A 55,961-nucleotide genomic window follows, 5' to 3' on the forward strand; every position below is an offset into this window, starting at 1 on the left:
GCAGCAGCTCGTCCGACTGCTGTCCGCCGCCTTGCGCCGCCGTGAAGTCGATCGAGTCGCTGATGATCAGCTGTTCGTCGACGCGGGCGGTGGACATGCCGTTTTCGCGGCTGATCAACAGCACCGCGCCGCCGGGATCGACGTTCAGGCGGTCGTAGTCCTCGACGAAGGCGGCCGGATCAATCATCACCATGATGATGCCGGCGAACTCGCCCTGGCGGTCGTTCAGCCGGCGCGAAATCAGGATCTGCCATTTCTTGGTGCGCGGTTCGACCACCGGGGTCGACACCAGCGGCGTATCGGCCGGATTGTTGGCGTGATGGAGCAACAGCGGCTGCTCGCGCAGGTCCGGCGCGAAGTAGCCGTTGCGGCTGTCTATCAGCTTGCCGTCGGCGCTGATCAACGCCAGCGGCAGGTCCAGCTTGGACGGCAGCAGCGAATCGAGCAGGCCGTTCCTGCGGGTGAATTCGGCCAGCCGCAGCGTGCCGCCGGTTTCCTCGTATTTGAGCTTGAACAGCTGCGTCGCGTGGTCGATCTGGCGCAGCAGGTGGTTGGTGTGTTCGGCCAGCGTGCGCGCCAGCGACTGGCTATGCAGCACCGCCTCGTAATGGGCGTTCTGCTTCTCCTGGCCGATCTGGTACGCCGCGGCCGCCCACATGGCCGCCAGCAGCGCCAGTGCAAACACCGGCAGCAGTATCGCGCGATACAGGCGGCTTAAGTAATTCACAAACGGGCGAGTGGCAAAAGGGTTCATCGAAAATCTACGTTCACCGCGAAAAGGAAGCTGCTTGCCATGTGTGGATATTCTGCACGGAAATGTCACGTTTGTGGTTGGCGAGTCAAAAAAAACCGCTTTCCGATCACAGGCAATGTTGATTTCTTTATTAGAATAGCGTTCATGAACGAATTGATTATCAGCCTGGCCGCGGCAAGGGCGCTGCACCTGGCGGCGCAGGGATTGCTGCAGCCGCGCCGCCGCAAGGCGCGCCAGGCCGATGTGGTGGACGCGATCCGGCAAATGGGCGTGCTGCAGATCGACACCATCCACGTGGTGGCGCGCAGCCCCTACCTGGTGCTGTGGAGCCGCCTGGGCGACTATCCGCAACCGTGGCTGGAGCAGGCGCTGGCGGCCGGCCAGCTGTTCGAGTACTGGGCGCACGAGGCCTGCTTCGTGCCGATCGAGGATTACGGCCTGTATCGCCACCGCATGCTGGACCCGGCCGCGATGGGCTGGAAGTATTCCGAGACCTGGATGGTCGAACGCCGCGCCGATGTCGACGCCGTGCTGGCCCACATCCGCGCCAACGGCCCGACCCGCTCCTCGGACTTCGAGCGCACCGACGGCCAGAGCGGCGGCTGGTGGAGCTGGAAGCCGGAAAAGCGTTCGCTGGAAGTGCTGTTCACGTCCGGCGCGCTGATGATCGCCGCGCGCGAGAACTTCCAGCGCATCTACGACCTGGCCGAGCGCGTGCTGCCCGGCTGGGACGACAGCCGCATGCCGCACATGGACGACACCCGCCGCGCGCTGGTGCTGAAGGCGGTCAAGGCGATGGGCTGCGCCCGCGCCGGCTGGATCAGCGACTACTTCCGCACCAAGCCGCCGCGCCTCGATCCGGCGGAGCTGGTCGAGCAGGGCCTGCTGCTGCGCGCCTGGGTCGATGACTGGGACGATCCGATCTATGTCCACCCTGACCACGCCGAACTGTTGGCCGCTGCCGCCGCAGGCACGCTGGCGCCGACGCTGACCACCATCCTGTCGCCGTTCGACCCGGTGGTGTGGGACCGCCGCCGCGCGCTGGAACTGTTCGGCTTCGACTACCGGCTGGAGTGCTACACTCCGGCGGAGAAGCGCCGCTACGGCTACTTCACGCTGCCCATCCTGCGGCGCGGCGCGTTGGTCGGCCGGGTGGACGCCAAGGCGCACCGGCGCGGCGGCGTCTTCGAATTGAAATCGCTGGCGCTAGAGCCGGGCGTGCGCGTCAGCGACCGTTTCGTGCGCGACGTCGCTAGCGCCTTGCAGCGCCTGGCCAACTGGCACGAGTGCCCCGATGTACAGATCACCCAGGCCACGCCGGAGAGTTTTGCGCCGCTGCTGCGCGCCGCGCTGGCCACCAACACCAAGGAAATGGAAGCTGCATGATGGGAGTTCAATGAGTTTGCCCGCCGCCCCCGCCAGCCTGCTGAGCCCCGACGGCCAGCCGCTATTCGGCCGCTACGCCGGCCAGGTTGGCCATATCGACTGGAGCCAGCTGGCCGCGCCGTTTGCGCGCAGCCGTTTCTGGCGCCGCTTTCACCACAAGCGCTGGCATTACGTGGCGCTGTGCACCGAGCAGATATTCTGCGCGGTGGCCATCGTCGACCTGGGCTGGACCAGCACCGCCTTCGCCTACGCCTTCGACCGCAGCGACGGCGACATGCTGGCCAACTTCGGCCAGGACGGCCTGCCCGGCCTGTCGGCGCGGCTGGCCGACCATGCCGGCGCGTCGAGCAGCTTCAAGACGCGCAAGAGCAGCATCGCCATCGACAGTCGCGACGACGGCAGCTACGCGCTGACGCTGCGCTGCGACTACCTGGAGATCGACGCCGAATTCGGTCCCGGCGCCTCGCCGCTGCTGCTGGCCACCGGGCCGGTGGCGCAAGGCTCGGTGCACGCGACGCAGAAGTCGTCCGGCCTGCCGCTGAGCGGTGAGGTGCGCACCTTCCGCGAGGACTACAACCTGGCCGGCGGCGTCGCCAGCTTCGATTACTCCAACGGCCTGCTGGCGCGGAACACCGCCTGGCGCTGGGCCTCGGCGCACAATCTGGAGATGGGCTTCAATCTGCAGTCGGGCTACTTCGGCGGCAACGAGAACGCGCTGTGGCTGGACGGCCAGGTGCACGCGCTGGCGCCCGTGCACTTCATCTACGACAGCAGCGATCCGCTGTCGCAGTGGCACATCTTCACCGAGGACGATTTGCTGGAGCTGTACTTCACGCCGGAAGGCGCGCGCCGCGACAACAAGAACCTGGTGGTGGCGGCCAGCCGCTATCTGCAGCCGATCGGCACCTTCACCGGTTGGGTGCGCAGCGCGCCCGACCAACCGAAACGCATGGTCACGCAGATGATGGGCGTGACCGAGGATCATGCATCACGTTGGTAAAAAGGTAGGGCCGCCATGAGCATCAGGAATCTCGACCAATTGTTCCAACCGCGCTCGGTGGCCGTGATCGGCGCATCGGACAACCCGCAGCGCATCGGCACGCGCGTGCTGGCCAACCTGGCGGAAGCCGGTTTTGGCCGCGACGGCGGCGCCATCTGGCCGCTCAATCCCAAGCACCAGCTGCTGCACGACATGCCGTGCTACGCCAGGGTGTCGGCCTTGCCGGCGGCGCCGGACCTGGCCATCCTGTGCTCGCCGCCGTCGACGATACCTGGGCTGATCGCGGAACTGGGCGCGCGCGGCACCCGCGCCGCCATCGTCATGACGGCGGGGCTGGCCGACATCAAGGCCGGCAGCCGCAGCTTGCAGCAGGCGATGCTGGAGGCGGCCAAGCCGCACCTGCTGCGCATCCTGGGACCGGGCAGCGTCGGCCTGCAATCGCCGGCGCTGGGGCTCAACGCCAGCTTCACCCATCTCGCCGCCGATCCCGGCAAGCTGGCCTTCGTGTCGCAATCGGGCGCGCTGGGCGCGGCGGTGCTGGACTGGGCCAGCCTGCGCGGCATCGGCTTCTCGCGCTTTGTCGCGATGGGCGAGGGCGCCGACGTCGATTTCGGCGACCTGCTGGACTACCTGGCCGGCGATCCCGGGACCGAGGCCATCCTGCTGTGCATCGAGGATGTCCGTTGCGCGCGCAAGTTCATGTCGGCCGGACGGCTGGCGGCGCGCGGCAAGCCTGTGATCGTGCTGAAAGTGGGGCGTGACGCCGCCCCCGGCGCCGACCTGGTGTTCGACGCCGCGATCCGCCGCGCCGGCATGCTGCGCGTGCATTCCACCGAAGACCTGTTCGACGCCGTCGAGACGCTGGCGCGCCAGCGGCCGCAGCGCGGCGAACGGCTGGCGGTGCTGACCAACGGCGTCGGCCTGGGCCTGATCGCGGCCGACGCGCTGGAATGCGGCGGCGCCCAACTGGCGCCGCTGTCGGCCGAGACCTTGCGCCTGCTGAAGCGCGCCGACGCGCCGCTGACCAATCCCGTCGACCTGCTGGCCGACGTGCCGGTCGAGCGCTACACCAGCGCGGTGGAAGCGCTGCTACGCGAAACCCAGGCCGACGCGCTGCTGTTCCTGCACGCGCCCACCGCCATGGTGCCCAGCAGCCTGATTGCGGCGGCGGTGGCGCCGATGATGCGCAACGCCTCCAAGAACGTGCTGTCCTGCTGGCTGGGCGGCCGTTCGGTGGCGGCCGCGCGCCAGGTGTTCGCCGACGCCGGCCTGCCCACCTACGACACGCCGGAAAAGGCGATCCATGGCTTCCTGCAAATCGCCCAGTACCGGCGCAACCAGGACCTGCTGATGGAAGTGCCGGCGCGCCTGCCGGCCACCGCGGCGCCGGAACGCGCGGCGGCGCAGGCGCTGGTGATCGCCGCTTTGGCCGCCGGCCGCGGCGATTTGTCCGACAAGGATGCGCGCGAGCTGCTGTCGGCCTACGGCATCGCCCTGGCGACGCCGCAGCAGGCCGCGCTGACCGGCCCGACGCTGGCGGCGGCTTGCATCCAGATCGCCACCGATCCGGTGTTCGGCCCGGTGGTGTTCTTCGGCCAGGGCGGCATCGCGGCGGAGGTGGCGGCCGACCGCGCCGCCGGCCTGCCGCCGCTGAACATGGTGCTGGCGCGCGACATGGTCGGCCGCACCCGCGTGGCGCGCCTGCTGGCGCAAGGCCAGACCGCCGCCGACGCCGACGCGCTGTGCCGCACGCTGGTGCAGGTAGCCGACATGGTGGCCGACCTGCCGCAGCTGGCGGAACTCGATCTCAATCCGCTGCTGGCGATCGGCGGCGGCGTGGTGGCGCTGGCCGCGCGCGTGCGGCTGGCGCCGGCGCGCAGCGACAACACGCTGGCGATCCGCCCCTATCCGCTGGAACTGGAGCAGGAGCTGGACTGGGGCGGCGGCCGCATCCTGCTGCGGCCGATCCGGCCGGAGGACGCGCCGCAGCACCAGGTGTTCTTCGCCGCGCTGGATCCGGACGACGTGCGGCTGCGCTTTTTCACCGCCATGCGCGAACTGCCGCCGTCGCAGCTGGCGCGGCTGACCCAGATCGACTACGACCGCGCGATGGCCTTCATCGCCACCCGCAACGGCCAGGGTGGCGAACCGGAAACGCTGGGTGTGGTGCGCGCCGTGGCCGATGCGGACAATCAGTCCGCTGAATTTGCCATCATCGTGCGTTCCGACTTGAAGGGGCAGGGGCTGGGCTACATTCTGTTCCAGAAACTGGTCGATTATTTCCGCAGCCGCGGCACGGCGGAAATCGTCGGCGACGCCTTGTCGGAAAATCTCGGCGTGCAAAAGCTGGTGCGCCATTTCGGCGGCGTGGTTTTGCCGCACCCGGAGGCGGGAATGGTGCGGCTTCAATTGTCTTTACGATAGCATTCGTGGCCGGGTTGTTATATATTGATATGCATAACGCTACGGCCTGTATTTGTTCTAGCTCAAAGCGTGTTTGTCGGCTTTATTTACACTTTTACTTCCGGTCTTGCCGCTCATCCGGGCGCGCGCAACTTCAGTTTTGGGAGTCAGAATGTTAACTGCCACATATACTCTGGTAGCACTGTCGGTGGAACACGCAAGTGTCCGCCTCAGTTTGTTATCGTTCCAAAAGTATGTGCGCTCCACGCTGATGCATCAGAACAGCATCACCCTGTCGCAGCTGGAATATGCCTGCGAGAACTTGAACAGCCTGTACCAGGCCTGCCACTGGCGTAAAACCGAGATGTACCTGATCCCCGCGCTGCGCGAGGCGACCGAGCGCGCCGACCAGCTGCTGGACGAGCTCAACCGTCTGAACCAGTCGGCGCTGTTGTCGATCCGCATGCTGCAAGACAAGCTCGGCTCGGTGGCCGAGGTGCGCGACGAGCAGGTCAACCTGATTTGCGACAGCATCGAAACCTTTTGCGCCTCGCTGCTGAAGCGGCTGGAAAAGGAAGAGCAGGAGCTGTTCGCCATCGCCCGCAACGCCATCGCCGGCGAAACGTGGTTTTCCATCGCGAATCAATTGATGATGCACGACAAGCATCTGGAAGAAATGAAACGCGCGGGCCTGACCGCGGTCGAGGCGGTCGAAGCCGCCAAGCCCAAGGCAGTGGCCGCGCGCAACCTGGCCGGCGCGGTCCGCGTGGTGGACGATGGCCAGATCAGCATCCCCGGTTTGCAGGTGTTGCCGATAGTAAGTATCGAGGAAAGCGCGGCGCAAACGGCGCCCGCCACCCTTGCCCGATCGACCCGGCAACTGCCGGCGATGAAATAACCGCCCAAATAGCATACGCATCGAGCAAATTCCCCTCGCTTTGCTATGATGGTGGTTTTAGCCATCTCATAGCGCATCCATGTTCGATTTCATCTTCAAGCGAACTACCGACCAGGCGGCCGATCAGCAGGCCGCCATGGCCACTCCCGAGCAGGGCGCCGCCGCTGCCGCATCGGCCAGCCGCCGCGAGGAGCAGGCGCAGCGCGCCGCCGCGCTGGCGGGCGACGAGGCCGCCGCCGTCGAGCTGATCCTGCACAGCGAGTTTGCCGGCGTGCGCCTGGCGGCCGCCGAGCATGTGCAGTCCCAGGCCCATCTCGAACAGGTGTTGCAGGCGATGCGCAATACCGACCGCCGCGTCGCCAAGCTGATGCAGGGACGGCTGGATGCGATCCGCTACCAGCTGGCCGAGCAGAACAAAGCCCAAGCCTGCCTGGACCAGGCCCAGCGCTTGTTGCAGGACGAGAAGCTGACGCCCAACCAGGTGGCCGACCTGGATCGCCAATGGCAGGTCACCGCCGCCGTGCCGGCGCTGGCCGAGCCGTTCGCCACCGCGCGCGCCGCGCTGGCTGCGCGGTTGGAAGCCCAAGTCAATTTGCAGCGGACCATCATCGATGCGATGGCTGCGTTGCGCCAGCTGCCGTCCGCCGGCTTGCCGCCGGAAGAGGCGCAGCAGGCGCTGGAGCGTCACGCCGCCGCCCAAGCCGAATACCAGCAAGCCCCGGAACATAACGCCTTGCCCAAGCATTTGCTGAGCGATTTCGCGCAAGCGCTGGAGCAGAGCCGTGCCGCGCTGACGGCCGCCAGCCAGCGTCCCGCCGCCGTGCCGGAAGCCGCGCCTGCGGCCGAATCACCGGCCGCCGCGCCATCCGCCGCCGTTGCGCCTGCATCTGCGCCCGCCGCGCGCGAGCCGAAGAAGCCGGCCGCGCCCAAGGAAACCGATAAAAAATTCCTCGAAACGCTGGATGCGATGGAAGCCGCGCTGGAGCAGGGCTTGCTGCACGCCGCCGCCGATCACGACAAGTGGCTCAAGGAACACAAGACCCGCCTGACGTCGGCCCAGACCGACCGCCTGAACCACGTCCGCGCCGAGCTGAAGCGCTTGGGCGACTGGGCCCGCTGGGGCGGCAACGTCTCGCGCGAGGAATTGGTCAAGGCAGTGGAAGAGCTGCCCGCGCTGGGCCTGGCGATGAGCGAGCTGGCCAAGAAAGTCGGCAGCATGCGCGAGCGCTGGAAGTCGCTGGACGCGGTCTCCGGCCACGCGCCCAAGAGTTTGTGGGAGCGCTTCGACAGCGCCTGCACCGCCGCCTATGCGCCGGCCGCCGCCCACTTCAAGCAACTGGCCGACGAGCGCCACGCCAACGCCGCCAAGGCCCAGGCCTTGATCGACGAAACCCGCAATATGGCCGCCACGGCGGCCAGCGAGGGCGCGGACCTGAAGAACGTGGCCGCCGCCGGCCAGCGTCTGCGCCAGATGTGGGGCCGCCTGGGCACCATCGACCGCAAGGAAAAACGCAAGCTCGACCAGGCCTTCGACAAGGCGCTGGGGCAGATGCTGGCGCCGCTGTCCGAGCAGCGCAAGATCGAAAGCGCCAAGCGCGAACAGCTGATCGCCGAAGCCGAGCAGATGCAGGCCAGCGACCGTCACACCCTGGACAATCTGCGCCGCCTGCAGGAGCGCTGGCAGGAGCAGGCCAAGGCGCTGCCGCTGGAACGCAAGATCGAACAGGCCTTGTGGCAACGCTTCCGCGCCGCCTGCGACGCGATTTTTGCCAAGCGCAAGGAGTCCGCGCACGCCGCCGACCACGAACGCAAGGCCCACCTGCACGCGCGCGAAGCGCTGTGCAATGAACTGGAAACGGCCACCTTCAGCGGCGACGACAAGGCGCAACTGGCGGCCATCGCCAAGCTGCTGCGCGACACGGCCGCGGCCTGGCATGCGGCCGGCGGCGTGCCGCGCGCGTCCGAAGCGCGCATCACGCAGCGTTATCAGGCGGCGATGGCGACGGTGCAGGGCCAGGCCGACGCGATCAAGCGCCGCGCCGGCGCCGCCCAGGCCAACGCGCTGCGCGACAAGCTGCGCCTGTGCCAGGCGCTGGAGAGCGCGATCGGCACGCCGGCCGACGGCGCGGCGATCGACGGTGCGGACTGGCAGTCGCGCTGGTCGGCGCTGCCGCCGCTGGCCGCCGAGTACGAGCGTGCCTTGCACGGCCGTTTCAACGCGGCGTTGGGCGCATTGGATGGCAAGCGCAGCGCCTACGCCGAGCAACTGGAGCGCAACCGCGCCAAGCTACTCGATGAAGTGCTGCGGCTGGAGATCGTGGCCGGCGTCGACAGCGGCGCCGAGTTCGCGCGCGAGCGCCTGAAGATGCAGGTCGAGGTGCTGCAATCGTCGCTGAAGTCCGGCCAGAAGCCGCAGAGCGCCGGCACCGCCTACCTGCAACTGTGCGCGATGCCGGCCCTGGCCGACGACCGCACCGCCAGCCGCATCGAGCAATTGTTCCGCCGCATCGGCGCTGCGGAGCGTGCATGAGCGCGGGCGATAGCTTCCAGGTCCGCATCCAGACCGAAGACTTCGACCTGAGCACCGAGCTGGCGCAGCTGCGCGCGGCCAACCCCAAGGTCGGCGCCATCGTGAACTTTGTCGGCACGGTGCGCGACCTGAACGAGGGCGCCAGCGTGGCCGAGATGGAACTGGAGCATTACGCCGGCATGACCGAGCAATCCATTCTCGCCATCATCGAGCAGGCCCGCCAGCGCTGGCCGGTGTTCGGCGCGCTGGTGATCCACCGGGTCGGTCCGCTCAAGCCGCTGGAGCAGATCGTGCTGGTGGCTGTGACCTCGGCGCACCGTGGCGAGGCCTTCGCCGCCTGCGAATACATCATCGATTTCCTGAAGACCGAGGCCCCGTTCTGGAAAAAAGAGCAAACTCCGGCCGGTTCGCGCTGGGTGGACGCCCGCGTCAGCGACGATGTCGCGCTGAAAAAGTGGAGCACTGAGCCCTAATTGATGTAGCGCATGGATTTGTGATTTAAATAGGTGTCTCCTTGAAAACGGATCGCATACCCCTATGTATGCGATAAGTTAAATTTATCGGAGCAATTCCATGCGGCATGACAAACTCACCACCAAACTCCAGGAAGCCTTGTCGGACTCGCAGAGCCTGGCCGTGGGCAATGACAATCAATACATCGAGCCGGTCCACCTGCTGACCGCGCTGCTGAACCAGGACGACGGCAGCGCGCGCTCACTGTTGCAGCGCGCCGGCGTCAATGTCGGCGGCTTGACCAAGGCATTGGGCTCGGCGCTGGAGCGGCTGCCCAAGGTGTCCGGCACCGGCGGCGACGTGCAGGCCGGCCGCGAGCTGGTCTCCGTGCTGAACCTGGCGGACCGGGAGGCGCAGAAGCGCGTCGACCAGTTCATCTCCAGCGAGATGGTGCTGCTGGCGCTGACCGAGGATAAATCCGACGCCGGCAAGTTGGCGCGCGAAAACGGCCTGACCCGCAAATCGCTGGAAGCGGCCATCGACACCGTGCGCGGCGGCGCCAAGGTCGACAACGCCGAAGCCGAAGGCCAGCGCGAAGCCCTGAAAAAATACACGCTGGACCTGACCGAGCGCGCCCGCGCCGGCAAGCTCGATCCCGTGATCGGCCGCGACGACGAGATCCGCCGCGCGATCCAGGTGCTGCAACGCCGCACCAAGAACAATCCCGTGCTGATCGGCGAACCCGGCGTCGGCAAGACCGCCATCGTCGAAGGCCTGGCGCAGCGCATCGTCAACAACGAGGTGCCCGATTCGCTCAAGGGCAAGCGCGTGCTGTCGCTGGACATGGCGGCGCTGGTGGCTGGCGCCAAGTATCGCGGCGAGTTCGAGGAACGCCTGAAGTCGGTGCTGAAGGAGCTGGCCATGGACGAGGGCCAGACCATCGTCTTCATCGACGAGATGCACACGATGGTTGGCGCCGGCAAGGCCGATGGCGCCATGGACGCGGGCAATATGCTCAAGCCGGCATTGGCGCGCGGCGAACTGCACTGCGTCGGCGCCACCACGCTGGACGAATACCGCAAGTACATCGAGAAGGACGCCGCGCTGGAGCGCCGCTTCCAGAAGATCCTGGTCGACGAGCCGTCGGTCGAGGCCACCATCGCCATCCTGCGCGGCCTGCAGGACAAGTATGAGCTGCACCACAAGGTCGCCATCTCGGACGCCGCCATCATCGCCGCGGCCGAGCTGTCGCACCGCTACATCACGGACCGCTTCCTGCCCGACAAGGCGATCGACCTGATCGACGAAGCCGCGTCCAAGATCAAGATCGAGATCGATTCCAAGCCGGAGGTGATGGACAAGCTGGAACGCCGCCTGATCCAGCTGAAGATCGAGAAGGAAGCCGTCAAGAAGGAAAAGGACGATGCCTCGCGCCGCCGCCAGGACCTGATCGACGAAGAGATCGTCAAGCTGGGACGGGAACTGAACGACTACGAGGAAATCCTCAAGGCCGAGAAGGCGGTGGTGCAGGGCAGTACCCACATCAAGGAAGAGATCGAACGCATCAAGCTGCAGATGGAGCAGGCCACGCGCGAGAGCAACTGGCAGCGCGTGTCGGAACTGCAGTACGGGCGCCTGCCCGAGCTGGAAGCCCTGCTCAAGCAGGCCGAGAGCGCCAACCTCAAGGCTGGCGAGGCCGCCAAACCCAAGCTGCTGCGCACCGAAGTCGGCGCCGAGGAAATCGCCGAGGTGGTGTCGCGCGCAACCGGCATCCCGGTCTCGCGCATGATGCAGGGCGAGCGCGACAAGCTGCTGCACATCGAAGAGAAGCTACATGAGCGCGTGGTCGGCCAGGACGAGGCGATCGCCGCCGTGTCCGACGCCATCCGCCGTTCGCGCGCCGGCCTGTCCGATCCGAACCGTCCGTATGGCTCCTTCATGTTCCTGGGGCCGACCGGCGTCGGCAAGACCGAGCTGTCCAAGGCGCTGGCCGGCTTCCTGTTCGACACCGAGGAATCGATGATACGCATCGACATGAGCGAATTCATGGAGAAGCATTCGGTGGCCCGCCTGATCGGCGCGCCGCCCGGCTACGTGGGCTACGACGAGGGCGGCTACCTCACCGAGGCCGTGCGCCGCAAGCCGTACAGCGTGATCCTGCTGGACGAGGTGGAGAAGGCGCATCCGGACGTGTTCAACGTGCTGCTGCAGGCGCTGGACGACGGCCGCATGACGGACGGCCAGGGCCGTACGGTGGACTTCAAGAACACGGTCATCATCATGACTTCCAACCTGGGCTCGCACAAGATCCAGGCGATGGAGGACTCCGATCCAGGCGTGGTCAAGCTGGCGGTGATGGCCGAGGTGCGCTCGCACTTCCGTCCCGAGTTCATCAACCGTATCGATGAAATCGTCGTGTTCCACGGCCTCGACGAGAAGAACATCGGCGCCATCGCCAAGATCCAGCTGGCGATCCTGGAACAGCGCCTGGCCAAGATGGAGATGACGCTGACCATCACCGAAGCGGCGCTGCAAAAGATTGCCGAGGCGGGCTACGATCCGGTGTATGGCGCGCGGCCGTTGAAGCGGGCGATCCAGCAGCAGATCGAAAATCCGCTGTCCAAGCTGATCCTGCAAGGCCGCTTCGGCCCCAAGGACACCATCCACATCGACGCCGCGAACGGCGAGCTGGACTTCAGCTAATCAGCTAAGCGCCGTGGTGGACGATGCGATTGCGGCCGTCGCGTTTGGCGCGGTACAGCGCATCGTCCGCCCGTTTCAACACTTCTTCGCTTGAGGTGTCGCCGGGCAGCATTTCGCTCAAGCCGCCGCTGATGGTGGCGCCGCTGCCCAGCGTGCCCAGCTCCCGCAACTGTTCGGCGATGCGCAGCCGCAGCCGCTCGGCGATCGGCACCGCCTGCGTCCAGCTGGTGTGCGGCATCAAAATCACGAACTCATCGCCGCCCAGCCTGGCCGGAAAATCGGTGCTGCGCAGCTCGCGCCGACAGACTTCGGCCGTAGTCTGGATCGCCTTGTCGCCGCTCAGGTGGCCGTACTTGTCGTTGATGTCCTTGAAGCGGTCGATATCGAAGATCAGCACCGAGGCGGGCGTCTTGTAGCGGGCGTGCAGTTCGTGGGTGTCGCCGAGGGCCTGCATCAGCTTGCGGCGGTTGGCCAGGCCGGTCAGCGAGTCGGTCTCGCTCTGCATGCGCAGCAGCGCTTCCAGCTTTTTGCTGGCGGTGATATTGCTGGCCACCCACAGCACGGCGTCCTCGCCCAGCACCTGGTATTCCAGCGCCTGCACCCGGCCTTCAAACCAGATGGTGTCTTCCGGGCCGTCGCTGTCCAGGCCTTTCACATCCTTGCGATCCAGCCGGTATTCGACCACGTGCAAGCCGCGTTTGGCCAGCGCGACGGCGATCTGCGCCAGGAACCAGGCGGCTTTCTCGGCGTTCAGCACATCGGGTATGCGCTTGCCGACCAGGGTGCTGCCGTCGTGATAGTAGCGGGCGTCGGTGCCGCCGAACAGGGCGGCGTAGATGCCGTTGCGCGTCAGGATAAATGCCGGGTCCGGCAGCGCGGCAAGCAGCGCTGCGATCTGTTCGCTCGAGAAGAGTGACACGTCGGTCATGCGATACCGCTTTTCCAGTTGTTGAGTTTCCACTAATGTACCGTACTTTCGTCCAAGACAACATTAACGGTGCATTTTTCGAAAACTTGACCGTTTATCTATTTTTCAGCGAAAAAAGCTGTCGGCGTGCTGCCGAAGGTCTTCTTGAACATGGCGGAAAAGGCCGATTGGCTGGCATAACCCAGCTGCGCCGCCACCTGCGACAGCGGCACGCCGCGCGCGATCAGCGGCGCCGCGTGCGCCAGCCGCGCCTGCTGGCGCCACTGGCTGAAGCTCATGCCCAGCTCGCGTTCGAACAGGCGGGTCAGCGTGCGTTCGGAGGCGCCGACCTGGCCGGCCCAGCCTTCCAGCGTGTGCTCGGCGCCGGGATCGGCGATCAGCGCGTCGCACAGGGCTTTCAGGCGCTTGTCGTCGGGCAGCGGCACGCGCAGCGCGCGGCCGGCGCAGCGCGGCAGTTCATCGAGGATCATCTCGCCCAGCAGCTGCTCGCGGCCGGATTGCTCATTCTGGTCGTGCTGCTCCAGCGCGGCCATCAGCTCGCGCAGCAGGCTGGACACTTCCACCACCTTGCAGGCGTCGGGGAAGGGCGAGCGGCTGGCGTGCACGCACAACGGCCGCAGCCGGGTCGGCTCCAGCACGGTGACGGCGTGCACGACGTCCGGCGCGATCCAGATGGCGCGCTGCGGCGGCACGATCCAGCTGCTGTTATTGGCCGTCACCCGCATCACGCCCTGCATCGCGTAGGTGAACTGGCCCCACGGATGGTGGTGCGGTAGCAGCGCGGCGTCGGCCGGCAGATCGCGACCGGACATGGTCAGCGGTCGGGCCTCGGTAGGGAAGTCGCAATGCCAGTTGAATTGCGTGTGCGTGACGACCGGTATCGGCATGGCGGATTCTCGACAAATGTTGACCTGCTATCTTAAATCGGTCTGGCGACAAATGCTTACACTATCCTTTCTTTTTTTGAAACGGGGAGGCGGCATGAAGGACACATCGTTGCTGCGGCAGGACGCCAGGGTCATCGGCCTGGTCGGGCTGGCGCATGGCACTTCGCATTTTTACCATGTGATCCTGGCGGCGCTGATTCCGTGGCTGAAGCCGGAATTCCATCTCTCCTATGCCGAGCTGGGCTTGCTGATGACGGTGTTTTTCACCGTCTCCGGCGTGGGGCAGGCGATGGCCGGCTTCGTGGTCGACCGCTACAGCGCGCGCACGGTGCTGTTCAGCGGCATCGCGCTGCTGGGCTTGTCGGCGCTGATGCTGTCCAGCGCGCACAGCTACGCGCAGCTGATGCTGGGGGCCTTCCTGGCCGGCTGCGGCAACAGCGTATTCCATCCGGCCGACTACACGCTGCTGAACCAGCGGGTGTCCAAGGCGCGGCTGGCGCACGGCTTTTCGGTGCACGGCATCAGCGGCAATATCGGCTGGGCGGTTTCGCCGTTGTTCCTGACGTTCGTGGCCGCCCGCACGGACTGGCGCACCGCGCTGCTGAGTGCGGCCTTGCTGCCGTTGGCGGTGCTGGCGCTGCTGGTCTGGAACCGTCACGCGCTGCGGCCGGAACCGGTCGCGGCGCCGGTGGCTGCGGCTGGCGTTCAGGCCAGTGCGTTCAGCTTCCTGCGGCTGAAGGTAGTGTGGATGTGCTTTGCCTTCTTCCTGATCTCGGCTGTGGCGCTGGCCGGCATCCAGAGCTTCGCGGCCACCAGCCTGGTGAGCTTGTACGGCATGTCGCTGGCGTGGGCCACCACGGCCTACACCGCCTACATGCTGGCCTCGGCGGTGGGCATGCTGTACGGCGGCTTCCTCGGCGCCGGCAGCCGCCATCACGACCGCATCATCATGCTGGCTTTCGGCACGGCGGCGCTGCTGGCGCTGGTATTGGCCGCCGCCGTGGTGCCGGCCTGGCTGGCGGTGGTCTTGATGGGGCTGATCGGCCTGGTGACCGGCATCTCGGGACCGTCGCGCGACCTGCTGATACGCGGCGCGGCGCCGGCCAACGCCACCGGCCGCGTGTTCGGCGTCGTGTATTCCGGCCTGGACAGCGGGCTGGCGCTGGGGCCGCTGCTGTTCGGCGCGCTGATGGACGCCAACCATCCGTCCGGCGTATTCATTGGCATCGGCGTGTTCCAGGCGCTGGTGATATTGACCGCGATCGGGGTCGGCAGCAAGACCCGCGTGGTGGGCTTGCCTAAAACAGCATAGAATCCTTGCTATCTTAACCAACACGCACGGGACCATCATGAGCTTTGCCACCACCGATTTATGCGACGACAACGCCAACCTGCTGGAGGACGGCCGCCTGGCCGTGCTGCCGCCGGTGTTCCTGCACTTTGGCAAGCAGCAGCGTTTTTCCGGCCGCGTGACCACGCTCAAGGTGCATGAGGACAACGCGCTGGTGCGGTCGGTGCTGGAAACCCCGGGCGGCGGCAATGTGCTGGTGATCGACGGCGGCGGCAGCCTGCGCCGCGCGCTGGTGGGCGGCCAGCTGGGCCTGCTGGCCCAGGACAACGGTTGGGCCGGCATCATCGTCGATGGCTGCATTCGCGACACCGACGAGATCAATTCCTGCGAAATCGGCGTGCGCGCATTGGCCACCCATCCGCAAAAGAGCAGCAAGAAGGGCGTCGGCGAGCGCAACGTGCGGGTGTACATCCAGGGCGTGCCGGTGCAGCCCGGCGACTGGATCTATGCCGACGCTGACGGCATCCTGGTGGCGCAGCAAATGCTTGCCTGAAACCGGAAATATTTTCATCAAGGAAATATTTGTGGTATTTTCGCAATAGAATATTGACAACAGTAAGTTTTCATGTGAAAGTTACAATGCGTCAATTCCAGGCGCAGAATTGTCAGGAGTCCTCCATGAATAAACTTATATTAGCTGTGTTGTGTGCTCTTGCCGGGCTAACCGCCCAAGCCGCCCCGGTGACGTCATTGCCCGGCGGTACGGTTTTGGTGATGCCTGCGCTTAATTACTTTGGTCCCGGTCCGCAGACGCTGGCGCCGGGTGTGGATTGGAGTAGCGCCAATTCCAATGCGGTCTTCGGCTACAACGGCGGCTATGGCTTTAACGATAACGGCTTCTGGAGCGGCCTGACAATGGCCGGCACCAATGACGGCGGCAGCTCCATGACGCTGGCGTTCAGCCAGGCGGTCAGGGGAGTCGGCGCCTTCTTCAACTACGTGCCGGTGCCCTTCGGTCCGGCAGTTATCTCGGCCTATGACGCGCACTCCAACCTGATCGAGTCGACCAGCTTGACCTTTACGACAAATGGTGGCCTGAACCAGGGGGAATTCCACGGTTTTCTGGAAAGCACGCCGTCGATCAGCTACGTCACCATGACCGGCGCTTACATCGGCGCCACCGATTTCACCGTGGTGGCTGTTCCTGAACCGGAAACCTACGGCATGTTGCTGGCCGGCCTGGGCCTGCTGGGTGTTGCCGCGCGCCGCCGTAAAGCCTGATCCCTGCACAGCATTTCATTGACACCCCGTAAGCCACGCGGCTTGCGGGGTGTTTTTCATCTGGCGAGGCATTCATTTCACATCGCGGAAATGCATGACTGACGGATATCTTTTTCTCTTCCATTTCAAGAAATGTCATTCCGTATCATGGAAAATTATATCTAACAGTATGATTTTTAATGAAAAATATTTAGTTATATGTCTTATATAAGACTATTGGTGCGTTGCGCAAAGAGGTCTACTATTTGATTAACGGATTTCGTTTTTAAATAGGAGAGCACCATGGCAACCCGTGAACAGCAAATCGCAGCCCTGCAGCAGGACTGGGACAGCAACCCTCGCTGGAAGGGCGTCACCCGCACTTACACCGCCGAAGATGTGGTGCGCTTGCGCGGTTCCTTGCAGATCGAGCACACCCTGGCCAAGCGCGGTGCGGAAAAACTGTGGAACTTGGTCAACAACGAGCCTTACGTCAACGCCCTCGGCGCGCTGACCGGCAACCAGGCCATGCAGCAAGTCAAGGCCGGCCTGAAGGCGATTTACCTGTCAGGCTGGCAAGTTGCCGGCGACGCCAACCTGGCCGGCGAAATGTACCCCGACCAGTCGCTGTATCCGGCCAACTCGGTGCCGATGGTGGTCAAGCGCATCAACAATACCTTCCAGCGCGCCGACCAGATCCAATGGTCGGAAGGCAAGGACGACATCGATTTCTTCGCGCCCATCGTGGCCGACGCCGAAGCCGGCTTCGGCGGCGTCTTGAACGCCTATGAGCTGATGAAATCCATGATCGAAGCCGGCGCCGCCGGCGTGCACTTCGAAGACCAGCTGGCGTCGGTCAAGAAATGCGGCCACATGGGCGGCAAGGTGTTGGTGCCGTCGCGCGAAGCCATCGAGAAACTGACCGCGGCCCGGCTGGCGGCCGACGTCATGGGCGCCTCGACCCTGGTGATCGCCCGCACCGACGCCGAGGCGGCCGACCTGCTGACCTCGGACGTGGACGACAACGACAAACCCTTCTGCACCGGTGAACGCACGGTGGAAGGCTTCTACAAGGTCAAGCCGGGCATGGAGCAGGCGATCTCGCGCGCGCTGGCCTATGCGCCGTACGCCGACCTGGTCTGGTGCGAGACCGGCAAGCCCGACCTGGCCTTCGCCAAGCAGTTCGCCCAGGCCGTGCATGCCCGCTACCCCGGCAAGATGCTGGCCTACAATTGCTCGCCCTCGTTCAACTGGAAGAAAAACCTGGACGACGCCACCATCGCCAGGTTCCAGCGGGAACTGGGCGCCATGGGCTACAAGTTCCAGTTCATCACGCTGGCCGGTTTCCATGCGCTGAACTACGGCATGTTCAACCTGGCGCACGGCTACGCGCGGCGCCAGATGTCGGCCTTCGTGGAGTTGCAGGAAGCGGAGTTCGCCGCGGCCGAGAAGGGCTTCACGGCCGTCAAGCACCAGCGCGAAGTCGGCACCGGCTACTTCGATGCGGTGACCCAGTGCATCCAGAACGGCCAGTCGTCGACCACCGCGCTGCACGGTTCGACCGAGGACGAGCAATTTTTCGACAAGAAGGTTGCCTGAGTCGGGCGGCGCGGCGCAGGCTGGCAGCAGCTTGCTTGCGCCGCGGTTTTTTCAGGGCTTGCCGGCCAGGTGCTGATCCAGATGCTGTTTCAGGCGGCCCTGGAAGTCGTCGATGTCGTTGATGGTGCCCAGGTCGTCGTCAACCTCCAGCATGTGGGTGGTGTGGCCGGGCGCGAACGACACGCTGGCTTCCACGCCGTTCTGTTTGTCTGTCAGCGAGTGACCTTGGACCGCGCCCAGGATGTTGTTCTGGTCGTCCGTAATGATCGTCATTTTCATATCATGCCTCCGCCTTGCAGGTTGTGGAAGGCGCCGCCTATGCCCTTGTTGTGGATCTGGACGAAGTAGGTGGCGTTGCCATTGTTTTCCTTGCGCTTGCTTTGCTGGTCCGCCATGTGGACCGCGCCCAGGTTGGGCGCCTTGACGTCGGCCGAGGCGAACTGCGTGCCATGGTCGCTGGGATAGCTGTAGCTCCAGAACGCCGTTTGTCCCGGCGCCAGGAAGGTCAGCGGACCTACGTTATTGAATGCCATAATCTCCTCCATGAAAGTACGCCGCGCCTGCGGATGCAGCACGGCTGTTCCATCTTAGTCACCATGCTGGTGCACGCTTTGATGCAAACGATATGGGCGCTTTTTTGGCGGGCGGCGCTTTCTAGTGGATAATGCCGGATTGTTCCGCACCATCTAATTTAGGAAGTACCAAGCTTATGTTGAGTTACCGCCACGGTTTTCACGCGGGTAATCACGCCGATGTGTTGAAGCATTTCGTGACCATCCAGTTGATGCAGTATCTGAATCAGAAAGATACCGCCTACAGCTATATCGACACCCACTCCGGCGCCGGCGTCTATGCGCTTGACGGCACCTTCGCCTCCAAGAATGCCGAGTACGACACCGGCATCGGCCCGCTGTGGGAGCGCACCGACATGCCGGCCGCGCTCAAGGAATACGTCGACCTGGTGCGCGCCATGAACCCGAGCGGCAAGATGCGCTACTACCCTGGTTCGCCCTACATCGCCGACCAGGTCGCGCGCGAGCAAGACCGCCTGCGCCTGTTCGAACTGCACCCGGCCGATTCCAAGCTGCTGGCCGATAACTTCCGCAAGCTCGACGAGCACGCCGCGCAGCAGGGCATCCGTCCGACCACGCGCGGCAAGCGCGTGCTGGTCACCCGCGGCGACGGCTTCCAGGCGCTGAAGGCGCTGCTGCCGCCGCCGTCGCGCCGCGCGCTGGTGCTGATCGATCCGCCGTATGAAGACAAGCAGGACTACAAAAAGGTCAAGGACACGCTGGCCGAAGCGCTGGTGCGCTTCCCGACCGGCACCTATGCGGTCTGGTATCCACTGCTGCATCGCATGGAGTCGCGCCAGTTCGCCGACAAGCTCAAGCAGCTGCAGTGCAGCGACTGGCTCAACGTCGTGCTGACCACCAACACGCCGATGCCGGACGGCTTCGGTTTGCACAGCAGCGGCATGTTCATCCTGAACCCGCCGTACACGCTGGAGCCGATGCTGAAGGAAGTCATGCCCTACCTGGTCAAGGTGCTGGGCAAGGATTCCGGCGCCCGATTCACGCTGGAGAGCGGCAAACCGACGGGTGTACGCAACAATGCTGTGCGGCGGCCGGTTACGCGCTAGAAAAATGTTGTCAGGACGGTATAGGCAGGTATAGTCTGGTACTTAGCGGATTGCCGCTTGAGACGGCAAACCGAATAAAAGCAGATTGCAGATTGGGAGTTTCCCATGATGATCGCGCCGTCCACCATGCCGTCCAAGCTCGCCGATAATTTCTTTCTTGCGCGCCAGCCCATCCTCAACCGGGGACAGCGGCTGGTGGCATACGAGCTACTCTTTCGCGACGCCCGTGTCCGCAACGAAGCCCACATCACCGACGACGCCGAGGCCACCGCCACCGTGATCGCCCATGCTTCCGAGCTGGGCATGGAGCATGTGGTGGGCGACCAGATGGCCTTCGTCAACGTCGACGCCATCGGCCTGATGAGCGACTTCATCCGTTTTCTGCCGAACGACAAGGTCATCCTGGAAATCCTGGAGACCGTCAAAGCCACGCCGGAAATCCTCGACCGCATCCGCGAGCTGAAGCAGGCCGGCTTCAAGTTTGCGCTGGATGACGTGATCGGCCAGTCCGAGGACGTGCAAAAATTCCAGCCGCTGTGCGACGTCATCAAGGTCGACATCAAGGAGATGCAGCCCGGCACCTTGACGGCGCTGACGCGCGTGCTGAAAAATCCCAATCAGAAACTGCTGGCCGAGAAGGTCGAGACGATGGAGGAGTTCCAGCAGTGCATGGAGCTGGGCTTTGAATATTTTCAGGGCTATTATTTCGCGCGTCCCGTCATCCTCAGCGGCAAGAAGATTTCGCCGTCGCAGCGCAGCGTGCTGCACTTGCTGGACTTGCTCAATACTGACGCCAGCAGTCATGAGATCGAACGCAGCGTCAAGCACGACGCGCTGATCACCCTGAATCTGCTGAGGCTGGTGAACACGCCGGCGGTCGGCGCGCGTTACCGCATCAACTCGGTCGGCCATGCGCTGATGGTGTTGGGACGGCGCCAGCTCAAGCGCTGGCTGCAGATCCTGCTGTATGTGAAGAACGGCGGTGCGCAGGAATTCACTTCGCCCTTGCTGCAACTGGCCACCACGCGCGGCAAGACGCTGGAGCTGATGGTCGAGCATTTGCGGCCGGGGCAGCGCGTCAGCGCCGATATCGGCTTCACGGTGGGGGTGATGTCGCTGATGGACACGCTGTTCTCGATCCACATGCGCGACGTGCTGGAAAGCGTCAACGTGCTGGACGAGGTGCGCGCCGCGCTGTTGCACCGCAGCGGCGACTACGGCAGCATGCTCAGCCTGATCGAGCACATCGAGCGCAACCGCGACGGCCAGCTGCTGGCGCAGCTGCTGCATCAGCTGGAGCTGACCCCGGCCGAGCTGTACGCGATCCAGCTGGCCGCGATCGAGTGGGTCACCGACTACACCCGCGGCGTCTGAGTTACTGCCCCAGCAGCAGGAACACGGTCGGCTTCTTGTGGAAGTCCGGCGCCTTCGCGCTTTTCCATTGCGACGCGGTCATGGTGCGGATGGTTTCCGATGGCAGGCTCAGGTCGGTCGCCACGCACACCAGCGTGCCTGGCGCGCAGGCCGCGATCAGTGCCTCCAGCATGGCGGCGTTGCGGTAAGGTGTCTCAATGAACAGCTGCGTTTGCTTTTCCTTGCGCGAGCGCAGCTCCAACTCCTTGATGCGGGTGGCGCGCTGCGCCGCATCGGTCGGCAGGTAGCCATTGAAGGCGAAGCTCTGGCCGTTCAGCCCGCTCGCCATGACGGCCAGCAGCAGCGACGACGGCCCCACCAGCGGCCGCACCGGAATGTTGTGCTGATGCGCCAGCCGCACCAGGTCGGCGCCGGGATCGGCCACCGCCGGCACCCCGGCTTCCGACACCAGTCCGCCATCTCGTCCGGCCAGCAGTGGCGCCAGCAGGCCCGCCAGCGCGGCCGCCGGGGTGTTGACGTTCAGTTCGGAGATCGTGATTTCCTGCAGCGGCTTGGCCAGTGGATGCTGGGCGTTGACCAGCTTGAGGAAGGCGCGCGCCGTCTTGGCGTTCTCGGCGACGAAATAGTCGAGCTGCGAGGTGATCTGCTGCACCTGTTCGGGCAGTACGGAGGCGAGCGCTTCAGTCTCGCCCAGGGTGTTCGGTATTAAAAAGAGGGTGCCGGGCATAAAAACAGTCAAAGATTAAAAAAGGAAACGCCGATCTTGCGCAGCATGCCTGTCAGCGCGATCAAAGGCAAGCCGGTGAGGGCGGTCGGGTCGCTGCTGTCGATGCGCTCCAGGATGGCGATGCCGAGCGCCTCGTTCTTGGCGCTGCCGGCGCAGTCGTAGGGCTGCTCGATGCGCAGGTAGGCGTCCAGCTCGGCATCGGGCAGGTCGCGGAATTTTACGACGGTCTGGATGTCTTCTAATTGGAAGCTCTGGTCGCGGCCATCCCATACGCACAGCGCGGTGTGGAAGATCACTTCGCGGCCGCGCATGGTCTGCAGCTGTGCCAGCGCGTTGGCGTGGTTGCCCGGCTTGCCGATCTGCTGGTCGTCCAGCGTGGCGACCTGGTCGGAGCCGATGACGACGCGGCCCGGCATTTTGGCGGCCACGGCGGCGGCTTTTTCGCGCGCCAGGCGCAGCGCGGTGGCGCTGGGCGTCTCGCCGGGCAGGGGGCTTTCGTCGATGTCCGGCACCGCCACGTCGAACGGCAGTTGCAACCGTGATAAGAGTTCCTTGCGGTAGGCGGAGCTGGAGGCGAGTACGAGTAAACTTGATGTCATGTGGGGAATGTTATATGCTCTGTCGCCGGACGTGCCAGCGGCACAAAAAGAACGAAAAATACGCTAAGGCTTTGACTTGACGATGAAAACCCTGTTATTATCGCAGGTTTTCCGGGGAAATTTCTGTAATGAATGCTATTGTGATCGACGCCTTTGATTTTTGTCGGAGCAACGGCAGCCAGCACGGCACGACGCCTGTTGCCGAAATGACCCGTTTGACCAAGGATTGCGCCGATACGTCGGGCACGATCACCTGGAAAGCAGTAGGGGGCACCAGCAAGATGGGCTTCCCGCAGATGACGCTGTCGGTTACCGGCACCGTGCAACTGGTCTGCCAGCGCTGCCTGACGCCTTACGCGCACACCATCGATGCCCAAACGGTGCTGATGCTGGGCAAGGACGATGAGCAGGCTGACGAGATCGAAGAAATGATCAATGACGAGACGATCGATGTGATCGTCGGCAGCCGCAGCATGGAGCTGATGGACTTGGTGGAAGACGAAGCGTTGCTGGCCCTGCCGCACACGCCGAAACATGATGCCTGCCCCGAGACCGCTCTGCTGGACAAGGCAAAAAGCGAAAAGTTGTCGCCGTTCGACGCCCTCAAGGGCCTCAAATCCGAATAAGTAGTGTTGTAAAGAACGTGTCAAACGCGTGTAGTAAATCGAGTATGGCAAGTCAGCAGTGAAATGTAGTAAATCTCAGTTTAACTATGCCGGTTAAGTTTTGCCGGCAGGATACTCGATTCGCATGTATTTGCTGGTCGAATGTGTTAAAATTTTAGAACTTATGTATTAGGAGTCATTAACATGGCAGTTCAACAGAACAAGAAGTCCCCTTCGAAGCGCGGTATGCACCGTTCGCACGATTTCCTGGTTGCTCCACAACTGGGTATCGAGCCAACCACCGGTGAAACCCACCTGCGTCACCACATCAGCCCTAACGGCTTCTACCGTGGTCGTAAAGTCCTGAAAACCAAAAACGACGAGTAATCGACGCTTTTGCTGGACCTGGAAATAGGCGGTGCTACGTGGATAACTCGCGAAGCATCGCTTTTTCTTTATCATCGGCTGCAATCCTCTTTTGCACACCGTCATTTTGAAACGCGTAGACCTGGAACCGGTTGGTCCGCAGCTTGCCGCAGCTTGCCTCGTAAAGGCTGGAGCGTGGTACTGAATCAAAACAAATGACAATCAAAATTTCTATCGACTGCATGGGCGGAGATCACGGCCCCTCGGTCACTATCCCCGCAGCTATTTCCTTCGTCAAACGCGAGCCTGAGGCTGAACTGATTTTGGTCGGTTTGGAAGACGTTATCCGCGCGGAACTCAAGAAGCATCATGCCGACGCGCATCCGCGCCTGAGCGTAGTGCATGCCTCCGAGCAAGTCACCATGGACGATCCGCTCGAAGTGGCCCTGCGCCGCAAGAAGGATTCGTCGATGCGCGTCGCCATCGAGCAGGTCAAGGACGGCAAGGCCCAGGCCTGCGTCTCGGCCGGCAATACCGGCGCGCTGATGGCGGTGTCGCGCTACGTGCTCAAGACCATGACCGGCGTCGACCGTCCTGCCATCTGCGGCATCATGCCGAACCAGAAGAATGGCCCGACCTATATGCTGGACCTGGGCGCCAACGTCGATTGCGAACCGCATCACCTGCACCAGTTCGCCATCATGGGCTCGGTGTTGGTCTCGGCCATGGAAAAAATCGAGCGCCCGACCATCGGCCTGCTGAACGTCGGCACCGAGGACATCAAGGGTAACGAAGTGGTCAAGGCCACCAGCAAGCTGCTGCAGGCCGACCACGAGCGCGGCGCGCTCAACTTCTACGGCAACGTCGAGGGCAACGACATCTTCAAGGGTACTGCCGACATCGTGGTGTGCGACGGCTTCGTCGGCAATGTCACGCTGAAGGCGGTGGAGGGTGTGGCGCGCTTCTTCGGCGATACGCTGCGCACCGAATTCAAGCGCAACCTGTTGACCATGCTGGGCGCCTTGCTCGGTGGTGGCGCGCTGAAGGCGGTCAAAGACCGCTTCCAGCCATCGCGTCATAATGGAGCCAGTTTGCTGGGGCTGCGCGGCCTGGTGTTCAAGAGCCACGGCGGCGCCGACGCCTATTCATTTGAGTGGGCGATCCGACGAGCGTATGATGCTGCAGAAAATGATGTGTTGGGACATATCTCGGAAATGATCGCCGAGCTCATGCCGCGCAACACCGAAACTCCGGAAGTACCTGGCTCAACTATTTAGTGGACGGTAGACGGCATGACTTTGTACAGCAAAATTATAGGCACCGGCAGCTATCTGCCGGAAAAGCGGGTGAGCAACCAGGATCTGGCTGATCAACTCGCCGCCAAAGGCATCGAGACTTCGGACGAATGGATCGTCAGCCGCAGCGGTATTTCGGCGCGCCACTTCGCCGAGCCTGAGCAGAAATCGTCGGACCTGGCGGTCAACGCCGCCAAGAAGGCGCTGGAGATGGCCGGCCTGGAGCCGAACGACATCGACCTCATCGTGCTGGCCAGCTCGACGCCGGACTTCTTCGGCAGCTTCCCCAGCACCGCCTGCATCGTGCAGAAAAAACTGGGCATCACCAACAACGGCGCGGCGGTTGACGTGCAAGCCGTGTGCAGCGGCTTCGTCTATGCCGTCTCCACGGCCGACGCTTTCATCCGCGCCGGCGTGCACAAGAACGTGCTGGTGATCGGCGCCGAAGTGTTTTCGCGCATCCTCAATTTCGACGACCGCACCACCTGCGTGCTGTTCGGCGACGGCGCCGGCGCCATCGTGCTGAGCGCATCGGAAGAGCCGGGCATCCTGGCCACCAAGCTGCACGCGGACGGCCGTCATTCGGACATTCTCAGTGTACCGGGTTCGGTCGATGGCGGCGCGGTTGCCGGCAGCGCCTTCCTGTACATGGACGGTCCCGCGGTATTCAAGCTGGCCGTGTCGGTACTGGAAAAAGTCGCGCACGAAGCGCTGGACAAGGCCAATATGACCGCCGACCAGGTCGACTGGCTGATTCCACACCAGGCCAATATCCGCATCATGAACAGCACCGCCAAGAAGCTGGGCCTGCCTGCCGAGAAGATGGTGGTTACCGTCGACCAGCACGGCAATACCTCGGCCGCTTCGATCCCGCTGGCGCTGGACGTCGCCGTGCGCGACGGCCGCATCAAGAAAGGCCAGCACATCATGATGGAAGGTGTGGGCGGAGGCTTTACGTGGGGCGCGGTTTTGGCCAAGTTTTAACGGCCTGAATTAGAATTAGAGTTCTAACGGACTCGTCGGTAGCAAGCCTGTCACGATGGCATGCTAGCGTAGCGTTCAATAAAAATGAGATGGATGAAGTATGACTAAATTTGCTTTTGTATTTCCAGGCCAGGGTTCGCAAGCGATCGCGATGATGGACGGCTTCGCCGGCAACCCGGTGGTGGCTCAGACCATCGCCGAAGCGTCCGACGCTCTGCAATTCGACCTGGGCAAGCTGATGGCCGAAGGTCCGAAGGAAGAGATGGACCTGACCACCAACACCCAGCCTATCATGCTGACTGCGGCGGTCGCCGTCTACCGCGCGTGGATCGCCGCCGGCGGTCCGCTGCCGTCCATCGTTGCCGGTCACAGCCTGGGTGAATACTCGGCGCTGGTGGCTGCCGGCGTGATCTCGTTCAAGGATGCCGTGCCGCTGGTGCGCTTCCGCGCGCAGGCGATGCAGGAAGCCGTGCCGGTCGGCATGGGTACCATGGCCGTCGTGCTGGGCCTGTCGGATGACGACGTCCGCGCCGCCTGTGCCGAAGCCGCCGCCGCCGTGCCTGGCGCCGTGGTCGAAGCCGTCAACTTCAACGCGCCGCTGCAAGTGGTGATCGCCGGCGATACCATCGCCGTCGAGCGCGCCTGCGAGATCGCCAAGGCCAAGGGCGCCAAGCGCGCCATGAAGCTGCCGGTGTCGGCGCCGTTCCACTCGTCGCTGCTGAAGCCGGCGTCGGACCGCCTGCGCGACTACATGGCCGAGCTGACTTTCTCGGCGCCGCAGATCGCGCTGATCAACAACGTCGACGTCGCCGTGCTGAGCGATCCAGCCAGCATCAAGGATGCGCTGGTGCGCCAGGCCGCTGCGCCGGTGCGTTGGGTCGAGACCATGCAGAAGGTCGCCGCCGAAGGCATCACGCAAGTGGTTGAGTGCGGTCCGGGCAAGGTGCTGATGGGCTTGACCAAGCGCATCGACGCCACCCTGGTTGGCGACGCCATCACCGATCAAGCTTCGCTGGAACGCGTGTTGACCCTGCTCAAATAAGCTAACGGGTCTTCAGGCACACTCCCTAAACGTTTAAGGATACAAATGAATTTAGCAAATCAAGTTGCCCTGGTAACGGGCGCATCGCGCGGCATCGGCAAGGCCATTGCCCAGGAACTGGCCCGTCAAGGCGCCCGCGTGATCGGCACCGCCACCACCGAAGCCGGTGCTGAAGCGATCTCTGCCTACCTGGCCGAGTTCGGCGCGGAAGCTGGCAAGGGCATGGTCCTCAACGTCACCGACGCCGAGCGCTGCGCCGCCGTCATCGACGAAATCAGCAAGACCTACGGCGCCGTCGGCATCCTGGTCAACAACGCCGGCATCACGCAGGACCAGCTGGCCATGCGCATGAAGGACGAGGAGTGGGACAGCGTCATCGCCACCAACCTGAGCTCGGTCGGTCGCCTGTCGCGCGCCGTGCTGCGCGGCATGATGAAGGCCAAGACCGGGCGTATCATCAACATCACTTCGGTGGTGGCGTCCTCCGGCAATCCGGGCCAGATGAACTACGCCGCCGCCAAGGCCGGTGTGGAGGGCATGGGCCGCGCGCTGGCGCGTGAAATCGGCAGCCGCAACATCACCGTCAACAGCGTGGCGCCGGGCTTTATCGACACCGACATGACCAAGGGCCTGGGCGAAGAGCAGCACGCCGCCTTGCTGACGCAGATTCCGCTGGCGCGCCTGGGCAAGCCTGAGGATATCGCCGCCGCCGTGGCCTTCCTGGCGTCGCCGCAAGCGGCGTATATTACCGGTACCACCCTGCACGTGAACGGCGGGATGTACATGAACTGATGTGTTCCGGTGGCGTAAAATCCACCGGTTCTCGTCTTTTAGCAGTGATTTCGGATTAGTTGTAGGCAAATACGCAGCAGCTACCGAAATTAGTTTTTCAGTGCGCAAACCTGATAAAATGCGCGCTTTCCGTAACAAACAAAATGGAGCCATAACATGTCGGATATCGAACAACGCGTTAAGAAAATCGTCGCTGAGCAACTGGGCGTCGCCGAAGCAGACATCAAGATCGAATCCTCGTTCGTCGACGACCTCGGCGCTGACTCCCTGGACACCGTGGAACTGGTGATGGCCCTGGAAGACGAATTCGAAATGGAAATCCCTGACGAACAAGCAGAAAAGATCACCACCGTGCAGCAAGCGATCGACTACGCTACCGCCCACGTCAAGGCGTAATTTCTGCCCGATCGACTTTAGGAGAATCGCTTGAGAGGTTCTAAAAACCGTCGTGTTGTCATCACCGGCCTGGGCGCCGTGACCCCGGTCGGCAACACTGTTGCCGAATCGTGGGCCGCGATCACCGAGGGTAAATCCGGGATTGCCAACATCACCAAGTTTGATGCGCAAGCTTTCACCACCAAGTTCGCCGGTGAAGTCAAAGGCTTCAATATCGAGGATTACATCCCCGCTAAGGAAGCGCGCCACATGGATACCTTTATCCATTACGGCATGGCGGCCGGCATGCAGTCGGTGCAAGACTCCGGCATCGTCGTCACCGAAGAGAACGCTGATCGCATCGGCGTCATCATCGGTTCCGGTATCGGCGGCCTGCCGCTGATCGAAGAAACCAAGGAAGAGTACGACAAGCGCGGTCCGCGCCGTATCTCGCCGTTCTTCGTGCCTGCCTCGATCATCAACATGATCTCGGGCAACCTGTCGATCAAGTACGGCATGCGTGGTCCTAACCTGTCGATCGTCACGGCCTGCACCACCGGCCTGCACTGCATCGGCGCGGCTGCCCGCATGATTGAGTACGGCGACGCCGACGTCATGGTGGCCGGCGGTGCGGAATCGACCGTGTCGCCACTGGGTCTGGGCGGTTTCGCCTCGGCCCGCGCGTTGTCGACCCGCAACGACGATCCAGCGACCGCGTCCCGCCCTTGGGACATGGACCGCGACGGTTTCGTGCTGGGCGAAGGCGCAGGCGTGATGGTGCTCGAAGAGTACGAGCACGCCAAGGCCCGCGGCGCCAAGATCTACGCTGAACTGCTGGGGTTCGGGATGAGCGCTGACGCTTATCACATGACCTCGCCATTGGAAGATGGCAGCGGCGGCAGCAAGTCCGTGATTGCAGCGCTGGCCAACGCCGGCATCAATCCGGACCAGGTGCAATACCTGAACGCACACGGCACGTCGACCCCGCAAGGCGACGTGGCGGAAGTGCAGGGCATCAAGCGCACCTTCGGCGCGCACGCCAAGAACATGGTGATCAATTCGACCAAGTCGATGACCGGTCACCTGTTGGGCGGCGCCGGCGGCCTGGAAGCAGTGTTTACGGTACTGGCGGTACACCATCAGGTGTCGCCTCCGACCATCAACATCTTCAACCAGGACCCTGCTTGCGACCTGGACTTCTGCGCTAACGTGGCCCGTCCGATGAAGATCGAGTATGCAGTCAAGAACTCGTTCGGCTTCGGCGGCACCAACGGTAGCCTGGTGTTCGGCAAGATCTAAAGTCCGTAAAAAGTTCGACCTCGCGTTGAACTAATCCCCGCGATCCCTGTCAAAACAGGGTGAGCGTGGATTCGGCGCCGGCATTCGCCGGCGCCAGAATTGCCCGGCCTTCGCGGCCGGCGCTTCCGAATGTAATTCCCTATTTTGTTGAACCGTTGTTGAACGCATGCTGCCGTCATGTCGATTGCGGTTTCCGTCATCATTCGCCCCTCGTCCGGCTTGCGGCTGCTGCATGCCGGCGCGTGTTGCTGCGCGATCGTGTCGGCCGCCGCCTGTCCTGGCTGGTGCGCGCCATTGTGTTGCGTGCTGGCCGGGCTATTTGGCCTGTGGCGTGGGCGTCCGTATCATTTTGCACGTCAGCTTGATATTTCCGCTGTCGGCCAGCTGCGGCTGACGGTATACCGGGAGACGGGGATGGCGCTGCACCTGCTGGAAGGCTCGACCATATGGCCGGGCTTGCTGATGTTAAGGCTGGGCGACGGCGACAGCGACGTGCAGCTGGTGACGGTGTTGCCCGACAGCGTGACGCCCGTAGATTGGCGCGCCTTGTCGCTGGCTTGCCGGGCCATCGCCGCACGGGCTGAAATAAAAACGCGAACACTGTGAACTTCTTGCAGCGGGCTAACTCTATAGCATATGGCTATATTATTCGGCCACGCTGCATGCCACCGAGGAATGCAGGAGTGACGACAGAACGTGAGTGTGACCAGGTGCTGGTGGACCGGGTACGGGATGGTGACAAGCAGGCGTTTGATCTGCTGGTGGCGAAGTACCAACGCCGGCTGATGCGCCTGCTGTCGCGCATCGTCCATGATCCGGCCGAAGCCGAGGATGTGGTGCAGGAGACATTTATCAAGGCCTATCGCGCGCTGCGGCATTTCCGCGGCGACTCGGCCTTTTATACGTGGCTGTACCGCATCGGCATCAACACCGCCAAGAATTTTCTGGCGACGCAGGGGCGCCGTACGCCCACGTCGACCGAAGCCGACGCCGAACAAGCCGAAGCCTTTAACGATGGCGAGCATTTGCGCGACATCAATACGCCGGAATCCATGCTGGCAAGCAAGCAGATCGCCCAGACCGTCAACGCGGCGATGGATGCCTTGCCCGTGGATTTACGCACCGCGATCGCCTTGCGCGAGATCGAGGGACTGAGCTATGAGGAAATTTCCGACATCATGGCCTGTCCGATCGGCACGGTGCGCAGTCGCATTTTTCGCGCTCGCGAAGTCATTGCCGAAAAATTGAGGCCTTTGCTGGATTTGCCGGTTGACAAGCGCTGGTAAGCGGCGAATGATGGCAATTGTTATTGGCGTCTGGCAATGCGCCTGCGGCTGGCGTAGCGGACTTGTTTTGACATGGCGGGAAACGCGATGGATACCCAGAAAAGACTGCACGAAAACATCTCGGCGCTGGCTGACGGCGAGTTGGCGGACAGCGAGCGTGAACTGGCCCTGGCGGCGCTGGACACGGCGGAAGGGCAGGCCGCCTGGCGCGCCTACCATCTGACCGGTGATGTGCTGCGCGACCAGGCCCAAGGCGTGCTGAGCGACGGCTTCAGCGCCTCGCTGGCGGCCCGCCTGGCAGCCGAGCCTGCCTATGTCCCCGAAGCCGCGCCGGCGGACCGTGCGGCCGATCCCGTCGCGCCCGATCCGGCCGAGTCCCCGGCCGACGTCATCTTGCCTTGAAACGCATACGCTTATAACATCTTCGAGCGCACCATCGGGCGACTTTTCGCTTACCATACGCTAGCCTTAGCCTCGCGCAACTTGCCCGAGGGGTACGTGCGTTCCAGAACTTTATAGAGACCGATACTTTCCATGAAAAATAATTTCTCTGCTGGTAGTAAAACTCTTGGTGCGCTGCTGGTCAGCGCAAGCGTATGGATGTCTCCGGCCGTGCTCGGCCTGGCGACCGCAACGGCCGCCGCGCCGGTCACCGGCGCCGTCATCGGCCTGCCGGACTTTGCCGACCTGGTCGACCGCGTCGGTCCGGCTGTGGTCAACATCCGCACCACCGAACGCCTCAAGCTGGGCAGCCGCGGCAACGCCGACGGCCAGCCGGGCGAAGAGGAAATGCAGGAATTCCTGCGCCGCTTCTTTGGCGGCGCCTTGCCGCAGCCGGGCAATCCCGGCGGCAAGAGCACGCCGCGCGGCCGCCGCCAGGCGCCATCCGATGAGCCGGTGCAGCGCGGCGTCGGTTCCGGTTTCATCCTGTCGGCCGACGGCTATGTGATGACCAACGCCCATGTGGTCGATGGCGCCGATGAGGTGTTCGTCACGCTGACCGACAAGCGTGAGTTCAAGGCCAAGGTGCTGGGCGCCGATGCCCGCACCGACGTTGCCGTGCTGAAGATCGAGGGCGACAAGCTGCCCTTCCTGATCATGGGCGATTCGGACAAGATCCGCGTCGGCGAATGGGTGATCGCGATTGGTTCGCCGTTCAACCTGGAAAACACCGTCACCGCCGGCATCATCTCGGCCAAGCAGCGCGACACCGGCGACTATCTGGCGCTGATCCAGAGCGATGTCGCGGTTAATCCGGGCAACTCGGGCGGCCCGCTGATCAATATGCGTGGCGAGGTGATCGGCATCAATTCGCAGATCGCCACGCTGTCGGGCGGCTACAACGGCATTTCCTTCGCCGTGCCGATCGACGAGGCGATCCGCGTTTCTGAGCAATTGAAGAAGAGTGGCAAAGTCACGCGCGGCCGCATCGGCGTGCAGATCGGCGAAGTCAGCAAGGAAGTGGCGGAATCGCTGGGCCTGAAGAACGCGCAGGGCGCCGAAGTGTCGCTGGTGGAGCCGGGCGGTCCTGCCGACAAGGCCGGCGTCAAGGCGGGCGACATCATCCTCAAATTCAACGGCGTGCCGGTGACTCGTTCGTCCGACCTGCCGCGCCTGGTGGGCGGCACGGCGCTGGCCAGCAAGGCCACCGTGACAGTGTGGCGCAAGGGCCAGCAGCTGGACCTGGCGGTGACCGTGGCTGAGCTGGAGGCGGACAAGACCGCCAAGGCCGGCAAAGGCAAGGGTGGCAAGGTTGAACCGGAAGTGGTGGTCAAGGCCAACGCGCTGGGCTTGAAGGTCAGCGACCTGTCGGCCGAGCAGAAGAAGGACCTGGGTGTCGACGGCGGCGTGGTGGTGGACTCGGCCGAAGGCGTGGCGGGCCGCGCCGGCGTGCTGGAGGGCGACGTGCTGCTGCAATTGAATAACGTCGAAATCAAGGACGCCAAGCAGTTCAACGCGGCCGTAGCCAAGCTCGACGCGAAGAAGGCTTCGGTGCTGCTGGTGCGCCGTGGCGATGTGACGCAGTTCGTTTCCATGCGTCCTAGCGCCAAGTAAGGAGTTCGCCCCGCCCGTTTCGGCGCGGCGGGGCGCCAGTCATGCATTTCACCCTCTATTCCCGCAGCTACTGCCACCTCTGCCAGGACATGCTGGACGCCCTGATGCGCCTGCAAACGCCGGAACGCCCGATCACCGTCGACGTGATCGACGTCGATGCTGACGACGCCCTGGTGGCCCGTTTCGACGAACTGGTGCCGGTGCTGTACGCCGACCTGTCCCAGCCCGAGCTGTGCCACTACTTCCTGGACGAAGCAAAAGTGCGCGAACTGCTTAATAAATAAGCATTTCCACGACATTTTTTGCCCCCGGACCTTAAGCAATATGCATTTCACACAGCATAAGTCGGCCTTTCCCCTCTGAAATCCGGTAAAATGCGGGGGTAGAAAAGCTTCCGTTTTGCTTTTAGTGGCTGTCATCAAGGCGCTCGCCAGGGCATTACCGCCCCGCTCGGAGCGCTTTTTTCGTATTGCGCGCAGTTTCTGCGCCCCGTCGTTTCAAACCCGTTTTTGAATATTTGTTAATGAACAACATACGCAATTTTTCCATCATCGCCCACATCGACCACGGTAAATCCACCCTGGCGGACCGCATCATTCAATTGTGCGGTGGCTTGTCCGAACGCGAGATGGAGTCGCAAGTGCTCGATTCGATGGATCTGGAGCGCGAACGCGGCATTACGATCAAAGCCCAGACCGCAGCCCTGCAATACAAGGCCCGCGACGGCATCGTCTACAACCTGAACCTGATCGACACCCCGGGCCACGTCGACTTCTCCTACGAAGTGTCGCGCTCGCTGTCCGCCTGCGAAGGCGCGCTGCTGGTGGTCGACGCCTCGCAAGGCGTGGAAGCCCAGACCGTGGCCAACTGCTACACCGCGCTCGACCTGGGCGTGGAAGTGGTGCCGGTCCTGAACAAGATCGACTTGCCGAACGCAGATCCACCGACCGCGATCGCCGAGATCGAAGACGTGATCGGCATCGAAGCCGGCGACGCCGTCCACTGCTCGGCCAAGACCGGCCTGGGCGTGGAGGACGTGCTGGAATCGATCATCGCCAAAGTCCCGCCGCCGAAGGGCGATCCGGACGCGCCGCTGCAGGCGCTGATCGTCGACTCCTGGTACGACCCCTACGTCGGCGTGGTGATGCTGGTGCGCGTGATCAACGGCACCCTCAAGCCGAAAGACAAGATCAAGCTGATGGCCACCGACTCGCTGCAGCTGGTGGAAGACGTCGGCATCTTCGCGCCGCGCTCGGTTTCGCTGCCGCAGCTGTCGGCCGGCCAAGTGGGCTTCATCATCGCCGGCATCAAGGAACTGAAGGCCGCCAAGGTGGGCGATACCGTCACCCTGGCCAACCGTCCTGCCGCCGCGCCGCTGCCAGGCTTCAAGGAAGTGCAGCCGCAAGTGTTCGCCGGCCTGTTCCCGGTCGAGGCCAACCAGTACGACGCGCTGCGCGACTCGCTGGAAAAGTTGAAACTGAACGACGCCGCGCTGATGTACGAGCCGGAAGTATCGCAGGCGCTGGGCTTCGGCTTCCGCTGCGGCTTCCTCGGCCTGCTGCACATGGAGATCGTCCAGGAACGCCTGGAACGCGAATTCGACATGGACCTGATCACCACGGCCCCGACCGTGGTGTACGAAGTGGTCATGCGCGACGACAGCATCATCAAGGTCGACAATCCGTCGAAGATGCCGGAACCGACCAAGATCAACGAAATCCGCGAGCCTATCGTCACGGTCAACCTGTACATGCCGCAAGAGTACGTCGGCTCGGTGATCACGCTGTGCATCGGCAAGCGCGGCGTGCAGATGGACATGGCCTACCACGGCCGCCAGGTCAAGCTGGTCTACGAAATGCCGATGGGCGAGATCGTACTGGACTTCTTCGACAAGCTGAAATCGACCTCGCGCGGCTACGCCTCGATGGACTACGAGTTCAAGGAATACCGCGCCTCCGATGTGGTCAAGGTCGACATGCTGATCAACGGCGAGAAGGTCGATGCGCTGGCCATCATCGTGCACCGTTCCAACTCCGCCTATCGCGGCCGCCAGGTGGCAGCCAAGATGCGCGAACTGATCCCGCGCCAGATGTTCGACGTGGCGATCCAGGCGGCCATCGGCGTCAACGTGATCTCGCGCGAGAACGTCAAGGCCTTGCGTAAGAACGTGCTGGCGAAGTGCTACGGCGGCGACATCAGCCGTAAGAAGAAGCTGTTGGAGAAGCAAAAAGCAGGTAAAAAACGCATGAAGCAAGTGGGCTCGGTAGAGATTCCACAAGAAGCGTTCCTGGCAATCTTACAAGTGGACGACAAATGAACCTGCAAGTGATCTTAGGTAACTTTGCTTTAATCCTGTTCGTACTGATGGTGATCACCGGTGTGATCTGGTTCCTGGATGTGTTCTACCTGGCCAAGCAGCGCCGTGCCGCCGCCGACCGCGCGCTGGCCGACTACGACGCCCGCAACGCCAAGCTGACCGCCGACGGCATCAAGCTCGACAACCAGGGCAACCGCGCCGCGATCGAGGCCAACCTGCTGCGCCAGCCGACCTGGATCGAATACTCGGGCAGTTTTTTCCCGGTGATCGCGCTGGTGTTCTTCCTGCGTTCGTTCCTGTACGAGCCGTTCAAGATCCCGTCGTCGTCGATGGTGCCGACCCTGCTGGTGGGCGATCTGATCCTGGTGAACAAGTTCACCTACGGCATCCGCCTGCCGGTGCTGAACCAGAAGATCGTGCAGATCAACAACCCGCAGCGCGGCGACGTGATGGTGTTCAAATATCCGCTGGATATGAGCCAGGATTACATCAAGCGCGTCATTGGCGTGCCGGGTGATAAAATCACATATGAAAACAAGCGCTTAACGGTGAACGGCGTGGAAGTGAAGTACACGCCGCTGGACGACTACCTCGACGACGAGCACCTGGCCTACAACAAGCAGTTCCAGGAAGACCTGACCGGCGTCAGCCACCGCATCCTCAACAACGAGGCTGCGCCTACGCTGAGCCTGGACGGCGTCAAGAAGTTCCCGTACAGCGAAAACTGCACCTACAAGTATGAAGGCTTCACCTGCGTAGTTCCGCAGGGCAATTACTTCATGATGGGCGACAACCGCGACAACAGTGCGGACAGCCGCTACTGGGGCTTTGTGCCGGACAAGAACATTGTCGGTAAAGCATTCTTCGTATGGATGAACCTGGGTAACCTGCGCCGTATCGGCAGCATCCACTAAACATCGACGCTCAGCGGGCCATGGCGAAAGGGACTAAGATGCAATCAAGCTTGAAGCAGCAGAAGGGCGTTTCCCTGGTCGGACTGATCATCGTGCTGGCCGCGCTGGGCTTTGTCGGCGTGCTGGCGCTGAAGATCGTGCCGACCTACACCGAATACCGGGCGATCCAGAACGCCATCGTCACGGCCAAGGCCACCGGCGGTTCCGTGCTAGAGATGCAGAAGTCGTTCGACGCCAACGCGACCACCGGCTACATCAGCTCGATCACCAGTCACGATCTGCTGATCGCCAAGGAAAACGGCGAGTTCGAAATCAGCTTCGCCTACGAAAAGAAAATCCCGCTGGTCGGACCGGCCAGCCTGCTGTTGGAATACCAGGGCACCACCGCCAAGAACGGCATGCCGCCCCCGGCCAAGACCGATCAATAAGTCAGTAAAGAATCGTACAGAACAATGAATCTTCAGTTATTGCAAACCCGTTTAGGCTATACGTTCCAGGATGCTGGCCTGTTGCAGCAAGCCTTGACGCACCGTAGCCACAGCAGTTTGCATAATGAACGACTGGAATTCCTGGGCGATTCGATCCTGAACTGCGTGGTGGCGTCCATCCTGTACGAGCGCTTCGTGGCGATCGACGAGGGCGACCTGTCGCGCCTGCGCGCCAACCTGGTCAAGCAGCAGTCGCTGTACGAGATCGCGCAAAAGCTGGAGCTGTCGCAGTTCCTGCGGCTGGGCGAAGGGGAGTTGAAGTCGGGCGGTTTCCGCCGTCCCTCGATCCTGGCCGACACGCTGGAAGCGCTGCTGGGCGCCATCTTCCTCGACGGCGGCTTCAACCCCGCGCGCGACGTGATCCGGGCCTTCTACATTCCCATCCTGGAATCGGTGGACCCGCAAACCCTGGGCAAGGACGCCAAGACCCTGCTGCAGGAATTCCTGCAAAGTAAGAAGATTTCGCTTCCGCTGTACAATGTGGTTGCCACCCATGGCGCCGCGCACAGCCAGGAATTCGAAATCGAGTGCCTGGTGCCCAAACTGGGCATCCAGGTCTACGGACGCGGCGGCAGCCGCCGCGCCGGCGAACAGGCCGCCGCCAAACTGGCGCTGGAAGTGGCCGAACAAGCGTTGGTGAAGACGCCGGCCGCCGGCCGCAAGTCCAAACCGCGCGCTGCCCAGCTCAAGCTGGCCGGCATCGCCACCGTGCAGACGACCGAGGCCGGTAACGAACCGTCGCCACCGCCTGCCAAAGCAGCAAACAAGTAAAAAGAGAAACTGAAATGAATACCGAAACGACCTCCGCCAACTTCCGTTGTGGCTATATCGCCATCGTGGGCCGCCCGAACGTGGGCAAATCGACCCTGATGAATACGCTGATTGGCGCCAAGGTCAGCATCACCTCGCGCAAGGCGCAAACCACGCGCCACCGCATCACCGGCATTCAGACCCATGACGACGCGCAGTTCATCTACGTCGACACGCCGGGCTTCCAGACCCGCCATTCGAACGCGCTGAACAAGACGCTCAACAAGACCGTCACCAACACCCTGATCTCGTCCGACCTGATCCTGTACGTGATCGAAGCGGGCACCTTCGGCCCGGCCGACCAGCAAGTGATGGACCTGCTGCCGACCGAAGTGCCGGTGATCCTGGTGATCAACAAGTCCGACCGCGTCAAGGACAAGGCGGTGCTGCTGCCGTTCGCCCAGCAGGTCGCGGCCAAGTTCAACTTCGCCGCCATCGTGCCGGTGTCGGCCAAGCTGCGCTTCCAGCTGGACGGCCTGGAAAAAGAGATCAAGCGTTTCCTGCCGGAGAACCAGCCTATCTTCGGACCGGACGACATCACCGACCGCAGCGAGAAATTCCTGGCGTCGGAAATCGTCCGCGAAAAACTGTTCCGCTTCGTCGGCGACGAGCTGCCTTACACCAGCACCGTGCTGATCGAGCAGTTCGAGCAGGAGGGCGACCTGCGCCGCGTGTTCGCCGCCATCCTGGTCGAGCGCGATACGCACAAGTCCATGATCATCGGTAACAAGGGCGCGCGCCTGAAGGAAGTCTCCACCCAGGCCCGCCTGGACATGGAAAAACTGTTCGGCGGTCCCGTGTACCTGGAAATCTGGGTCAAGGTCAAATCCGGCTGGGCCGACAACGAAGCGGGTCTGCGCGCCTACGGCTACGAATAAAGAAGAGGGGCGATGTCCACCATCACGCTAGACGCCGACATTGCAGCGGCACCGCAGCAGGCCGAGCCTGAGGCGGAGCGTGAAGTGGTGCCCGCCCCGGCGCCGGCCGCTGCACCGCCGGCCGCACCAGCCAAACGCCCGCGCGCGCCGTCGCGCGAGCGCACCTTCGGCACCAAGGTTACAGGCCAGCCGGCCTTCGTCCTGCACAGCTATCCCTACAAAGAAACCAGCCTCATCATCGACCTGTTCACGCGCGACTTCGGCCGCGTGGCCTTGATCGCCAAGGGCGCCAAGCGGCCGCACTCGCAACTGCGCGGCGTGCTGCAAACCTTCCAGCCGCTGTCCTCCAGCTGGGTCGGCAAATCCGAACTGCGCACGCTGACCGAGGCCGAATGGGTGGGCGGCATGCTGCCGCTGGAAAAGACCGCGCTGCTGTGCGGCTTCTACCTGAACGAGCTGCTGGTCAAGCTGCTGGCGCGCGACGACGCGCACCCGCGCCTGTTCGACCACTACGTCGCTACCTTGAACCAGCTGGCGCACAACGAACCCGCGCCCATCGTCTTGAGAAAATTCGAACGGGCCCTACTTAAAGAGACAGGCGTCTCCGCCGACCTGACCCGCTGCACCGAAACCCGCCGCGCCGTGCAGGTCGACGTGGTCTACGTGGTGGACCCGGAACGCGGCCCGCGCCCCGAGCGCGCCGCCGACCCGTGGCCGCGCGTGGCCGGCAAGACCCTGCTCGACATGGAACGCGAGGACTACCAGGACGCCGCCACCCAGGCGCAGAGCAAGCAGCTGATGCGCTTCCTGCTGGCGCACCACCTGGGCGGCGCGCCGCTGAACACGCGCCAGATCCTGATCGACTTGATGCAGTTATAACTAGATAAACGGTATAAACTAATGAGCTTCCTGCAACCATCCGGCACCATTATCGACCTCGGCGTGAACATCGACCACGTCGCCACTCTGCGCAATGCACGCGGCACCACTTATCCGGACCCGATCCGCGCCGCGCTGCTGGCCGAGCAGGCCGGCGCCGACTGCATCACGCTGCACCTGCGCGAAGACCGCCGTCACATCAAGGACGCCGACGTGATCGCGCTGGCGCCCCAGCTGCTGACCCGCATGAACCTAGAGGCTGCCGTCACGCAGGAGATGATCGACTTCGCCTGCCGCATCAAGCCGTCCGATGTCTGCCTGGTGCCCGAGAAGCGTACCGAAGTCACCACCGAAGGCGGCCTCGATGTCGTCACCCACTTCAAGGCCGTGCAGGCCGCCGTCAAGCAGTTGCAGGCCGAAGGCATCCGCGTCAGCCTGTTCATCGACGCCGACGAAGCGCAGATGAACGCCACCGCCGAAATCGGCGCGCCGGTGATCGAGCTGCACACCGGCCGCTATGCCGACACCGAAGGCGCCGAGCAGGCCGCCGAACTGGAACGCATCCACCGCGGCGTGCTGTATGGCGTGTCGAAAGGCCTGAAGGTTAATGCCGGCCACGGCCTGCACTACACCAATGTGCAAGCCATCGCCGCCATTCCGGAAATCGCCGAGCTCAATATCGGCCACGCCATCGTCGCCCATTCGGTGTTCGTCGGCTGGGAAAACGCCGTGCGCGAGATGAAGGCCATCATGGTCTCGACCCGCCTGGGACGGGCCAAGTGATCTACGGCATAGGTACCGACATCTGCAAGATCCCGCGCATCGAGGCGGCGCTGGCGCGCCATGGCGACCGTTTCGCCGCCAAGATCCTCGGTCCGCAGGAGATGGAGAAGTACCTGGCGCGCAAGGCCAAGAACGCGGCGCGCGGCATCCGCTTCGTCGCCACGCGCTTCGCCGCCAAGGAGGCCTTCTCCAAGGCCATCGGCCTGGGCATGCGCATGCCGATGACCTGGCCGGCCGCGCAGATGCTCAACGCGCCCAGCGGCAAGCCGATGATCGTCTGCAGCGGCGTGCTGAAGGAATTCATGGAAAAGAATAAGCTGTCGGTACAGGTGACGGTCAGCGATGAAGAAGAATACGCCGTCGCCTTCGTTATCGTCGAACAAGCCAACTGAGAGCAGCAATGACCGAAGTAGAAACAAGCGCGCCCGACCCGCGCGAACAAGTGCTGGCCACCGTGGCCAAGCTGCCCAACCTGCCGGGCGTGTACCGCTATTTCGACGCCGACGACAAGGTGCTCTACGTCGGCAAGGCGCGCGACCTGAAGAAGCGCGTCTCCAGCTACTTCCAGAAAAACCTCAGCAGCCCGCGCATCGCCATGATGGTCGAGCGCATCGCGCGGCTGGAGACCACCGTCACCCACAGCGAAGCCGAAGCGCTGATCCTTGAGAATAACCTGATCAAGGCCCTGAGCCCGCGCTTCAACATCCTGTTCCGCGACGATAAATCCTATCCCTACCTGAAGATCACCGGCGGCGACGCGCCGCGCATGGTCTACTACCGCGGCGCGGTGGACAAGAAGAACCAGTATTTCGGCCCGTTCCCCAGCTCGTGGGCGGTCAAGGAATCGATGCAGATCCTGCAGAAGGTATTCCTGATCCGCACCTGCGAAGACAGCGTGTATTCCAACCGCACCCGCCCATGCCTGCTGCACCAGATCGGCCGCTGCAGTGGACCGTGCGTGGACCTGATCAGCAAGGACGACTACAAGGCCGACGTCGAAAACGCCGCGCGCTTCCTGCGCGGCCGCCAGAGCGAAGTGATGGCCGACCTGGAAAAGAAAATGCACGCCTACGCCGGCGAGCTCAAATTCGAGCTGGCCGCCGGGGTGCGCAACCAGATCCAGTCGCTGTCGCGCGTGCTGCACCAGCAAAGCATGGAAACCACCGGCGACGCCGACGTCGACATCATCGCCGTGCTGGTGCAGGGCGGGCGCGCCTGCGTCAACCTGGCGATGGTGCGCGGCGGCCGCCATCTGGGTGATCGCGCCTACTTCCCGAATCACATCGGCGACGCCGCCGCGATCGCGGAGGAACCGATCGAGCTTGAGGTGCTGGCCGCCTTCCTGGTCCAGCACTACACCGAGAAGTTCATCCCCGGCACGCTGATCCTGAACATCGAATTCGACCACCCGGCGCTGATGCAGGCCTTGCAGGAGCAGTGCGGTCACCGCATCCACCTGATCTTCCAGCCGCAGGACCAGCGCCGCAAATGGCTGGAGCTGGCGCAGAAGGGCGCCGAGATCTCGCTGGCGCGGCTGTTGTCGGAGCAGGGTTCGCAGCAGTCGCGCACGCGCGCGCTGGTCGAGGCGTTGCAGCTGGAGCCGGAAGACATCGATGCGCTGCGCGTGGAATGCTTCGACATCTCGCACACGCAGGGCGAGGCCACGCAGGCCTCGTGCGTGGTGTTCCATCACCACCAGATGCAGAACGGCGAATACCGCCGCTACAACATCAACGACATCACCCCCGGCGACGATTACGCGGCGATGCGCCAGGTGCTGTTCCGCCGCTACGAAAAGGTGGCCAACGGCGACGGCGTCATGCCGGACGTGGTGCTGATCGACGGCGGCAAGGGTCAGATCGAAATGGCGCGCCAGGTGTTCGCCGAGCTGGGGCTGGACATCAGCCTGATCGTCGGCGTCGCCAAGGGGGAAGGGCGGCGCGTCGGCCTGGAGACGTTGATGTTCGTCGATGGCCGGGCTTCGCAGGAGCTGGGCAAGGAATCGGCGGCGCTGATGCTGGTGGCGCAGATCCGCGACGAGGCGCACCGCTTTGCCATCACCGGCATGCGCGCCAAGCGCGCCAAGACGCGCCAGACCTCGCGCCTGGAGGAGATCGAGGGCATCGGCGCCAAGCGCCGCCAGCGCCTGTTGGCGCGCTTTGGCGGCCTGCGCGGCGTGGTCGACGCCAGCATCGAGGATCTGAAGCAGGTGGAAGGCATCTCCAGCGCACTGGCCGAAGAAATCTACCGCCAGCTCCATTAAGGCGTGCACAACAACAGTGCGCTGGTTTAATGTGCGGCGGCAAGGTAGACTAGCGGCGCATTAACAATTTTCATAGCCGCACTTAATTCCGAGCTTATGCCCTTCAATATACCGATACTGTTGACCTGGTTGCGCGTTGCGCTGATTCCGCTGGTGGTAGGCGTCTACTATCTGCCTACTACCGTCCTGCCCGTGGCGGATCAGAATCTGGCGGCCACGCTGGTGTTCATCGTCGCCGCCGTCACCGACTGGTTCGACGGTTTCCTGGCGCGCCGCTGGAACCAGACCTCGGCCTTCGGCGCCTTCCTCGACCCGGTCGCGGACAAGCTGATGGTGGCGGGGGCCTTGCTGGTGCTGGTGCAGCTGGACCGCGCCAACGCAGTGCTGTCGTTCATCATCATCGGCCGCGAGATCGCCATCTCGGCGCTGCGCGAATGGATGGCGCAGATCGGCGCCTCCAAATCGGTGGCGGTCAGCTCGCTGGGCAAGATCAAGACCACCGCGCAGATGATGGCCATCCCGCTGCTGCTGTTCCATGACGTGCTGTGGGGCGCCATCGACACCCAGTTCTGGGGCTCGCGCCTGCTGGAAGTGGCGGCCGTGCTGACGGTGTGGTCGATGTTCTACTACCTGCGCCTGGCCTGGCCGCTGATCAAGGAAAAAGCGGGTACGCTGAACTAGTGACAAAATGCTATGATCTGCTGAGGCTCACCCCACCAGATCAGGAGCATACGCCATGGCGCTTTGGAGATTCCTGGCCGCTTGTGCGGCAACCGTAATCTGCCTGGCAGCGCAGGCGCAGCAACAACCCTTCGTCTGCCGCACGCAGGAAGCTGGCCTGGGCCAGCCCAGCGTCGACAACCAGGACGGCATCGGCCACCCCGTGGTCGATGAAAGCAGCGGCGCCATCGTCGGCTACAGCCGCAATTGCGGCATCGCCACGCGCATCCAATACTTCTACCTTGCCGGCAGCCGCTTCAAGCCCTTCGATCCCGCCACCGGCTACGCCTCGCCGCCTTCAGACCTCACCACCATCAAGCTCAAAGGGGCGGACGTGCCGTTCGTGGTGCGGGTGGAGGTCGGCACCATCAACCGCTTCGTCTACACCATCGCCATGCTGGCCCCTGCCGAGGCATGGAACCACAAGCTGGTGTACTGGCTGGGCGGCGGTGTCGGCATCGGCCATCATCAAGGCTTGCCGCTGTGGTTCAAGCCCGGAGGCTTGAGCGGCAACGAGCGGCAGTTGATGGTGCCCATGCTGGAGCGGGGCTACGCCATCGTCAGCTCGAGTGGCAACGAGGCCGGCGTCCATTACAACATGCGCCTGGCCGGGCAGACCGCCATGCTGACCAAGGCCCACTTTGTCGAAGCCTATGGCGCGCCGCTGTTCACCATCGGCCTGGGTGGGTCGGGCGGGGCGGTGCAGCAGTACCTGTTCGCGCAAAACCATCCCGGCCTGCTCGATGGCGGCATTCCGCTGCAATCCTATCCCGACATGATCACGCAGACCATCCCGATCTCGGATTGCCCGCTACTGAGCCAGTACTTCAAGGACGAAGTGGCGCTCGATCCCGCGTCGCAGTGGGCCAGGTGGACCGATCAAATCGCTATCGAGGGTATGAACGCCAGCGACAGCGCCAAACACGCCTGGACCGGCGGCGCCGGCTCGACCGAGTGCATCAACGGCTGGAAGATGGCGATCGTGACGGTGCTGAACCCGCGCTACAAGGACGACCGCTACGACCTTGCCGCCACCTTCTACCGCTATCCTGCCGGCGCGTTCGACAAGGTCAAATGGACGCACTGGAACGATCTGGAGGACATCTACGGCACCGATGCGCAAGGCTACGCGCCGATCTCCATCGACAACGAGGGCGTGCAATACGGCCTGCAGGCGCTGAGGGCCGGGCAGATCGGCATCGACGAATTCCTGCGCCTCAACGCCTGCGTGGGCGGCTGGAAGGAGCAGGCCGACTTCGTGGACTGGCAGGGCAAGGACGATCCCTACGACACCCGCAACATGCTGCGCAGCGCCACCTGCCGCGATCCGGACGGCACGCCCGCAGCGCGCCGCAGCGGCAGCGTCGACGCCATGCGCAAGGCTTACGCGTCCGGCCAGGTGTTCACCGGCCAGCGCCTGGGCATTCCGATGATAGACCTGCGGCCCTATCTTGAGCCGGAACTGAACATGCACAATGCCCGGCAGGCCTTCTCGGTACGGGCGCGCCTGCGAGCGGCCAACCCTCGCGATGCGCAGAACCAGGTGATCTGGTTCACCCGCACGGATGCCGACATGCCGGTCCGGGTGCTGGAGGCCTTGTCGGTCATGGATAAGCGCCTGAGCGGCGGGCCGCCGCCCGCGGAGTTCACCGACCGCTGCATCGATACCGGTGGCGCCGTGATCGCATCCGGACCGGCGGCTTGGGACGGCATCCTGGACCGCAAGCCGCCGGGCGCCTGTTCCAAGGCCTTCCCGCTGTTTTCCAGCCCGCGCATGGTGGCGGGGGAGTCCATCAAGGGCGACGTCTTCAAGTGCGCGCTGAAGCCTGTGGCGCAGGCGCTGAAGGACGGCAGCTATCCCGCCGGCCTGGCCTGGACGGCGCAGCAACAGACCTGGCTGCAGCGGATTTTCCCGCATGGCGTCTGCGATTACAGCCAGCCGGACCAGGGCCGGCCGCCGGTTTTGGAGCGGAACCGATAAGATTGGCATCAAGGCCATTGACAGGCGTCATGGATCCTCTATAATGCTGGCCTGTTGTTGATGACAGCGATGCGGGAGTAGCTCAGTTGGTAGAGCGCAACCTTGCCAAGGTTGAGGTCGAGAGTTCGAGACTCTTCTCCCGCTCCAAGTTATCAAGAACTAAGTAGCACTGGCAATATTGATCGCTAGCTGCTATGATGTTGGACTCCAAATGCGGGAGTAGCTCAGTTGGTAGAGCGCAACCTTGCCAAGGTTGAGGTCGAGAGTTCGAGACTCTTCTCCCGCTCCAGTTTCTTTGAAGCTGGTTGGCGCAGTAAAAATCAGTAACTCCAATGCGGGAGTAGCTCAGTTGGTAGAGCGCAACCTTGCCAAGGTTGAGGTCGAGAGTTCGAGACTCTTCTCCCGCTCCAGAATTCCGGATCGCAGCGCGTAACCCCGCTGTGCGTCTTAGTAAATAGTTTCCTCTGGCGAGGTAGCAAAGCGGTTATGCAGCGGCCTGCAAAGCCGTCTAGGTCGGTTCGACTCCGATCCTCGCCTCCAGACAATTTGAACTCCAAGCGGGAGTAGCTCAGTTGGTAGAGCGCAACCTTGCCAAGGTTGAGGTCGAGAGTTCGAGACTCTTCTCCCGCTCCAGTATGTAGAAGGGCAGCCGATGTGGCTGCCCTTTTTGCGTTTGTGCGCCGCTTTGTAGATTTGCATTCAATGCCATAAGATGAATGCATCGTATGCATTTTCGTGAGGTGACGCCATGGCCATGCTAACAGTACGTAATCTTCCAGGCGATGTACACCGCGTATTGCGGGTACGTGCCGCTCAACACGGGCGCAGCACCGAGGCCGAAGTGCGCGAGATCCTGGCTGCGGCGGTCAAACCCGAGTCACGCGTTCTGATGGGAGACGCGCTCGCGGCATTGGGGCGAAAAATCGGTTTGACGAACGAGGATGTCGAGATCCTTCAGCAGTCGAGGGACAAGGCGGCCAAACCGATGGGTTTTGAATGATCCTGCTCGACACCAATGTCGTTTCCGAAGCGATGAAGGCAAAGCCCAATGCGACCGTGCTGGCGTGGTTGAATCGGCAAACGGCCGAAACGCTGTATCTTTTCAGCGTGATTTTGGCTGAGTTGATGTTCGGCATAGAGGTACTGCCGGCTGGCAAGCGGAAGAAGGTCCTGGCGCAGACCTTTGATGATTTGATGGGATTATTCAAGGGCAGGGTGCTTCCGTTCGACGCGGACGCGGCGCGACACTATGCCAGGCTGGCCGTGGCGGCCAGGCGTGTTGGGCGAGGGTTTCCAACGCCAGATGGATACATTGCCGCCATAGCGGCATCGCGCACTTTCATCGTTGCATCGCGCGACACCGGGCCTTATGAGGCCGCAAGCATCGCAGTCATTAATCCTTGGCAGACATAACGGATCTGTTGACTGCTTTTTTTTTGCATTGCGCTACCATTTCGGAGGCCCGAAAATCGACTCGGCTATGCGGGGTGTCCCTATGTCGCTCGTCAAGCAGTCGTAAGGATTGCACGATCTAATCTTGTTATTGCCTGATTCGACGATACTGCGAAAATTCTGAAAAACACGCCGGGTGGAATGCTACGCTGTACTTTGGATAGCGACATTTCTGGGAGTGCGTATGAAGCAGGGAGCAGGGGCGGCGTTGGCGACTGCTGCCGATCTGGCGCAATTGGTCGGGGGGATTGCCCAAAGCGATGGGGATTACGTCACCCAGATCCCGGCGCTGACGGTTTACCGGCGTAGCGCGGCCACGGACCCGATGCCATGCATCTACGGCCTTGGTTTGGGGCTGGCAGTACAAGGTGGCAAGCGGGTGACGCTGGGCGATGAGATTTTTGACTACGGGCCGGGGCAGTCACTTGTGACCTCGGTCGATTTGCCTGTGACCTCCTACGTCACGCGCGCGAGTCATGCCGAACCCTATCTGGGTATTCGTCTTGAATTGGACGGGCGCGCTATTAGCCAAGTGGCCGCCGAGATGGATTTTTCCTCGCCGCTCAAGACAACGACTTCACGCGCCATCTCCGTCGTGACGCTGGATGACAGTGTGCAGGACGCGTTGATCCGGCTCATCCGGCTGTTGGATGAGCCACATATCATCCCCTTCGTTGGCCCCTTGATTCAGCAGGAAATTATTGTCCGATTGCTCCGCGGGGAGCATGGCCCCATGTTGCGCCACCTGGTCACCATGGGCTCGCCAAGCCAGCAGATTGCCAAGGTGATTACCTGGTTGAAGCAGCACTTCGCGGGGGACTTTCCGATCGATGACCTGGCCGCTCAAGCCCACATGAGTCCATCGACCTTCCGACAGCACTTCCGCGTGGTGGCCGGCATGAGTCCCTTGCAGTATCTGAAGCAGCTGCGTTTGCAGGACGCACGTCAATTGATGTTGAATGAAAATATCGACGCCGGCAGCGCTGCGCTGCGCGTGGGCTATGAGAGCGCTTCTCAGTTCAGCCGCGAATACACCCGCTTGTTTGGCGCCCCGCCGCTGCGGGATATCAGGCGCTTGCAGGAGGCCTCTGAATCCATGGCGGAGCGGCGGGAGCATTAGGTAGGGGCTGTCAAGTCATCAGATCAGGCAATTTATTCCTCGGATCGGGTTACCGTGTTTTGTGCCATCAGATTCACAATGCTCTGCATGGATGTGGCTTAGCTGCCGCGTGAATATGATGCCGTTGCCGGAAGGGCGGCGGAGGCTAACAAGGGAATCAGGAATGAAACATGTATTACTCATCAATGCGCACCAATTTTACGAAGGGATTTCTTCGGGCGGGCTGAATCGAACCATGCTTGACACCATTGAAGAAGAACTGAGGCAAATGGGATATGAGGCCCGTCATACTGCCATTGAGCAGGGCTACGACATCCATGCGGAAGTGGAAAAGCATTTGTGGGCGGACTTAATTATTTTGCAGTCGCCGGTGTACTGGTTCGGTATGCCGTGGATCTACAAAAAATACGTGGACGAAGTGTTCACGGCCGGGATGATGCAGGGACAGTTCATCACCGGCGACGGCCGCACCCGCGACGACCCAAGCCAGCAATACGGCTCCGGCGGCCTGCTGCACGGGAAGAAATACATGCTGTCACTGACTTGGAATGCGCCCACGGAAGCCTTCGGCGACCCGGGGCAGGCTTTATTTGAGGGCAAGACGGTTGACGACGTATTCGTCGCCAATACCGCCAACTATAAGTTCTGCGGCATGGAAATCCTGCCCGCATTTTCCAGCCACGATGTCATGAAGCAGGCCGACGTCGAAGGCGATCTGGCGCGACTTCGCCGACACCTGGCGGCCATTGCCAGTACAGCCCAATAACGCCATCCACGGAGCATTCATATGCAACAAGCTATCATTCGCGTCGCCGCCGCCGCCACGCTGGCGCTGGCCGTCTTGAGTAACGCGCAAGCACAAGCTGCCACCGTCCCGCCGGCAGCGCAGCCCCACGGCTACATGGTCGTCACTTATGACATCAAGGACCAGGCGGCGTTCCAAAAATACATGGATGCCGCAGGCTCGCTTGCCGGGAAATACAACGGTAAGGTCATCGTTTTTAACATGAAGACCCAGGCGGTGGAGGGTAAATCCAGGTTCATCATTGGCATTGCCGAGTTTCCAAGCCTTGCTGAAGCGGAGCGTTTTTACTACTCGCCCGAATATACCGAAGCGCGAAAATTCCGCGCCGCTGCCACGGGTGGGACCAGCACCGTGATCCTGACTGAAGGCCTTCCCCAGCAGTAAGCCGCTGCAGTCGCACCCATGTCACTTGCCTTGGTAGATACAGGATTGCTGGGACTGCTGCTGCAAATTGGTGCTGATCCACACTCTGTGTAAGCGAGTATTCGATGGATCGCCCCACCGCCCAAGCACCGCGATGGTGGTGACCCCTCACGGTTTGTGGGTAACGGATGCATTTCTTCGTTCAATTGTTCGCCTTGCGACAATTGAGCGAGTGTCTGAGAGAGGGGCGTGATGCTGCATCAATCTCACGACGCGAGGAACTCCAAGCGGGAGTAGCTCAGTTGGTAGAGCGCAACCTTGCCAAGGTTGAGGGCCAAGGTCGGGGTCGAGAGTTCGAGACTCTTCTCCCGCTCCAGTATGTAGAAGGGCAGCCGATGTGGCTGCCCTTTTTGCGTTTGCGCGCCGCCTTGCAGATGCGCAGTCCATGCCATCAGGTGAATGCATCGCATGGGGGACGCGGGCGCACGGCTGGTCAGCGGTCGTCGCCGTCGCGTCCGGTCGATGCCGGCACGGTCGGTGTTACCGACGTGACCGCGCCGGCCAGGACCCAGGCGCGCTGGCTGGGGGCAAAGCGCGGTGCGAGCAAGCCGTCGTTGATTTCGCGTGTCACGGCGAAGCGGCGAAAAGCGGTCGCAGGCAGGAACAGGCGGCTGTTGTCGGCGTATCCGTCGCTGGCTGTGTCGACATCACCTTCTGCAGCGGAGATCACGCCGTCGCCATTGGCGTCGATCCGTCGCACTTCGGCCGCATAGGCGTCAAACAGCCTGCGCGGAAACGGTATACCCGGTTCAAACGAAGCGATGCGGACATAGGTGTCCAGGAAAATTTCGCGGGCCAGTCCGCTGGGAATGAAGCGCTGACGGTTTTCCCTCTGGGCGGCTGCCTCCGCGTCGAATTTGTCAGGGTCGCGCGGGCCGGAGCCGCCAAGTATGGCGGCCGTGTTCGGATTGTCTCCGTAGTTAATCGGACTGTTCTTCACGCCGGATGGCCCGGAACCGGGTATCAGCGACGACAGCGCCCCCACGTTGCCGGCCTCGAAGGTGCCGGGTATGTCTCCGGTAAACGGTAATTCGTACAACGGATGTATCCAGTTCGTCGTGTAATTGAACTCCCAATAGCCGTGGCAATCAGTCTGCTGCATGCAATTGAGCGCGCCCATGCTGAGTTGTATGGGGACGATATTGGTCTGGCGATCGGGAAAATGATCGGTGGAACCAGGCAGATGCGGCGCCCGTCCATCCATCGTAAAGATCTGTCCCGGCACGTTCTGGTGCGTGCCCATGGCCAGGATGGCGGCGGCGTCGGCCGCTGTCATGCGGCCAAATTGCGCATGCCCGTCCGTCCGCGGCGCCGCGACTTCGGGGACCTGCAAGTCGTGGATCATCCACCCCTCGTACCAGCCGCTCTCGTTGTTGATCACGAACAGATTCGACAGGTCGGTAAACACGTCGATGAAGGCCCGCACATCATTGGGATCGGTGGGCAGTCCGGGTTTGGGTTCCACCACCAGCCGCACCGCGCCGATGGTGGGCAGGCCGCAGTTGCCGCCGGTCGCGGTCAACATCGCCTGGTCGTTAATCCCCGGGAAGCGCGCGGTAAAGGGATTGGGTTCGAAGCCTTCGGTCGCCAACAGATAGTATTGGAATAGCTGGCTCGGCTTGTCCGCCTCGGCAAAGGCTTGAATCGGCAGGTAGCTATGCGGCCGCTCCGCCAACCTTTCCAGCCGGTCCTGTAGTTGATCGGGCAATCGCCGGATATCGCCGCGATGGCGTACGGCCTCGCGATCGAAGGCCGCATGTGGATTGGGGTGGCAGGGCGGCGGCGGTTGTTCGGCATGCGCGGCGCCGGCGACCAAGGCGGCAATGCAGGTGACGGCAAGATGGGCCAGTGCGCCTTTGTGCGCGTGCTGGCCGTCGTCGATTCGTATCGTGGATTTCATGTTTCCTCCCGTAGCGTTGGCCCGCACCGCACGGTTGGGATGTGTATCTATGGCGAGGCAAGATGACATCGAGTTGCGACATCGGGCATGAAAGGCAAGCAGGCGCTTGCCGTGTGAGCTACATTGTGGCTTGCCGTGGTCGACCGGCCTTGAAGTCACTCAATCGCACCATGGGTGTTCGATTGAACCTTTTTGAGCTGTATCGCCAGAGTTGGAATGTTCGAATCCCGCCCCATTGATTTGTGACCGGGGCGGGATTTTCATTGGAGTGAGGGCGGAATCAGCTTCCGTGCTCGACGAACTGTGCGGGGCGCCATTTCAGCAAGCGGTTCTCCACCGCGGTCAGCAGATATTCCGCCGCCAGCGCCACCACGGCCAGCACGATCATCGCGGCAAACACGCCGGCCGCATTGAAGGTGCCCTGCGCCGTGGCGATCAGCAGGCCGATGCCGTGCCGCGCGCCCAGGAATTCGCCGACCACCGCACCCACCAGGGCAAAGCCAAAGCTGACATGCAGGCTGGCCAGGATCCAGCTCAGCGCCGACGGGAATACCACGGTGAAGGTCACCTGGCGCTTGCTGGCGCCCAGGATGTAGGCGTTGGCGATCAGGTTGCGGTCGGCTTCCCGCACGCCCTGGAAGGCGTTGGCGAATACGACGAAGAACACCATCACCACCGCCAGCGCCACCTTGGAGCCCATGCCCAGGCCGAACATAATGATAAAAATCGAGCCCAGCACCACACGCGGGATGGCATTGGCCACCTTGATGTAAATGCTCAGCACATCGGACATCAGCTTGTTGCGTCCCAGCGCGATGCCGAACACAATGCCCAGCACGCTGCCGATCAGGAAGCCCAGCACCGTTTCCTCCATCGTCACCAGCAGTTCTTTCCATAGCGGTCCTTGCGCCGTGCCCTCGCTCAGCCAGGTGAGCAGTTGCCCGTAGATGGCCGAAGGCTGGGAAAAGAAGAACGGGTCCAGCCATTGCCGCGTCACCGCGAATTCCCAGGCGCCCAGCGTCACCGCCGCCAGCGCCACGCGCAGGAACAGCACCAGGCGCCGGTGGTTGATGGCGCGCGCCACTGCGGCCCGCTCTTCGCTGCCGTCGCCCGGCAGGCCGGCACGGTTTGCCGTTGTGTTTGCATGCATAAATATTCTCCGTACGGTTTAAACCTGGACTTCGTCCTTGAGGTCCGACCAGATCTGTTTCGACAGGTCGATGAATTGCTGCGTATAGCGTGCTTCTGCCACGTCGCGCGGCCGCGCCAGGGGAATCTCGTAGGTACTCTTGACGCTGCCAGGTCCCTTGCTCAGCACCACCACCCGGTCGGCCAGCGCGATCGCTTCCTCGATGTCGTGGGTGACGAAGACCACCGACGCCTTGTGCTCCGACCACAGGCCCAGCAGCTCGTCCTGCATCAAAGCGCGGGTCTGCACGTCGAGCGCGGAAAACGGCTCGTCCATCAGCAGGATCTTGGGCTCGTTGATGAAGGTCTGGGCCAGCGCCACACGCTTGCGCATGCCGCCCGACAGCTGGTGCGGGAAGTGATGCTCGAAGCCGGACAAGCCGACGCGCCGCACCCAGTCGGCCGCCTTGTCCTTCGCGGCCGATTTGTCCATGCCGCGGTAGATCGGGCCGACGGCGATATTGTCGATCACGTTCTTCCACGGGAAGACGGCGTCCGCCTGGAACACGAAGCCGATATTCGGATCGATGCCGGCCACCGGCTGGCCGAATACCTTGACCGATCCCGACGACGGCGGATTGAGGCCGGTGATCATGCCCAGCGTGGTCGATTTGCCGCAACCGGTCGGCCCGACGATGGCGCAGAACTCGCCTGCCTCGACGGTCAGGCTGAACTCCCGCAGCGCCAGTGTGACCTTGCCCTGCGGGCTGACGAACTTCCTGCTGACGTTGTTCAACTCTATGGCGGGTGTCTTCATTATTTCGCAGCTTTCACGAATTCAGTGGTGTAGGTATTGGCCAGGTTGACCGACTTGCCCTGGACCGATTTGTCGAAGGCGTTCAGCACGCCGAGCACGGTGGCCGGGCCGTTGGCCGGCATCACGCCGTCGTCGGTAAACATCGCCTTGCTGCTTTCCAGCGCCTCGATATACATCTTCTTGTCGGACGCGTAGTAGTCGGCCGGCATCTTGTCGGCGATTTCCTTGGCGCTGTGGGTGCGGATGTAGCGCAAGGTTTTGACGAAGGCGTTGGCCAGCTTCTGTACCTGCGGCTTGTGGGCGTTGACCCAGGCCGACTCCATATACAGGCAGGCGGCAGGGTAGGTCCCGCCCAACACCTTTTCCGTTTCTTTCGGGGAGCGGAGATCCACCAGGATGCTGGCCGCGCCGGTGCTCACCAGTCGCGAGATGGTCGGTTCGGTGGTCATGCCGGCATCGATCTTCCCCTGGCCCATGGCGGCGATGAAGGTCGAACCCGCGCCGACCGGCAAGGTAGTGAACTCGGTACTCTTGACGCCAGACTTGGAGGCCAGGTACAAGGTCAGGAAGTTGGTGGACGAACCGAGTCCGGTCACACCCAGCGTCCGCCCCTTGAAGTCGGCCGGTGACTTGACGCTGGCGGAGGCTGCCTTGGACACCAGGATGACTTCGCCCGGCGCGTGGCTGAACTGCACCACCGATTGCACCAGCTTGCCGCGTGCCTGCAGGTCGATGGTGTGGTCGTAAAAGCCGATCACGCCCTGCGCTGCGCCCGACAGCATTTCAGTTTCCGCGTTGACGCCGGCCGGTTCGCTGAGCAGTTCAACGTCCAGTCCGGTCTCCTTCAAATAGCCCAGCTGTTCCGCCAGCTTGGCCGGCAGGTAAATTTGTTTCTCTATCCCGCCGACCATGATGGTAATTTTGTCCGACGCCTGGGATGCCCCGGCGGCGGCCAGCAAGAGCGCGGCCGCGACGGCGCTGAGAGGGAATTTCATGGTGGTCTCCGTTATATGTATTTTAATTATCTGGTCTGCGACTGCGGGCCCGCCCGGAAGGGCGAGCCTGCATCATATGCCATCGTTGTTGGCTGGCCGTCAGAAGCGGAAGCGCATGCCCGTGGCCATGCCGAACTGCGACTTGTGACCGTTGGCCTGGGCCGCCAGATAGCTGCCGTCGGTGTTCAGCTGGTCGGCAGCCAGATACAGTTCGGTGCGGTTGTCGAAGTGGTAGAACATCGAACCGTACAGCGTCTTGCGCTTGCCGCTGGCGGTGGCCTTGGCATTGCTGGCGTTGGCGTAGGCGTTCAGCACATTGCCGCCGCCGTTGACGGCGGCGTTGTCGGCATCCATGACCTGATAACCGACCTCGTAGTCGAACACGCCCTTCGGCGCGATCTTGGCCGACACCGTATAGGCGTTGTCCTTGCGGTTGCCGATGGCGGTTGGCTGGTCCGCCGTGTAGTGGAAGTAACCGGCGTTCAGGCGCACGATGCCCAGCTTGTAGTTGCCGCCGATGGAATAGCTGGTGTTGGTCAGGCCGGCCACGCTGGCGGTGTTGTAGAAGGCGGACAGGTTGGCCGCGCCGCCGTTGTAAGCCACGCCCAGCGACTTGGTCGAACCCGTGTTGAAATCGCCGGGGATGCCGCCGAACTGATAGCCGACGCCCACCATGATCTTGCCAAATTCTTTTTTCCAGACTACGCCCTTGTCGTAACGGGTGCCGGTGGCGCTGCCCGAATAGAAGATCAGCTGCTTGAAGTTGTTGTTGTTGGTGTAGCCGCCTTCGTTCATGGTGACCGCGCTGGAGCCGTAGGGATCGCCGTAGATCTTGGAGAATTCGCGTGCCAGCGTGTTTTGGCGGCCAAAGGTCAGCTTACCCAGCGATTTGCTTTCCAGTCCCATCCAGGCATCGCGGTTGAACAGCGTGCCCGGCGTATCCATATTCCCGGTCGGCAGCTCATACTCGCTTTCGAGGCGGAAGATCGCTTTCAGGTCGTCGCCGGTCTTGAGCGCATGGGCGCCTTCCAGGCCCCAGCGGTTGCCGCTGAACCAGGCCACCGACATGTCGGTCAGCGATGCGCCGCTGCTGTCGGCATTGGTGTGGCGGCTCACGCTCAAGTCGATCAGGCCGTACAGGCGGACGAAATCGTTGCTGGTACCCAGCACCAGGCCGCCGCTGAGCGGCTTGTCGGTATCGAAGCCGGGCTGGGCCGAGGCTGCGGCAGGCTTCTTATTCGCCTCCGCGCTGGCCTGCTGGGCCTGCTGGATGTCGGCCAGCGCCTTGCGCGCCTGGTCGGCTGCCTTTTGCGCGTCGGCGGCGGCCTGCTGGGCTTGAGCCAGCGCCTGTTGTAATTGTTCGGCGCTGCTTTGGGCATGCGCGGCGCCGCCAAGGGTGGCGAGTACGGCGAGAGCGGTAAGCTTGGTCTTCATTGAGTCTGTCTCCTGTTTTTTAGAGTAATATGGCAAGCGTTTTTTCGTTGCCGGTGCGACACACTCAAGATACGAGAGCGAACCCTTCAATTTGCCTTCAATCAACCCCGCCGCACCAAAATACGACACTGGTGAGGCTGCTGCACTGCGACATGGAATGCTATGAAATTATTGCTGGTGGAAGATAACCGTGAACTGTCGTCCTGGCTGAAGCGCCTGCTGAACCAGTCGGGCTACGCCGTGGAACAGGCCTACAGCGGCGAAGAGGCGAGCACGCTGCTGCTGACGCAGCAGTACGATGCGATCCTGCTGGATCTGACCCTGCCCGGCATCCAGGGCCAGGTGGTGTTGAAGGGATTGCGCCGCAAGGATGATCCGACGCCGGTGCTGATCATCAGCGCGCAGGATTCATTGCCTGATATCGTAGAGCACCTCAATCTCGGCGCCGACGACTACCTGGCCAAGCCCTTCGACATCACGGAACTGGAGGCGCGGTTGCGTTCCTTGCTGCGGCGCGCCAGCGGCAGGATCAACCCGGTGCTGCATTGCGGCGCGATCCGCTATGAAAGCAATTCCAAACGCTTCTTCATCAACGAGCAGGAGTTGAATCCGACGCCGCGCGAACACGCGATCCTGGAAATGCTGATACGTCAGCAGGGCTCCACCGTCTCGAAAAAAAACCTGTGCGACAGCCTGTGCACGCTGGACGACAGCGTGTCCCCCAAGGCGCTGGAGATTTACATCCTGCGGCTGCGTAAGAAACTCGAATGCTCCGGTGCGCAGATCATTACCTTGCGCGGACTGGGCTACATGCTGACTCATGATACGGCCGCTTAACAGCCTGAAATGGCGGCTGGGGCTGTGGGTATTCCTGCCCACCGTCATCATCTCGTGCATCGACCTGATCGTCACCTATCACAGCACCGACCAGATAGCGACGCTGGTGCAACAGCAATTGCTGAAAGGCTCGGCGCGCATCATCGCGGAACAACTGATCTCGGTCGATGGCGGTTACGAGATCAGCATTCCCCCGGCCGCGTTGGAACTGTTCGCCAGCAAATATCAGGACATGGTGTTTTATTCGGTGCGCAGCAAGCACGGCCAGTTGATCGCCGGCGACGCGAAACTGCTCGCCTATCCGGGCCCGCTCGCCATCGAGCAAGAGCGGTTTTTCATCACCACCATGCGCGGCGAGCCGGCCCGCACCATCGCCTACGCGCAGGCTTTGCCGAACATGCCGGCCGGCGAGTTTGCCATCACCCAGGTCGCCCAGACCTTGCGCGGCCACGAAGCCTTCCGCCACGACCTGTTCGTGTTGACCATA

Annotated in this window: 56 protein-coding genes and 6 tRNA genes (2 of these 62 only partly in view); 50 read left to right on the forward strand and 12 right to left on the reverse strand. The window is 62.7% G+C overall.

Annotated elements, in window-relative coordinates; genetic code table 11:
* Positions 1-727: the 5' end (the start) of a diguanylate cyclase domain-containing protein gene (locus D0T21_RS02300; RefSeq protein WP_229211303.1), read on the reverse strand. 1,904 nt of this gene lie to the left of the window's left edge; 727 of the gene's 2,631 nt are visible here — the first part of the coding sequence; the start codon lies at positions 725-727; the stop codon falls past the left edge of the window.
* 171 nt (positions 728-898) lie between these two features.
* Between D0T21_RS02300 and D0T21_RS02305 the strand changes: the two genes are divergently transcribed.
* From D0T21_RS02305 to clpB, 7 genes are all read left to right on the forward strand, one after another.
* A complete protein-coding gene (locus D0T21_RS02305) occupies positions 899-2,140 on the forward strand; it encodes a winged helix-turn-helix domain-containing protein (protein WP_116988220.1) in 1,242 nt (413 codons plus the stop codon).
* Positions 2,141-2,150: 10 nt separating this feature from the next.
* Positions 2,151-3,140 (forward strand): DUF2804 domain-containing protein, encoded by a 990-nt coding sequence (locus D0T21_RS02310; RefSeq protein WP_116988221.1) that lies wholly within the window; start codon positions 2,151-2,153, stop codon positions 3,138-3,140.
* A 15-nt stretch (positions 3,141-3,155) separates the two neighbouring features.
* On the forward strand, positions 3,156-5,564 hold the full coding sequence (locus D0T21_RS02315; RefSeq protein WP_116988222.1) for a bifunctional acetate--CoA ligase family protein/GNAT family N-acetyltransferase: 2,409 nt from the start codon (positions 3,156-3,158) through the stop codon (positions 5,562-5,564).
* Positions 5,565-5,814: 250 nt separating this feature from the next.
* Positions 5,815-6,441, forward strand: a complete 627-nt coding sequence (locus D0T21_RS02320; RefSeq protein ID WP_229211304.1) for a hypothetical protein — start codon at positions 5,815-5,817, stop codon at positions 6,439-6,441.
* A 79-nt stretch (positions 6,442-6,520) separates the two neighbouring features.
* Positions 6,521-8,971, forward strand: a complete 2,451-nt coding sequence (locus D0T21_RS02325) for a DUF349 domain-containing protein (protein WP_116988224.1) — start codon at positions 6,521-6,523, stop codon at positions 8,969-8,971.
* Positions 8,968-9,444: a molybdenum cofactor biosynthesis protein MoaE gene (locus D0T21_RS02330; protein ID WP_116988225.1), complete on the forward strand. Its 477-nt coding sequence runs from the start codon at positions 8,968-8,970 to the stop codon at positions 9,442-9,444. Before D0T21_RS02325 ends, D0T21_RS02330 begins: the two co-directional genes overlap by 4 nt.
* 100 nt (positions 9,445-9,544) lie before the next feature.
* Positions 9,545-12,127, forward strand: a complete 2,583-nt coding sequence (gene clpB / locus D0T21_RS02335; RefSeq protein WP_116988226.1) for an ATP-dependent chaperone ClpB — start codon at positions 9,545-9,547, stop codon at positions 12,125-12,127.
* A gap of 4 nt (positions 12,128-12,131) precedes the next feature.
* On the opposite strand, the gene D0T21_RS02340 is transcribed toward clpB, so the two are convergent.
* Together D0T21_RS02340 and D0T21_RS02345 are read right to left on the reverse strand one after the other, a co-directional pair.
* The gene (locus tag D0T21_RS02340) at positions 12,132-13,055 is read right to left on the reverse strand and encodes a GGDEF domain-containing protein (RefSeq protein WP_116988227.1); all 924 of its coding nucleotides are present in this window, start codon (positions 13,053-13,055) and stop codon (positions 12,132-12,134) included.
* Between the two features lie 98 nt (positions 13,056-13,153).
* Positions 13,154-13,942, reverse strand: coding sequence for a helix-turn-helix transcriptional regulator (locus D0T21_RS02345; RefSeq protein ID WP_116988228.1), 789 nt, complete (start codon positions 13,940-13,942; stop codon positions 13,154-13,156).
* A 94-nt stretch (positions 13,943-14,036) separates the two neighbouring features.
* On the opposite strand from D0T21_RS02345, the gene D0T21_RS02350 reads away from it, so the two are divergent.
* The 4 genes from D0T21_RS02350 (at position 14,037) to aceA (ending at position 18,092) form a co-directional block, all read left to right on the forward strand.
* Complete coding sequence (locus tag D0T21_RS02350; protein WP_116988229.1) at positions 14,037-15,254, forward strand: MFS transporter; 1,218 nt, start codon at positions 14,037-14,039, stop codon at positions 15,252-15,254.
* Between the two features lie 37 nt (positions 15,255-15,291).
* The gene (rraA, locus tag D0T21_RS02355; RefSeq protein WP_116988230.1) at positions 15,292-15,786 is read left to right on the forward strand and encodes a ribonuclease E activity regulator RraA; all 495 of its coding nucleotides are present in this window, start codon (positions 15,292-15,294) and stop codon (positions 15,784-15,786) included.
* A gap of 221 nt (positions 15,787-16,007) precedes the next feature.
* Positions 16,008-16,514, forward strand: a complete 507-nt coding sequence (locus D0T21_RS02360) for an FxDxF family PEP-CTERM protein (RefSeq protein ID WP_229211305.1) — start codon at positions 16,008-16,010, stop codon at positions 16,512-16,514.
* Positions 16,515-16,796: 282 nt separating this feature from the next.
* Positions 16,797-18,092 (forward strand): isocitrate lyase, encoded by a 1,296-nt coding sequence (aceA, locus tag D0T21_RS02365; protein ID WP_116988232.1) that lies wholly within the window; start codon positions 16,797-16,799, stop codon positions 18,090-18,092.
* Between the two features lie 51 nt (positions 18,093-18,143).
* Here the strand turns inward: aceA and D0T21_RS02370 are convergent, their stop codons facing one another.
* Both D0T21_RS02370 and D0T21_RS02375 read right to left on the reverse strand, forming a co-directional pair.
* A complete protein-coding gene (locus tag D0T21_RS02370; RefSeq protein ID WP_229211306.1) occupies positions 18,144-18,365 on the reverse strand; it encodes a hypothetical protein in 222 nt (73 codons plus the stop codon).
* A 2-nt stretch (positions 18,366-18,367) separates the two neighbouring features.
* Positions 18,368-18,625 (reverse strand): hypothetical protein, encoded by a 258-nt coding sequence (locus tag D0T21_RS02375; protein ID WP_116989330.1) that lies wholly within the window; start codon positions 18,623-18,625, stop codon positions 18,368-18,370.
* Between the two features lie 176 nt (positions 18,626-18,801).
* Here D0T21_RS02375 and D0T21_RS02380 point away from each other — a divergent pair, with 176 nt between their 5' ends.
* Both D0T21_RS02380 and D0T21_RS02385 read left to right on the forward strand, forming a co-directional pair.
* Positions 18,802-19,731 (forward strand): 23S rRNA (adenine(2030)-N(6))-methyltransferase RlmJ, encoded by a 930-nt coding sequence (locus tag D0T21_RS02380; RefSeq protein WP_116988234.1) that lies wholly within the window; start codon positions 18,802-18,804, stop codon positions 19,729-19,731.
* A gap of 105 nt (positions 19,732-19,836) precedes the next feature.
* Complete coding sequence (locus D0T21_RS02385) at positions 19,837-21,105, forward strand: EAL and HDOD domain-containing protein (RefSeq protein ID WP_116988235.1); 1,269 nt, start codon at positions 19,837-19,839, stop codon at positions 21,103-21,105.
* 1 nt (position 21,106) lies between these two features.
* Here the strand turns inward: D0T21_RS02385 and D0T21_RS02390 are convergent, their stop codons facing one another.
* Both D0T21_RS02390 and D0T21_RS02395 read right to left on the reverse strand, forming a co-directional pair.
* On the reverse strand, positions 21,107-21,832 hold the full coding sequence (locus tag D0T21_RS02390; protein WP_116988236.1) for an SAM-dependent methyltransferase: 726 nt from the start codon (positions 21,830-21,832) through the stop codon (positions 21,107-21,109).
* 8 nt (positions 21,833-21,840) lie between these two features.
* Complete coding sequence (locus D0T21_RS02395; RefSeq protein WP_116988237.1) at positions 21,841-22,431, reverse strand: Maf family nucleotide pyrophosphatase; 591 nt, start codon at positions 22,429-22,431, stop codon at positions 21,841-21,843.
* Between the two features lie 128 nt (positions 22,432-22,559).
* Here D0T21_RS02395 and D0T21_RS02400 point away from each other — a divergent pair, with 128 nt between their 5' ends.
* From D0T21_RS02400 to D0T21_RS02570, 35 genes are all read left to right on the forward strand, one after another.
* A complete protein-coding gene (locus tag D0T21_RS02400; protein WP_116988238.1) occupies positions 22,560-23,057 on the forward strand; it encodes a DUF177 domain-containing protein in 498 nt (165 codons plus the stop codon).
* Positions 23,058-23,240: 183 nt separating this feature from the next.
* Positions 23,241-23,423, forward strand: a complete 183-nt coding sequence (gene rpmF / locus D0T21_RS02405; RefSeq protein ID WP_008449924.1) for a 50S ribosomal protein L32 — start codon at positions 23,241-23,243, stop codon at positions 23,421-23,423.
* 194 nt (positions 23,424-23,617) lie between these two features.
* Positions 23,618-24,679, forward strand: a complete 1,062-nt coding sequence (plsX, locus tag D0T21_RS02410; protein ID WP_116988239.1) for a phosphate acyltransferase PlsX — start codon at positions 23,618-23,620, stop codon at positions 24,677-24,679.
* A gap of 15 nt (positions 24,680-24,694) precedes the next feature.
* Positions 24,695-25,681: a beta-ketoacyl-ACP synthase III gene (locus D0T21_RS02415; protein ID WP_116988240.1), complete on the forward strand. Its 987-nt coding sequence runs from the start codon at positions 24,695-24,697 to the stop codon at positions 25,679-25,681.
* Between the two features lie 100 nt (positions 25,682-25,781).
* Positions 25,782-26,723: an ACP S-malonyltransferase gene (fabD, locus tag D0T21_RS02420; RefSeq protein WP_116988241.1), complete on the forward strand. Its 942-nt coding sequence runs from the start codon at positions 25,782-25,784 to the stop codon at positions 26,721-26,723.
* Positions 26,724-26,768: 45 nt separating this feature from the next.
* A complete protein-coding gene (gene fabG / locus D0T21_RS02425) occupies positions 26,769-27,515 on the forward strand; it encodes a 3-oxoacyl-ACP reductase FabG (RefSeq protein ID WP_116988242.1) in 747 nt (248 codons plus the stop codon).
* A gap of 156 nt (positions 27,516-27,671) precedes the next feature.
* Complete coding sequence (gene acpP / locus D0T21_RS02430) at positions 27,672-27,911, forward strand: acyl carrier protein (RefSeq protein ID WP_008449912.1); 240 nt, start codon at positions 27,672-27,674, stop codon at positions 27,909-27,911.
* Positions 27,912-27,941: 30 nt separating this feature from the next.
* The gene (gene fabF / locus D0T21_RS02435) at positions 27,942-29,189 is read left to right on the forward strand and encodes a beta-ketoacyl-ACP synthase II (RefSeq protein WP_116988243.1); all 1,248 of its coding nucleotides are present in this window, start codon (positions 27,942-27,944) and stop codon (positions 29,187-29,189) included.
* Between the two features lie 177 nt (positions 29,190-29,366).
* Positions 29,367-29,795, forward strand: coding sequence for a protein YgfX (locus D0T21_RS02440; RefSeq protein WP_116994260.1), 429 nt, complete (start codon positions 29,367-29,369; stop codon positions 29,793-29,795).
* A gap of 56 nt (positions 29,796-29,851) precedes the next feature.
* Positions 29,852-30,475 carry an RNA polymerase sigma factor RpoE gene (gene rpoE, locus D0T21_RS02445; protein ID WP_199538386.1) on the forward strand — a complete coding sequence of 208 codons (624 nt, stop codon included), beginning with the start codon at positions 29,852-29,854 and terminating at the stop codon, positions 30,473-30,475.
* A gap of 87 nt (positions 30,476-30,562) precedes the next feature.
* Positions 30,563-30,877: a sigma-E factor negative regulatory protein gene (locus D0T21_RS02450; RefSeq protein WP_116988246.1), complete on the forward strand. Its 315-nt coding sequence runs from the start codon at positions 30,563-30,565 to the stop codon at positions 30,875-30,877.
* A 132-nt stretch (positions 30,878-31,009) separates the two neighbouring features.
* On the forward strand, positions 31,010-32,530 hold the full coding sequence (locus D0T21_RS02455) for a Do family serine endopeptidase (protein WP_373886648.1): 1,521 nt from the start codon (positions 31,010-31,012) through the stop codon (positions 32,528-32,530).
* A 41-nt stretch (positions 32,531-32,571) separates the two neighbouring features.
* On the forward strand, positions 32,572-32,814 hold the full coding sequence (locus D0T21_RS02460) for a glutaredoxin family protein (RefSeq protein WP_116988248.1): 243 nt from the start codon (positions 32,572-32,574) through the stop codon (positions 32,812-32,814).
* A 239-nt stretch (positions 32,815-33,053) separates the two neighbouring features.
* The gene (gene lepA / locus D0T21_RS02465; protein ID WP_116988249.1) at positions 33,054-34,847 is read left to right on the forward strand and encodes a translation elongation factor 4; all 1,794 of its coding nucleotides are present in this window, start codon (positions 33,054-33,056) and stop codon (positions 34,845-34,847) included.
* The gene (gene lepB, locus D0T21_RS02470) at positions 34,844-35,761 is read left to right on the forward strand and encodes a signal peptidase I (RefSeq protein ID WP_116988250.1); all 918 of its coding nucleotides are present in this window, start codon (positions 34,844-34,846) and stop codon (positions 35,759-35,761) included. The genes lepA and lepB overlap by 4 nt, the downstream gene beginning before the upstream one ends.
* Positions 35,762-35,799: 38 nt before the next feature.
* Positions 35,800-36,189, forward strand: a complete 390-nt coding sequence (locus D0T21_RS02475) for a DUF4845 domain-containing protein (RefSeq protein ID WP_116988251.1) — start codon at positions 35,800-35,802, stop codon at positions 36,187-36,189.
* Between the two features lie 24 nt (positions 36,190-36,213).
* The gene (gene rnc, locus D0T21_RS02480) at positions 36,214-37,020 is read left to right on the forward strand and encodes a ribonuclease III (RefSeq protein WP_116988252.1); all 807 of its coding nucleotides are present in this window, start codon (positions 36,214-36,216) and stop codon (positions 37,018-37,020) included.
* 14 nt (positions 37,021-37,034) lie between these two features.
* Complete coding sequence (era, locus tag D0T21_RS02485) at positions 37,035-37,937, forward strand: GTPase Era (protein ID WP_116988253.1); 903 nt, start codon at positions 37,035-37,037, stop codon at positions 37,935-37,937.
* 12 nt (positions 37,938-37,949) lie between these two features.
* A complete protein-coding gene (gene recO / locus D0T21_RS02490) occupies positions 37,950-38,816 on the forward strand; it encodes a DNA repair protein RecO (protein WP_116988254.1) in 867 nt (288 codons plus the stop codon).
* 21 nt (positions 38,817-38,837) lie between these two features.
* The gene (gene pdxJ, locus D0T21_RS02495) at positions 38,838-39,599 is read left to right on the forward strand and encodes a pyridoxine 5'-phosphate synthase (RefSeq protein ID WP_116988255.1); all 762 of its coding nucleotides are present in this window, start codon (positions 38,838-38,840) and stop codon (positions 39,597-39,599) included.
* Positions 39,596-39,991, forward strand: coding sequence for a holo-ACP synthase (gene acpS / locus D0T21_RS02500; protein ID WP_116988256.1), 396 nt, complete (start codon positions 39,596-39,598; stop codon positions 39,989-39,991). The genes pdxJ and acpS overlap by 4 nt, the downstream gene beginning before the upstream one ends.
* Before the next feature lie 8 nt (positions 39,992-39,999).
* Positions 40,000-41,862: an excinuclease ABC subunit UvrC gene (gene uvrC / locus D0T21_RS02505; protein ID WP_116988257.1), complete on the forward strand. Its 1,863-nt coding sequence runs from the start codon at positions 40,000-40,002 to the stop codon at positions 41,860-41,862.
* Between the two features lie 96 nt (positions 41,863-41,958).
* Positions 41,959-42,543 (forward strand): CDP-diacylglycerol--glycerol-3-phosphate 3-phosphatidyltransferase, encoded by a 585-nt coding sequence (gene pgsA / locus D0T21_RS02510; protein ID WP_116988258.1) that lies wholly within the window; start codon positions 41,959-41,961, stop codon positions 42,541-42,543.
* Between the two features lie 55 nt (positions 42,544-42,598).
* The gene (locus tag D0T21_RS02515) at positions 42,599-44,563 is read left to right on the forward strand and encodes a DUF6351 family protein (protein ID WP_116988259.1); all 1,965 of its coding nucleotides are present in this window, start codon (positions 42,599-42,601) and stop codon (positions 44,561-44,563) included.
* Between the two features lie 71 nt (positions 44,564-44,634).
* A tRNA-Gly gene (locus tag D0T21_RS02520) sits at positions 44,635-44,710 on the forward strand.
* 66 nt (positions 44,711-44,776) lie between these two features.
* Positions 44,777-44,852: transfer RNA gene (locus tag D0T21_RS02525), tRNA-Gly, on the forward strand.
* A gap of 45 nt (positions 44,853-44,897) precedes the next feature.
* Positions 44,898-44,973, forward strand: a tRNA-Gly gene (locus D0T21_RS02530).
* A 56-nt stretch (positions 44,974-45,029) separates the two neighbouring features.
* Positions 45,030-45,103 (forward strand) — tRNA-Cys (locus D0T21_RS02535).
* Positions 45,104-45,120: 17 nt separating this feature from the next.
* A tRNA-Gly gene (locus D0T21_RS02540) sits at positions 45,121-45,196 on the forward strand.
* Between the two features lie 115 nt (positions 45,197-45,311).
* Entirely contained in the window at positions 45,312-45,563 is a 252-nt protein-coding gene (locus D0T21_RS02545; protein ID WP_116988260.1) for a plasmid stabilization protein, read from the forward strand.
* Positions 45,560-45,976, forward strand: a complete 417-nt coding sequence (locus D0T21_RS02550) for a type II toxin-antitoxin system VapC family toxin (protein ID WP_116988261.1) — start codon at positions 45,560-45,562, stop codon at positions 45,974-45,976. The genes D0T21_RS02545 and D0T21_RS02550 overlap by 4 nt, the downstream gene beginning before the upstream one ends.
* Positions 45,977-46,199: 223 nt before the next feature.
* Complete coding sequence (locus tag D0T21_RS02555) at positions 46,200-47,135, forward strand: AraC family transcriptional regulator (RefSeq protein ID WP_116988262.1); 936 nt, start codon at positions 46,200-46,202, stop codon at positions 47,133-47,135.
* Positions 47,136-47,298: 163 nt separating this feature from the next.
* Entirely contained in the window at positions 47,299-47,901 is a 603-nt protein-coding gene (locus tag D0T21_RS02560; RefSeq protein WP_116988263.1) for an NAD(P)H-dependent oxidoreductase, read from the forward strand.
* Between the two features lie 21 nt (positions 47,902-47,922).
* Positions 47,923-48,324, forward strand: coding sequence for a DUF1330 domain-containing protein (locus D0T21_RS02565; RefSeq protein ID WP_116988264.1), 402 nt, complete (start codon positions 47,923-47,925; stop codon positions 48,322-48,324).
* Positions 48,325-48,590: 266 nt separating this feature from the next.
* A tRNA-Gly gene (locus tag D0T21_RS02570) sits at positions 48,591-48,679 on the forward strand.
* Positions 48,680-48,796: 117 nt separating this feature from the next.
* Here D0T21_RS02570 and D0T21_RS02575 read toward each other — a convergent pair.
* From D0T21_RS02575 to D0T21_RS02595, 5 genes are all read right to left on the reverse strand, one after another.
* Positions 48,797-50,263, reverse strand: a complete 1,467-nt coding sequence (locus D0T21_RS02575; protein ID WP_229211307.1) for a hypothetical protein — start codon at positions 50,261-50,263, stop codon at positions 48,797-48,799.
* A gap of 280 nt (positions 50,264-50,543) precedes the next feature.
* A complete protein-coding gene (locus D0T21_RS02580) occupies positions 50,544-51,413 on the reverse strand; it encodes an ABC transporter permease (RefSeq protein ID WP_116988265.1) in 870 nt (289 codons plus the stop codon).
* An 18-nt stretch (positions 51,414-51,431) separates the two neighbouring features.
* Positions 51,432-52,208 (reverse strand): ABC transporter ATP-binding protein, encoded by a 777-nt coding sequence (locus tag D0T21_RS02585; protein ID WP_116988266.1) that lies wholly within the window; start codon positions 52,206-52,208, stop codon positions 51,432-51,434.
* Complete coding sequence (locus D0T21_RS02590; protein ID WP_116988267.1) at positions 52,208-53,203, reverse strand: ABC transporter substrate-binding protein; 996 nt, start codon at positions 53,201-53,203, stop codon at positions 52,208-52,210. Before D0T21_RS02590 ends, D0T21_RS02585 begins: the two co-directional genes overlap by 1 nt.
* A 99-nt stretch (positions 53,204-53,302) precedes the next feature.
* Positions 53,303-54,637 (reverse strand): porin, encoded by a 1,335-nt coding sequence (locus D0T21_RS02595; protein WP_116988268.1) that lies wholly within the window; start codon positions 54,635-54,637, stop codon positions 53,303-53,305.
* A 162-nt stretch (positions 54,638-54,799) separates the two neighbouring features.
* Between D0T21_RS02595 and D0T21_RS02600 the strand changes: the two genes are divergently transcribed.
* On the forward strand, positions 54,800-55,474 hold the full coding sequence (locus D0T21_RS02600) for a response regulator (protein WP_116988269.1): 675 nt from the start codon (positions 54,800-54,802) through the stop codon (positions 55,472-55,474).
* Positions 55,458-55,961: the beginning of a sensor histidine kinase gene (locus tag D0T21_RS02605; protein ID WP_116988270.1), read on the forward strand. It continues 891 nt past the right edge of the window; only the first 504 of its 1,395 coding nucleotides appear in the window; its start codon is at positions 55,458-55,460; the stop codon falls past the right edge of the window. The genes D0T21_RS02600 and D0T21_RS02605 overlap by 17 nt, the downstream gene beginning before the upstream one ends.

Origin of the sequence: Duganella sp. BJB476, from assembly GCF_003416895.1 — a bacterium.
Classification (GTDB): domain Bacteria; phylum Pseudomonadota; class Gammaproteobacteria; order Burkholderiales; family Burkholderiaceae_D; genus Rugamonas.

Excerpts from the sequence above, each read along its gene's own strand:
- D0T21_RS02415 (WP_116988240.1), top strand. The coding sequence starts at position 24,695 with ATGACTTTGTACAGCAAAATTATAGGCACCGGCAGCTATCTGCCGGAA.
- D0T21_RS02375 (WP_116989330.1), bottom strand. The coding sequence starts at position 18,625 with ATGGCATTCAATAACGTAGGTCCGCTGACCTTCCTGGCGCCGGGACAA.
- pdxJ (WP_116988255.1), top strand. The coding sequence starts at position 38,838 with ATGAGCTTCCTGCAACCATCCGGCACCATTATCGACCTCGGCGTGAAC.
- D0T21_RS02550 (WP_116988261.1), top strand. The coding sequence starts at position 45,560 with ATGATCCTGCTCGACACCAATGTCGTTTCCGAAGCGATGAAGGCAAAG.
- D0T21_RS02400 (WP_116988238.1), top strand. The coding sequence starts at position 22,560 with ATGAATGCTATTGTGATCGACGCCTTTGATTTTTGTCGGAGCAACGGC.
- D0T21_RS02310 (WP_116988221.1), top strand. The coding sequence starts at position 2,151 with ATGAGTTTGCCCGCCGCCCCCGCCAGCCTGCTGAGCCCCGACGGCCAG.
- D0T21_RS02360 (WP_229211305.1), top strand. The coding sequence starts at position 16,008 with ATGCCTGCGCTTAATTACTTTGGTCCCGGTCCGCAGACGCTGGCGCCG.
- uvrC (WP_116988257.1), top strand. The coding sequence starts at position 40,000 with ATGACCGAAGTAGAAACAAGCGCGCCCGACCCGCGCGAACAAGTGCTG.
- D0T21_RS02555 (WP_116988262.1), top strand. The coding sequence starts at position 46,200 with ATGAAGCAGGGAGCAGGGGCGGCGTTGGCGACTGCTGCCGATCTGGCG.
- recO (WP_116988254.1), top strand. The coding sequence starts at position 37,950 with ATGTCCACCATCACGCTAGACGCCGACATTGCAGCGGCACCGCAGCAG.
- plsX (WP_116988239.1), top strand. The coding sequence starts at position 23,618 with ATGACAATCAAAATTTCTATCGACTGCATGGGCGGAGATCACGGCCCC.
- fabD (WP_116988241.1), top strand. The coding sequence starts at position 25,782 with ATGACTAAATTTGCTTTTGTATTTCCAGGCCAGGGTTCGCAAGCGATC.
- D0T21_RS02450 (WP_116988246.1), top strand. The coding sequence starts at position 30,563 with ATGGATACCCAGAAAAGACTGCACGAAAACATCTCGGCGCTGGCTGAC.
- D0T21_RS02545 (WP_116988260.1), top strand. The coding sequence starts at position 45,312 with ATGGCCATGCTAACAGTACGTAATCTTCCAGGCGATGTACACCGCGTA.
- acpP (WP_008449912.1), top strand. The coding sequence starts at position 27,672 with ATGTCGGATATCGAACAACGCGTTAAGAAAATCGTCGCTGAGCAACTG.
- D0T21_RS02380 (WP_116988234.1), top strand. The coding sequence starts at position 18,802 with ATGTTGAGTTACCGCCACGGTTTTCACGCGGGTAATCACGCCGATGTG.
- rpmF (WP_008449924.1), top strand. The coding sequence starts at position 23,241 with ATGGCAGTTCAACAGAACAAGAAGTCCCCTTCGAAGCGCGGTATGCAC.
- D0T21_RS02585 (WP_116988266.1), bottom strand. The coding sequence starts at position 52,208 with ATGAAGACACCCGCCATAGAGTTGAACAACGTCAGCAGGAAGTTCGTC.
- D0T21_RS02315 (WP_116988222.1), top strand. The coding sequence starts at position 3,156 with ATGAGCATCAGGAATCTCGACCAATTGTTCCAACCGCGCTCGGTGGCC.
- lepB (WP_116988250.1), top strand. The coding sequence starts at position 34,844 with ATGAACCTGCAAGTGATCTTAGGTAACTTTGCTTTAATCCTGTTCGTA.
- D0T21_RS02330 (WP_116988225.1), top strand. The coding sequence starts at position 8,968 with ATGAGCGCGGGCGATAGCTTCCAGGTCCGCATCCAGACCGAAGACTTC.
- D0T21_RS02345 (WP_116988228.1), bottom strand. The coding sequence starts at position 13,942 with ATGCCGATACCGGTCGTCACGCACACGCAATTCAACTGGCATTGCGAC.
- D0T21_RS02350 (WP_116988229.1), top strand. The coding sequence starts at position 14,037 with ATGAAGGACACATCGTTGCTGCGGCAGGACGCCAGGGTCATCGGCCTG.
- D0T21_RS02395 (WP_116988237.1), bottom strand. The coding sequence starts at position 22,431 with ATGACATCAAGTTTACTCGTACTCGCCTCCAGCTCCGCCTACCGCAAG.
- D0T21_RS02385 (WP_116988235.1), top strand. The coding sequence starts at position 19,837 with ATGATGATCGCGCCGTCCACCATGCCGTCCAAGCTCGCCGATAATTTC.
- D0T21_RS02515 (WP_116988259.1), top strand. The coding sequence starts at position 42,599 with ATGGCGCTTTGGAGATTCCTGGCCGCTTGTGCGGCAACCGTAATCTGC.
- D0T21_RS02600 (WP_116988269.1), top strand. The coding sequence starts at position 54,800 with ATGAAATTATTGCTGGTGGAAGATAACCGTGAACTGTCGTCCTGGCTG.
- D0T21_RS02575 (WP_229211307.1), bottom strand. The coding sequence starts at position 50,263 with ATGAAATCCACGATACGAATCGACGACGGCCAGCACGCGCACAAAGGC.
- D0T21_RS02455 (WP_373886648.1), top strand. The coding sequence starts at position 31,010 with ATGAAAAATAATTTCTCTGCTGGTAGTAAAACTCTTGGTGCGCTGCTG.
- D0T21_RS02390 (WP_116988236.1), bottom strand. The coding sequence starts at position 21,832 with ATGCCCGGCACCCTCTTTTTAATACCGAACACCCTGGGCGAGACTGAA.
- D0T21_RS02340 (WP_116988227.1), bottom strand. The coding sequence starts at position 13,055 with ATGACCGACGTGTCACTCTTCTCGAGCGAACAGATCGCAGCGCTGCTT.
- D0T21_RS02590 (WP_116988267.1), bottom strand. The coding sequence starts at position 53,203 with ATGAAATTCCCTCTCAGCGCCGTCGCGGCCGCGCTCTTGCTGGCCGCC.
- pgsA (WP_116988258.1), top strand. The coding sequence starts at position 41,959 with ATGCCCTTCAATATACCGATACTGTTGACCTGGTTGCGCGTTGCGCTG.
- aceA (WP_116988232.1), top strand. The coding sequence starts at position 16,797 with ATGGCAACCCGTGAACAGCAAATCGCAGCCCTGCAGCAGGACTGGGAC.
- D0T21_RS02580 (WP_116988265.1), bottom strand. The coding sequence starts at position 51,413 with ATGCATGCAAACACAACGGCAAACCGTGCCGGCCTGCCGGGCGACGGC.
- fabG (WP_116988242.1), top strand. The coding sequence starts at position 26,769 with ATGAATTTAGCAAATCAAGTTGCCCTGGTAACGGGCGCATCGCGCGGC.
- rpoE (WP_199538386.1), top strand. The coding sequence starts at position 29,852 with ATGCCACCGAGGAATGCAGGAGTGACGACAGAACGTGAGTGTGACCAG.
- D0T21_RS02370 (WP_229211306.1), bottom strand. The coding sequence starts at position 18,365 with ATGACGATCATTACGGACGACCAGAACAACATCCTGGGCGCGGTCCAA.
- rraA (WP_116988230.1), top strand. The coding sequence starts at position 15,292 with ATGAGCTTTGCCACCACCGATTTATGCGACGACAACGCCAACCTGCTG.
- era (WP_116988253.1), top strand. The coding sequence starts at position 37,035 with ATGAATACCGAAACGACCTCCGCCAACTTCCGTTGTGGCTATATCGCC.
- D0T21_RS02320 (WP_229211304.1), top strand. The coding sequence starts at position 5,815 with ATGCATCAGAACAGCATCACCCTGTCGCAGCTGGAATATGCCTGCGAG.
- lepA (WP_116988249.1), top strand. The coding sequence starts at position 33,054 with ATGAACAACATACGCAATTTTTCCATCATCGCCCACATCGACCACGGT.
- D0T21_RS02475 (WP_116988251.1), top strand. The coding sequence starts at position 35,800 with ATGCAATCAAGCTTGAAGCAGCAGAAGGGCGTTTCCCTGGTCGGACTG.
- D0T21_RS02325 (WP_116988224.1), top strand. The coding sequence starts at position 6,521 with ATGTTCGATTTCATCTTCAAGCGAACTACCGACCAGGCGGCCGATCAG.
- D0T21_RS02440 (WP_116994260.1), top strand. The coding sequence starts at position 29,367 with ATGTCGATTGCGGTTTCCGTCATCATTCGCCCCTCGTCCGGCTTGCGG.
- D0T21_RS02565 (WP_116988264.1), top strand. The coding sequence starts at position 47,923 with ATGCAACAAGCTATCATTCGCGTCGCCGCCGCCGCCACGCTGGCGCTG.
- D0T21_RS02305 (WP_116988220.1), top strand. The coding sequence starts at position 899 with ATGAACGAATTGATTATCAGCCTGGCCGCGGCAAGGGCGCTGCACCTG.
- clpB (WP_116988226.1), top strand. The coding sequence starts at position 9,545 with ATGCGGCATGACAAACTCACCACCAAACTCCAGGAAGCCTTGTCGGAC.
- D0T21_RS02460 (WP_116988248.1), top strand. The coding sequence starts at position 32,572 with ATGCATTTCACCCTCTATTCCCGCAGCTACTGCCACCTCTGCCAGGAC.
- D0T21_RS02560 (WP_116988263.1), top strand. The coding sequence starts at position 47,299 with ATGAAACATGTATTACTCATCAATGCGCACCAATTTTACGAAGGGATT.
- D0T21_RS02595 (WP_116988268.1), bottom strand. The coding sequence starts at position 54,637 with ATGAAGACCAAGCTTACCGCTCTCGCCGTACTCGCCACCCTTGGCGGC.
- rnc (WP_116988252.1), top strand. The coding sequence starts at position 36,214 with ATGAATCTTCAGTTATTGCAAACCCGTTTAGGCTATACGTTCCAGGAT.